Annotated in this window: 49 protein-coding genes, 1 tRNA gene and 3 pseudogenes; 27 read left to right on the forward strand and 26 right to left on the reverse strand. The window is 67.1% G+C overall.

Features of this window, described 5'->3' with window-relative positions; genetic code table 11:
* On the forward strand, positions 1–2,171 hold a 2,171-nt coding region (locus QK444_RS01835; RefSeq protein ID WP_282776413.1), incomplete at its 5' end, for a DUF4132 domain-containing protein.
* Between the two features lie 15 nt (positions 2,172–2,186).
* Here QK444_RS01835 and QK444_RS01840 read toward each other — a convergent pair.
* Positions 2,187–2,633: a MarR family transcriptional regulator gene (locus QK444_RS01840; protein ID WP_282776415.1), complete on the reverse strand. Its 447-nt coding sequence runs from the start codon at positions 2,631–2,633 to the stop codon at positions 2,187–2,189.
* Positions 2,634–2,711: 78 nt separating this feature from the next.
* Between QK444_RS01840 and QK444_RS01845 the strand changes: the two genes are divergently transcribed.
* Complete coding sequence (locus tag QK444_RS01845) at positions 2,712–3,086, forward strand: cupin domain-containing protein (protein WP_282776417.1); 375 nt, start codon at positions 2,712–2,714, stop codon at positions 3,084–3,086.
* Positions 3,087–3,112: 26 nt separating this feature from the next.
* On the opposite strand, the gene QK444_RS01850 is transcribed toward QK444_RS01845, so the two are convergent.
* The 4 genes from QK444_RS01850 to QK444_RS01865 form a co-directional block, all read right to left on the reverse strand.
* Positions 3,113–3,952: an ion transporter gene (locus QK444_RS01850; RefSeq protein WP_282776419.1), complete on the reverse strand. Its 840-nt coding sequence runs from the start codon at positions 3,950–3,952 to the stop codon at positions 3,113–3,115.
* A gap of 138 nt (positions 3,953–4,090) precedes the next feature.
* Positions 4,091–4,666 (reverse strand): TerD family protein, encoded by a 576-nt coding sequence (locus tag QK444_RS01855; RefSeq protein WP_029926806.1) that lies wholly within the window; start codon positions 4,664–4,666, stop codon positions 4,091–4,093.
* Between the two features lie 253 nt (positions 4,667–4,919).
* Complete coding sequence (locus QK444_RS01860; RefSeq protein WP_282776422.1) at positions 4,920–5,462, reverse strand: YetF domain-containing protein; 543 nt, start codon at positions 5,460–5,462, stop codon at positions 4,920–4,922.
* Positions 5,463–5,602: 140 nt separating this feature from the next.
* Positions 5,603–6,058, reverse strand: coding sequence for a hypothetical protein (locus QK444_RS01865; protein WP_282776424.1), 456 nt, complete (start codon positions 6,056–6,058; stop codon positions 5,603–5,605).
* 75 nt (positions 6,059–6,133) lie between these two features.
* On the opposite strand from QK444_RS01865, the gene QK444_RS01870 reads away from it, so the two are divergent.
* Positions 6,134–6,724 (forward strand): hypothetical protein, encoded by a 591-nt coding sequence (locus QK444_RS01870; RefSeq protein ID WP_282776425.1) that lies wholly within the window; start codon positions 6,134–6,136, stop codon positions 6,722–6,724.
* A 27-nt stretch (positions 6,725–6,751) separates the two neighbouring features.
* Here QK444_RS01870 and QK444_RS01875 read toward each other — a convergent pair whose 3' ends face one another.
* A complete protein-coding gene (locus QK444_RS01875; RefSeq protein WP_306358338.1) occupies positions 6,752–7,174 on the reverse strand; it encodes a nuclear transport factor 2 family protein in 423 nt (140 codons plus the stop codon).
* Between the two features lie 131 nt (positions 7,175–7,305).
* Here QK444_RS01875 and QK444_RS01880 point away from each other — a divergent pair, with 131 nt between their 5' ends.
* Complete coding sequence (locus QK444_RS01880; RefSeq protein WP_282776426.1) at positions 7,306–7,731, forward strand: hypothetical protein; 426 nt, start codon at positions 7,306–7,308, stop codon at positions 7,729–7,731.
* 427 nt (positions 7,732–8,158) lie between these two features.
* Here QK444_RS01880 and QK444_RS01885 read toward each other — a convergent pair whose 3' ends face one another.
* From QK444_RS01885 to QK444_RS01905, 5 genes are all read right to left on the reverse strand, one after another.
* Complete coding sequence (locus QK444_RS01885) at positions 8,159–9,628, reverse strand: amidase (RefSeq protein WP_282776427.1); 1,470 nt, start codon at positions 9,626–9,628, stop codon at positions 8,159–8,161.
* A gap of 20 nt (positions 9,629–9,648) precedes the next feature.
* On the reverse strand, positions 9,649–10,152 hold the full coding sequence (locus tag QK444_RS01890; RefSeq protein ID WP_282776428.1) for a cupin domain-containing protein: 504 nt from the start codon (positions 10,150–10,152) through the stop codon (positions 9,649–9,651).
* Between the two features lie 102 nt (positions 10,153–10,254).
* Entirely contained in the window at positions 10,255–11,439 is a 1,185-nt protein-coding gene (locus QK444_RS01895) for an NAD(P)/FAD-dependent oxidoreductase (protein ID WP_349239506.1), read from the reverse strand.
* A gap of 54 nt (positions 11,440–11,493) precedes the next feature.
* Entirely contained in the window at positions 11,494–11,619 is a 126-nt protein-coding gene (locus QK444_RS01900; RefSeq protein WP_282776487.1) for a hypothetical protein, read from the reverse strand.
* Complete coding sequence (locus tag QK444_RS01905; protein ID WP_306358339.1) at positions 11,592–11,810, reverse strand: winged helix-turn-helix transcriptional regulator; 219 nt, start codon at positions 11,808–11,810, stop codon at positions 11,592–11,594. The genes QK444_RS01900 and QK444_RS01905 overlap by 28 nt, the downstream gene beginning before the upstream one ends.
* On the opposite strand from QK444_RS01905, the gene QK444_RS01910 reads away from it, so the two are divergent.
* The 7 genes from QK444_RS01910 (at position 11,763) to arsA (ending at position 18,283) form a co-directional block, all read left to right on the forward strand.
* Complete coding sequence (locus tag QK444_RS01910; RefSeq protein ID WP_282776479.1) at positions 11,763–12,095, forward strand: nuclear transport factor 2 family protein; 333 nt, start codon at positions 11,763–11,765, stop codon at positions 12,093–12,095. The two genes, QK444_RS01905 and QK444_RS01910, sit on opposite strands and share 48 nt — an antisense overlap.
* Before the next feature lie 217 nt (positions 12,096–12,312).
* On the forward strand, positions 12,313–14,133 hold the full coding sequence (locus QK444_RS01915; RefSeq protein WP_282776430.1) for a hypothetical protein: 1,821 nt from the start codon (positions 12,313–12,315) through the stop codon (positions 14,131–14,133).
* A gap of 474 nt (positions 14,134–14,607) precedes the next feature.
* Positions 14,608–14,922, forward strand: a complete 315-nt coding sequence (locus QK444_RS01920; protein ID WP_282776431.1) for a metalloregulator ArsR/SmtB family transcription factor — start codon at positions 14,608–14,610, stop codon at positions 14,920–14,922.
* On the forward strand, positions 14,919–15,659 hold the full coding sequence (locus tag QK444_RS01925; RefSeq protein ID WP_282776432.1) for an MIP/aquaporin family protein: 741 nt from the start codon (positions 14,919–14,921) through the stop codon (positions 15,657–15,659). Before QK444_RS01920 ends, QK444_RS01925 begins: the two co-directional genes overlap by 4 nt.
* A 16-nt stretch (positions 15,660–15,675) precedes the next feature.
* A complete protein-coding gene (locus QK444_RS01930; protein WP_282776433.1) occupies positions 15,676–16,086 on the forward strand; it encodes an arsenate reductase ArsC in 411 nt (136 codons plus the stop codon).
* 11 nt (positions 16,087–16,097) lie between these two features.
* Positions 16,098–16,490, forward strand: a complete 393-nt coding sequence (arsD, locus tag QK444_RS01935) for an arsenite efflux transporter metallochaperone ArsD (RefSeq protein WP_282776434.1) — start codon at positions 16,098–16,100, stop codon at positions 16,488–16,490.
* Positions 16,490–18,283 (forward strand): arsenical pump-driving ATPase, encoded by a 1,794-nt coding sequence (gene arsA, locus QK444_RS01940; protein WP_282776435.1) that lies wholly within the window; start codon positions 16,490–16,492, stop codon positions 18,281–18,283. The genes arsD and arsA overlap by 1 nt, the downstream gene beginning before the upstream one ends.
* A 9-nt stretch (positions 18,284–18,292) precedes the next feature.
* Here arsA and QK444_RS01945 read toward each other — a convergent pair whose 3' ends face one another.
* Together QK444_RS01945 and QK444_RS01950 are read right to left on the reverse strand one after the other, a co-directional pair.
* On the reverse strand, positions 18,293–18,964 hold the full coding sequence (locus QK444_RS01945; RefSeq protein ID WP_282776436.1) for an arsenate reductase ArsC: 672 nt from the start codon (positions 18,962–18,964) through the stop codon (positions 18,293–18,295).
* A 41-nt stretch (positions 18,965–19,005) separates the two neighbouring features.
* Entirely contained in the window at positions 19,006–19,704 is a 699-nt protein-coding gene (locus tag QK444_RS01950; RefSeq protein ID WP_282776437.1) for a helix-turn-helix domain-containing protein, read from the reverse strand.
* Between the two features lie 64 nt (positions 19,705–19,768).
* Between QK444_RS01950 and trxB the strand changes: the two are divergent.
* The 10 genes and pseudogenes from trxB to QK444_RS02000 all read left to right on the forward strand — a co-directional run.
* Positions 19,769–20,722, forward strand: a pseudogene (gene trxB / locus QK444_RS01955) (thioredoxin-disulfide reductase); the annotation flags it as partial.
* A gap of 66 nt (positions 20,723–20,788) precedes the next feature.
* Positions 20,789–21,283, forward strand: coding sequence for a low molecular weight phosphatase family protein (locus QK444_RS01960; protein WP_282776481.1), 495 nt, complete (start codon positions 20,789–20,791; stop codon positions 21,281–21,283).
* A 121-nt stretch (positions 21,284–21,404) separates the two neighbouring features.
* Positions 21,405–22,364 (forward strand): PstS family phosphate ABC transporter substrate-binding protein, encoded by a 960-nt coding sequence (locus tag QK444_RS01965; RefSeq protein ID WP_282776438.1) that lies wholly within the window; start codon positions 21,405–21,407, stop codon positions 22,362–22,364.
* Positions 22,361–23,347, forward strand: coding sequence for a phosphate ABC transporter permease subunit PstC (pstC, locus tag QK444_RS01970; protein WP_282776439.1), 987 nt, complete (start codon positions 22,361–22,363; stop codon positions 23,345–23,347). The genes QK444_RS01965 and pstC overlap by 4 nt, the downstream gene beginning before the upstream one ends.
* A complete protein-coding gene (pstA, locus tag QK444_RS01975) occupies positions 23,347–24,246 on the forward strand; it encodes a phosphate ABC transporter permease PstA (RefSeq protein ID WP_282776440.1) in 900 nt (299 codons plus the stop codon). The genes pstC and pstA overlap by 1 nt, the downstream gene beginning before the upstream one ends.
* 22 nt (positions 24,247–24,268) lie before the next feature.
* Positions 24,269–25,135, forward strand: a complete 867-nt coding sequence (gene pstB, locus QK444_RS01980) for a phosphate ABC transporter ATP-binding protein PstB (protein WP_282776441.1) — start codon at positions 24,269–24,271, stop codon at positions 25,133–25,135.
* 1 nt (position 25,136) lies between these two features.
* Positions 25,137–25,937, forward strand: a complete 801-nt coding sequence (locus QK444_RS01985; RefSeq protein ID WP_282776442.1) for a response regulator transcription factor — start codon at positions 25,137–25,139, stop codon at positions 25,935–25,937.
* A 14-nt stretch (positions 25,938–25,951) separates the two neighbouring features.
* Positions 25,952–26,311 carry a metalloregulator ArsR/SmtB family transcription factor gene (locus QK444_RS01990; RefSeq protein WP_282776443.1) on the forward strand — a complete coding sequence of 120 codons (360 nt, stop codon included), beginning with the start codon at positions 25,952–25,954 and terminating at the stop codon, positions 26,309–26,311.
* 171 nt (positions 26,312–26,482) lie between these two features.
* Positions 26,483–28,531, forward strand: a complete 2,049-nt coding sequence (locus QK444_RS01995) for a PhoX family phosphatase (RefSeq protein ID WP_282776444.1) — start codon at positions 26,483–26,485, stop codon at positions 28,529–28,531.
* A 282-nt stretch (positions 28,532–28,813) separates the two neighbouring features.
* Entirely contained in the window at positions 28,814–29,602 is a 789-nt protein-coding gene (locus tag QK444_RS02000) for a hypothetical protein (RefSeq protein ID WP_282776446.1), read from the forward strand.
* Between the two features lie 31 nt (positions 29,603–29,633).
* On the opposite strand, the gene arsM is transcribed toward QK444_RS02000, so the two are convergent.
* A complete protein-coding gene (gene arsM / locus QK444_RS02005) occupies positions 29,634–30,413 on the reverse strand; it encodes an arsenite methyltransferase (RefSeq protein ID WP_282776448.1) in 780 nt (259 codons plus the stop codon).
* A 317-nt stretch (positions 30,414–30,730) separates the two neighbouring features.
* On the opposite strand from arsM, the gene QK444_RS02010 reads away from it, so the two are divergent.
* Positions 30,731–31,090 (forward strand): Rv2640c family ArsR-like transcriptional regulator, encoded by a 360-nt coding sequence (locus QK444_RS02010; protein ID WP_282776450.1) that lies wholly within the window; start codon positions 30,731–30,733, stop codon positions 31,088–31,090.
* A gap of 47 nt (positions 31,091–31,137) precedes the next feature.
* Complete coding sequence (locus tag QK444_RS02015; RefSeq protein ID WP_282776453.1) at positions 31,138–32,262, forward strand: hypothetical protein; 1,125 nt, start codon at positions 31,138–31,140, stop codon at positions 32,260–32,262.
* A gap of 33 nt (positions 32,263–32,295) precedes the next feature.
* Here the strand turns inward: QK444_RS02015 and QK444_RS02020 are convergent, their stop codons facing one another.
* From QK444_RS02020 to QK444_RS02030, 3 genes are read right to left on the reverse strand one after another with little or no spacing between them, the layout of a single operon-like run.
* A complete protein-coding gene (locus QK444_RS02020) occupies positions 32,296–33,333 on the reverse strand; it encodes an NAD(P)-binding domain-containing protein (RefSeq protein WP_282776455.1) in 1,038 nt (345 codons plus the stop codon).
* Positions 33,330–34,553, reverse strand: a complete 1,224-nt coding sequence (locus QK444_RS02025; RefSeq protein ID WP_282776457.1) for an MFS transporter — start codon at positions 34,551–34,553, stop codon at positions 33,330–33,332. Before QK444_RS02025 ends, QK444_RS02020 begins: the two co-directional genes overlap by 4 nt.
* A 10-nt stretch (positions 34,554–34,563) precedes the next feature.
* A complete protein-coding gene (locus QK444_RS02030; RefSeq protein WP_282776459.1) occupies positions 34,564–35,901 on the reverse strand; it encodes an NAD(P)-binding domain-containing protein in 1,338 nt (445 codons plus the stop codon).
* Between the two features lie 98 nt (positions 35,902–35,999).
* Here QK444_RS02030 and QK444_RS02035 point away from each other — a divergent pair, with 98 nt between their 5' ends.
* Positions 36,000–36,863, forward strand: a complete 864-nt coding sequence (locus QK444_RS02035; RefSeq protein WP_282776483.1) for a GNAT family N-acetyltransferase — start codon at positions 36,000–36,002, stop codon at positions 36,861–36,863.
* Positions 36,864–36,916: 53 nt separating this feature from the next.
* Here QK444_RS02035 and QK444_RS02040 read toward each other — a convergent pair whose 3' ends face one another.
* The 4 genes from QK444_RS02040 to QK444_RS02055 all read right to left on the reverse strand — a co-directional run bounded on the left by QK444_RS02040 (position 36,917) and on the right by QK444_RS02055 (position 38,844).
* Positions 36,917–37,435, reverse strand: coding sequence for a hypothetical protein (locus QK444_RS02040; RefSeq protein ID WP_282776460.1), 519 nt, complete (start codon positions 37,433–37,435; stop codon positions 36,917–36,919).
* Positions 37,432–37,794 carry a fluoride efflux transporter CrcB gene (gene crcB / locus QK444_RS02045; RefSeq protein WP_282776462.1) on the reverse strand — a complete coding sequence of 121 codons (363 nt, stop codon included), beginning with the start codon at positions 37,792–37,794 and terminating at the stop codon, positions 37,432–37,434. The genes QK444_RS02040 and crcB (QK444_RS02045) overlap by 4 nt, the downstream gene beginning before the upstream one ends.
* On the reverse strand, positions 37,791–38,309 hold the full coding sequence (gene crcB, locus QK444_RS02050) for a fluoride efflux transporter CrcB (protein ID WP_306358298.1): 519 nt from the start codon (positions 38,307–38,309) through the stop codon (positions 37,791–37,793). Before crcB (QK444_RS02050) ends, crcB (QK444_RS02045) begins: the two co-directional genes overlap by 4 nt.
* 187 nt (positions 38,310–38,496) lie before the next feature.
* Complete coding sequence (locus tag QK444_RS02055) at positions 38,497–38,844, reverse strand: DUF190 domain-containing protein (protein ID WP_282776464.1); 348 nt, start codon at positions 38,842–38,844, stop codon at positions 38,497–38,499.
* Between the two features lie 393 nt (positions 38,845–39,237).
* Here QK444_RS02055 and QK444_RS02060 point away from each other — a divergent pair, with 393 nt between their 5' ends.
* On the forward strand, positions 39,238–39,540 hold the full coding sequence (locus tag QK444_RS02060; RefSeq protein ID WP_282776466.1) for a PadR family transcriptional regulator: 303 nt from the start codon (positions 39,238–39,240) through the stop codon (positions 39,538–39,540).
* 5 nt (positions 39,541–39,545) lie between these two features.
* Here the strand turns inward: QK444_RS02060 and QK444_RS02065 are convergent, their stop codons facing one another.
* Together QK444_RS02065 and QK444_RS02070 are read right to left on the reverse strand one after the other, a co-directional pair.
* Positions 39,546–40,040 carry a DoxX family protein gene (locus QK444_RS02065; RefSeq protein WP_282776467.1) on the reverse strand — a complete coding sequence of 165 codons (495 nt, stop codon included), beginning with the start codon at positions 40,038–40,040 and terminating at the stop codon, positions 39,546–39,548.
* Positions 40,041–40,070: 30 nt separating this feature from the next.
* Positions 40,071–40,917: pseudogene (locus tag QK444_RS02070) on the reverse strand (APC family permease); the annotation flags it as partial.
* 273 nt (positions 40,918–41,190) lie between these two features.
* Between QK444_RS02070 and QK444_RS02075 the strand changes: the two are divergent.
* Positions 41,191–41,451 (forward strand): annotated as a pseudogene (locus QK444_RS02075) (ATP-binding protein); the annotation flags it as partial.
* Between the two features lie 299 nt (positions 41,452–41,750).
* Here the strand turns inward: QK444_RS02075 and QK444_RS02080 are convergent.
* The 3 genes from QK444_RS02080 to QK444_RS02090 form a co-directional block, all read right to left on the reverse strand.
* Positions 41,751–42,818, reverse strand: a complete 1,068-nt coding sequence (locus QK444_RS02080; RefSeq protein WP_282776469.1) for a site-specific integrase — start codon at positions 42,816–42,818, stop codon at positions 41,751–41,753.
* A complete protein-coding gene (locus tag QK444_RS02085) occupies positions 42,808–43,389 on the reverse strand; it encodes a hypothetical protein (protein ID WP_282776471.1) in 582 nt (193 codons plus the stop codon). The genes QK444_RS02080 and QK444_RS02085 overlap by 11 nt, the downstream gene beginning before the upstream one ends.
* Positions 43,390–43,573: 184 nt before the next feature.
* Positions 43,574–43,649: transfer RNA gene (locus QK444_RS02090), tRNA-Lys, on the reverse strand.
* Positions 43,650–43,978: 329 nt separating this feature from the next.
* Between QK444_RS02090 and QK444_RS02095 the strand changes: the two genes are divergently transcribed.
* A partial coding sequence (locus QK444_RS02095; protein WP_282776473.1) for an Ig-like domain-containing protein occupies positions 43,979–45,138 on the forward strand: 1,160 nt, incomplete at its 3' end.

Below are 45,138 nucleotides of genomic sequence, written 5' to 3' on the forward strand. Positions count from 1 at the left end.
CCTATGTGTGGGTCGCCCGGGTGGGGGCGCCGCCGCCCGGGGCCGCCGCGGGGGGGGCGGCGGCCGAGCGAGCGAAGGAGATACCGCTGGTACCCGGCCTGAAACCGCCCACGGAGCGGAGCGCCGTCTGGGAACCGGGTGAACGGGAGGGATGGCTGCGGCTCGCGGACCGGTTGCGCCCGGCCAGTGCCCTGATTGGTGCCGAGGACTGGGGTCAGGTGGTGCGGGCCTACCGCGACGGCGCGATCACCCGCCCCTCGTATCAAGCGAATATGTTCGGTGCCGCACCGGTCGAACTGGTGGCACCGCTGCTGCCGGAGTGGCAACCGCGCCTCACCGGAATCGGGGCGGGACACGATCTTCGGATGCTGGCCGCCCGGTTCGAATGCGACGCGCTGCACGTCATCGTCTCGAATGCCAAGTCCAACGCCTACGACAACGGCCCGGCGCTGGTGCCCTTCCTCGAGGTCGAGGTGGCGCGCCTGATGGCCGACTGGTTGGTGCGCTTGAAATCGGCGCAGCGGATCGCTCGCGGCTGGTTCAGCCGGCACGGTCTCACGGCCGTGCCCTATCTGGTGCCCGACGCGCTCGCCAAGCGCCGGCTTCCGCGGGAAAAGGCCACGGCCGCATTGGCTCTCATTGCCGAGACGCACGGAGTGGCCGAGGTCGTGGCGGCTGCCCGCGTGTTCGGCGAGGAGACGGCGGCCGGGGTCGCGCGACTGCTGAGCGTCGAGACTCCCGAGGTCGTGCAGACCGGACCGGTGGACAAACCCGCCAAACCGCCGAAGCTGCCCTGGCTGAATCGCGACGAGCTGCCCGAGGTGCGCCTGCACGACGGCAGCCCCCTGTCCGCGACCGCGCGGGACAATCTGATCGGCGGGCTCGCGCTGTCGCCCGGCTACCGGTGGAACGGTCCCGCGCAGGCCTATCCGGGGCTGCGAGAAGCCGTGGAGCAGTGCGATTCCCGAACGCTGGCCGCCTTCGGCTGGGCGCTGTTCGAGCAGTGGCTGCACGCCCGTATGCCCGCCCGCAACGCCTGGGTCGTCGATCAGTTCTGCTGGCTGGCCGATGACGCGGCCGTCGAGCGGTTGGGCGCGCTGCTGCTGCGCTGGCCGGGTGCGGGCAGCGACAAGCATGCCATCGGCGTGCTCGGAGCCATCGGTACCGACATCGCGTTGCTGCACCTGCACCGAATCTCCCAGCGCGCCAAGGCTCCCGGCCAGCGAACCACGGCTGAAGGCTGTCTGCACCTCGCCGCCACCGCACGCGGCCTGACCGCCGACGAACTCGCCGATCGCCTCGTGCCCGACCTCGGTCTGGACGCGGACGGCACCCTGCTGCTCGACTACGGGCCGCGCCGCTTCACCGTCGGATTCGACGAGCAACTGTCACCGTTCGTGATCGACGAGTCGGGCACGCGGCGCAAGACGCTGCCCAAACCCGGCGTCAAGGACGACGGCGAGCTCGCACCCGCCGCTTATGAGCGCTTCGGTGTGCTGAAGAAGTCCGCGCGCGGTGTGGTCGGCGATCAGATTCTCCGCTTGGAGCGGGCGATGGTCACGCAGCGACGCTGGAGCGCAGCCGAATTCGACCGGTACCTGGTGACGCATCCGCTGCTGCGGCATCTCGCACGCCGTCTGGTGTGGACGACCGGCGAGACGAATTTCCGGCTGGCGGAGGATTTCACGCCGACCGATATCGAGGATGCGCCGGTGGGGCTCCCGGAATCGGCGCGTATCGGCATCGCCCACCCACTCGAACTCGGCGACGCGGTCGCGCGCTGGGGTGAGGTCTTCGCCGACTACGAGATCACCCAACCGTTCCGGCAGCTCGGGCGGCCCGTGTACGCGCTCACGCCGGAGGAGCGCGCCACGCGCCGGATCCGGCGGTTCGACGGGGTCGAGGTCTCGGTGGGTGCGCTGCTGGGACTCACTCGCCGGGGCTGGGACCGGGCGGCCGCGCAGGACGGCGGCGTCCAGCCGGGCCTGTACCGCGCGCTGGGTGCGGGGCTGAAGCTGATCGTCGAGCTGGATCCGGGCATCGTCGTCGGAGCCGTCGACATCCACCCTGTCCAGAAGATCACCGAGATCTGCTTCACCGCAGGCGATCTCGACACGTTGACGGAGGTGACCGCCTCGGAGGTGCTGGCCGATCTCGCCGGTCTCACCTGATCGGCGAATCCGCACTCACCAGGCCGCGGGTCGGACCCGTCCGGGCGTCACCACCTGCGCCAGCACGTCCCGCAGCGCGCCCAGTGTCGAATCGCCGAGCGTGGCGGCCCAGCGGGCGGTGAGGTCCGCCGCGGCGGCATCGGCCGCCCGGGTGCAGGCCCATCCGCGCTCGGTCAGGGTGATCAGCCGGGCGCGGGAATCCTGCGGATGCGGATTGCGCTCCGCGTAGCCCTTGCGAACCAGCTCGTCCACCAGCTGACTGGCCGCCTGCTTGGTCACCCCGAGGTGTTCGGCGATCTCCCCGACCGCGGCCCCGTGTGGGGCCATGCGGGCGAAGGCGAACCCGTGCGTCGGCCGCACATCGGTGAATCCGGCCGCCACCACACCCGCGTGGATGGCATCGGTGACCTCCGCGGCGGCGGCGAGCAGGAGCAGCGGCAGGTCCTGAGCGGAAGCGGGCATAGGGGAGATTTTGGCACTTGACAAGAAGGTCAACAAGCTTGACTATTTAGACAAGTTGCTTGACCGATAGGAGTGTCGATGCCCGTAGTCCGCGCCGCCGATGCACCCGTGCACCACCTGCACGGCTCCCGTTTCACCCCGCTGATCCGCCCGTCCTCCGGCAGCGCCGAGGTCTGCGTCTGGAAAGTGGAGGTGGCCCCCGCCACCGCCGGTGTCCCGCACCGCATTCTGCGTGAGGAGGCCTTCGTCCTGCTCGACGGTGCGATCACCCTCACCGTTGACGGCGTCACCGCCACCCTCGCACCCGGCGACGCCGCAGTCGCCCCCACCGGCTCGACCATCGCCCTCGGCAATGACTCCGACGGCCCTGCCACCGTGCTGGTGTCCACCACCGTCGGCTTCACCGGAGAGCTGCTCGACGGCACCGTGGTAGCACCGCCCTGGGCGAACTGACCGCTCCGCCCGACCGGAAAGGCGTTCTACACCAGTCGCTCTCGGTCCAGGCCGCGTTCGAGCGCGTCGAGCCGGGCGTTGACGGTACGCAGCAGCTCCAGCATTTCCTGGCGCTCCGCGTGCGCAGCCGTCTCGCGCGCCTCGAGCTCGGCGCGCTGATCCTGGTCATGGATTTCCTGGGTGGCGCTGACGATGATCGCGATGAACAGATTCAGCACCACGAAGCTGGTGAGCAGGATGAACGGCACGAAATACAGCCAGGCGTAGGAGTATTCGGTCATGACCGGGCGGGCGATGCCCATCGACCAGCTTTCCAGCGTCATGATCTGGAACAGGCTGTAGAGGCTGCGGCCGAGATCGCCGAACCAGTCCGGGAACCGCTGGCCGAACATCTCGGTGCCGACGACGGCGAACACGTAGAACAGCAGTCCCAGCAGCGCCGCGGACCAGCCGATGCCGGGCAGGGCCTGGGCCAGCGAGTCGACCAGCATGCGCAGCCGCCGCACCGTCGACAGCAGCCGCATCACCCGCAGCACCCGCAGGGTGCGCAGCACCGACAGCGGCCCCACGGCGGGCACCAGCGCGATACCGATGATCGCGAAATCGAAGATGTTCCAACCGGATCGGAAGAACCGCGGTCCGGTCGCGATCAGCTTCAGCAGCAGCTCCACCACGAATACCGCCAGCAAGGCGCGGTCCAGGCCCGCCAGCAGATCTCCGGCATGCGCCCGCGCCGCCGCGGAGGTCTCGACGCCGAGCACCACCGCATTGCCCAGGATGAGCGCGGTTGTCGCGCTGCGTACCCGCGGCGAGTCGACCCACCGCTCCAAGGCCACCCGCCAGTCTGCTCGGGATGCAGAGCCCACCGTATCCTCCACCGCCACACTCTCTTTCGGAGTTCGAACCCCGGAGAGCTTGGCATCGAGCGGACGGCGTGTCGAATCGTGCGGATGGTCCTGGGAGCGTGCGGGTCTGCCCGCCCCGGGCAGTGGCCGAGGCCGGCCTCAGATATTGACGCCGTAGTCGCGGGCGATGCCCGCCAGCCCCGAGGCGTAGCCCTGCCCGACGGCCCGGAACTTCCACTCCGCACCATTGCGGTACAGCTCCCCGAACACCATCGCCGTCTCGGTGGAGGCGTCCTCGGTGAGGTCGTAGCGCGCCAGCTCGGTGCCGTTGCTGCGATCCACCACCCGGATGAACGCATTGCGAACCTGGCCGAACGACTGCTGCCGCGTCGCGGCCTCGTGGATCGACACCGGGAAGAAGATATTGGTGATCGTCGGCGGCGTATTCGCCAGATCGACATTGATCACCTCGTCGTCGCCCTCGCCCTCACCCGTGAGGTTGTCGCCGGTGTGCTCGATGCTCCCTTCGGGCGACCGCAGGTTGTTGTAGAAGATGAAGTGCTGATCCGACAGCACCTTCCGATCCGCGCCGCACGCCAAGGCGCTCGCGTCGAGATCGAAGTCCGTCCCCGTGGTGGATCGCACATCCCATCCGAGTCCGACCGCCACCGCGGTCAGATTCGGTGCCTGCTTCGACAGCGAGACATTGCCACCCTTGGCCAGACTGACACCCATCGTGAATTCCTCCCTCGTCCTTACTCCTCGGCCCGGCGGATCGTCCGCCGTGACCGGCTCGTGCGCGCGACCTGCGGCAGCTTCGACCATAGTGTTTCGGAGCAGCGGCATGTCGGCGGTGCGCGGACGAACCTGTCAGGACCCGGCGACGCGGACCGATCCCGCTCAGCTGGGGCGGTCGCATCGGTCATCCATTTCACCCGCTCGTCGCGCGCTGATCCGGGTTCCGTAGCGTGGGACGTGCTCCGTTCGCTCAGTCGCGGGCGCGTCCCTGATCGAGGAGTTCCGCCCCGACGACGTCGGCGAGCAGGCTGGGATCGATCGGTCGGTCCGAACGCAGCACACTGATGCCGCCGGACGGTTCGAAGATCACGGCACCGACGTCGTCGGGACGGCTGATGCCCGCCTGCCGCAACCGGGAATGCAGCTCCGACCGGGACACGTGACAGGTGCGCAGATGCGACTCCAACACCTCCCGTCCCGCCATCAGCAGCACCGGCCGGTTGACCACCCGCGAGCCGACCCGGGTACCCCGCACCACCCCGACGAGGGCCTGAATGGTCATGAGCGTCACCAGCGCGACAACCCCACCGGCGAGACGCGGCGAGTCCCCCAGCGCCGCCCGACCGATCACCGCCCCGAACGCGATCACCGCGACCAGATCGAAACTCGACATCCCCGACAACACCCGCTGCCCGAGCAGCCGCACCAGGACCACCATCACGAGGTACATCCCGGCCGTGGCGAACACGACCGCCAACGCCCCCTCGACCGAGATCCCGAGCAGCTCAAACATCGCGCTCATCCCGACGCGACGGCCAGGGTTTCGACATGTTCGGCATCATCCGGCCAGCGTACGAACTCCGCCCGGCTCGATACGCGCGAGCCCGTTCGGCTATCGGGTCCGCGCCGCGGCGGCCATGGCCGAAGGTCGGATCAGGCGCTTCCGGCCGCCGTCGCGTGCCGACGGGCACCACTGTGTTGCCGACTCGGAGCGATCACCGCCGCACCGAAAGCGAGGCAGGCGATTCCGAAGGTGAGGATGGGTGGGGGCAGTTTGATGACGGCCGCGGCGAGGGCGAACGCGCCGAGTGAGAAGGCGAGACCGACGAAGGCGATCGGGCGGGTTCGCTCGATCGGGTCGGTGCGGCGTGCGGCCAGGAGGAACAGCACGCCCGCCAGCAGCATGCTGCAACCCATGGCGATGCTGAATCCCATATTCAGGGTGTAGAGGTCGTTGGAGCCGCCCGCGAGTGCGAAGCGCTCGCGGCGCATCACCTGTTCCGCGGCGGTGTCCGCGACGACGAACCGCGAGACGATATCGGCCGTGGCGTGGATTCCGCCGGTCGCGATCCAACTCCACGCGCCGATTCGATAGGGGAGATAACGCATAGCCGCTCCTCGTCCGGGCTGCGCGGGCAGGTCCGCTACAGCTGTAGTGGATGCTACAGCTGTAGTGTCGAGGTTGTGGAACGAAGTGCGCGAGATCGCAAAACCCTGCTGGCGGACGCGGCGACCGACATCATCGGCACCGAAGGTCTTCGAGGGCTCACCCACCGCGCCACCGACGCACGGGCCGGGCTGCCGTCGGGAACCTGTAGCTACCACTACCCGGCGCGCAGCGACCTGCTCGCCGCGGTGCTGCACCGCATCAGCGAACTCGACCGCGCCGATATCGACCGGTACCGGCCCGGCCCCCTCACGCCGGACCTGGACCCGGGCCTACTCGTCGACGGCACCACCGCGACCCTGTCGCACTGGCTCGGCCCGGCCCGCATCCGCAGTCGCGCCAGCATGATCCTGCGGCTCGACCCGGGCAGCCGCGCACTGATCGAGTCGGCGATGGGAAGCGTCATCGCCGAATTCCACGCGATGGCGTCGGCGCTCACCGGCGACCCCCACCGCGCCCGGCTGGCCATCGCCCTCATCGACGGGATCCTGTTCGACGAACTCACCCGCGGACCCGAACCGGTCGATCTCGATCAACTCCGCGCTCAGGTCGCGGCCGTCGTCCGGGTGACTCTGCCCGAGCGCGAAAGCCTGCCGCACCGTGGGTGACGCCGACCGCGGAAGCCGTTCACCGGCTCATGTCCCGGATGCCGGACTAGCCGCCGCGCCTTCGACGGCTGCGGTGAGATCGATGATCGCACCGTCGTGCACCGCCACCACGTCGAGCGCCATCGCCACGAACGCGTCCCGCCGCTCGTCCCGCCAATAGGTGCCGAACGCGGGCTGACCGTTCGCGACCGTCGCCAGGAACCGCCAACGGAACCGGGCCGGACCCGCGATCAGGAAGTCTCGAATCTCGCTACGGCCGGCATACCATTCGGGCAACGGCGGCATGGCGTAGCGGGCGTCGGCCGCGAGCAGAGCCACGATGGCGTCGATGTCCGCAGCCTCCCAGGCGGCGGTGTAGTCGCTGGCCAGCTGGCGGGCCCGCGGATCGTCCGGCCCGCGTGACGGCGCGGGCCGATCGGAACGTTTTCGCCCCCCGTGGGCAGGTCGTATCGCGGCAGACCATGGTCAAGCCCTGGGTTTTCGGGGTTTCGACCCCGGACGGATTCTGCAACCCTGGCGACGCGTACGGCTCTCCGGCTGAGCGCCGGAGCGATCACCACGACACGAAGGATCGCCGAACCATGAGAATCGCAGGATCGACCGCCGCCTGGGCGGGCGCGCTGTTCCTACCGGCCGTGTTGGCTCCCGCGGCCTCCGCGGAGGTGGACGACATCACCATTTACGCTTGGGGCAACAGTGAAGTACCGGTCGCCTGCGATTTCGTGGGAGCCAACTGCACGGTCATGGCCCGCATGTTCGGCCCCGACTACGACCTGCCCGCCACCGTGACCATCAACGGCCGCGACCTGGATTCGCCTGAGCGCCTGGACTATCCGGACCGGGAGCGCAGCGCGATACGCGGCACCTGGCGACCCCCGGCCAAGGGCACGTACACCATCGTGGCCACCCAGGGTTCCTCCACCAAAACGCTCACCGTCGAGATCACCGGTGACCCCCAACTCGGCACCGGTTCGCTGTCGGGGCTGCCCAGCGGTTCCAGCAGCTGACCGTGCGCGGCGTCGTCATCCCTCGGACGAGAGGCCGCTGGGAATGGGTATCCGGGTCAGGAGGCAGAAGAGCAGGGACGGCAGATCGCGAGGGTTGTAGCAGGGATCGCCGACTGCTTGGGCCGCGCTGGGCCGGGACTCCTCCAGCGGCACAGCCCCGGCAGGAGCGACGGCGGCCACCGGCGCGGCCGCGAGGACGATGGCGAAAACACTGGCGCGGAAGCAATTACGCATGAAGGTCCGTTCTGTTGGTTGCCAACTGAGGACAGACTGCCAGGGTCGCGTGGTCCGAACAACACCAATTCGGCAACTGTTGATCAGCTACGCTTATCGGTGCTGGACACATTGCGTATCAGTCACCCGGATCGGAATCGCACACTGCCGCAACGATTCACGGCACAGCTTCCCCGGAATGACACCGAGGCGATCATGAGGCATCGCGCTCGGCATCGACACTCCCGACCCGGTCGGGGGGCGGGATCGGCTGTGGCTGGGCGTCGATTCGCGCCCACGGCATCGCTTCCTCGAGTTCGAAGGCGAGTTCGAGCAGGGTGCGTTCGTCTCCGATGTTCGCCGACAGGTGCGATGCCAGCGGCAGACCCGATCGCGTTCGGTGGAGAGGGAGCGTGATGGCAGGCGTGCCCGAGATGTTGTTCAGCGGCGCGTAACAGTCGAAGGCGCTCAGTCGCTCCAACCACGAATCGAACGGCTGATCCGGCGACAGGTGGCCGAGAACCGGCGTCGAGTGCGCGACCACGGGCGACAGCAGTACGTCCACGTGGTCGAATGTCGATCTGAATCGCTTCTGCACCTGCCGAAGTCGATGCAGAGCGATCGGTGTGCGGATGAACGCGCGCCGGTACTGATCGCAGAGGCCGCTGGTTGTCGTCTCGAGTTCGGCCCGGTCGAGGCCGGACCCGACGATCTGAGTGGCGGCCATCCGGATGGAGGTCATGAGCAGCCCCATATACAGCAGGTAGTCGTTCAGGAAGTCCGCTCGGACGGGCATCGCTACCGCGGTGACGTGGTGCCCGAGAGATGCCAGCAGATCCGCCGTGACCCGGATGGATTCCCGCGTTTCCCGGTCGACCGGGCTCGAGGTGGGAGCGGACAGGACTCCGATTCTCAAGCGAGTACGACTGGCACCGGCCACATCGCACACGGGGCGCAGTCGGGGGTTTCGGTAGCGGCGCTCGGCCTCGAACATCATGCGTGCCGTATCGCGAACCGACCGCGTGAGGACGCCCTGAACCGCGATTCTGAGCGGCATGGCCTTCTCCGAAACATCTTCCACCAGTCGTCCACGGGACGGTTTGAGGCCCACGAGACCACACGCCGCGGCGGGGATCCGGATGGATCCGCCCGCGTCGGTGGCGTGGGCGATGGGAACCACCCCGGAGGCGACCAACGCCGCGGCGCCGCCCGACGAACCGCCCGCGGAATAGTCGGTGTTCCAAGGGTTTCGGACCGGTTCGGCGCGCGAGTACTCGCAGGTGACATTGAACGCGAACTCGGGTAGCCGGGTCTTCCCGATCGGGATCATTCCGGTGCGCACCATCTGGTCGACGAAGTGTCCGTTCGCCGAAGCAGGGGCCGCGCGAAACGAGGTGCTGCCGAACTGTGTCGGCAGCCCGGCCATGGCGGTGTTGTCCTTGATCGCGGTCGGCACGCCGCCGAAGGCCCCACCGCCACAACGGTCACTGGCGGACACTGCGCGATCGAAGTCTTCGATGGCGAGGCCGCGCAGAATCGGGTCCGCGTCGTGTGCCCGGGCGATGGCGGCCTCGACGACTTCGCGCGCCGAGACCTCGCCCGAGGCGATGCGCGTCGCGATCCCGCACGCATCCAGATCGGCGAGTGCGTCGTCCCTGAAGGTGTGGACGCGATTGTTCTCCATGCTCTCGAACCTCCGCCGCTCTACACGGGCGGCAGGTCGTAGGGCATGACCTCGATCCCGTATTGCCCGGCGACGACCGGACATTCGGTGCCGCCTCGGGGCGCTTCCTGCGTCGGATCCGTAAGGATGGTGCCGTCCTCCAGGAACATGCCCTCCAGACCGGCGGGTGCCACGAGGATGAGCATCCGTGCATTGCGGTCGGTTTCGTTGCGGAAACCACGAACCACCCCGACCGAAGCGTTGAGGAACGTCCCCGGCCCCGCGGGGATGCGTTCGGTCTCGGTGTAGAAGGCGACCTCGCCGTCCAGGACGAAGAACGCCTCCTCCTCACGGCTGTGCACGTGGAACGGCGAGCCCTCCCCGGGGCGCAGAGTAGCTTCGAAAAGGGAGAATTTGTCGTTGGTTTCGGCGCTGGTGGCCAGGAAGCGGTAGACGATCCCGCCCGATGCGACCCGCAGGCCCTCGCCCGGGGCGCACACGGTGGGAAGTTGCACGTCGGTGGCTGTCGTCTCGTTGTTCTTCATGTGAGTGCTCCTTTTACAGTGGTTGGTCGTCGAGCAGTGTGCTCTGCGGTTCGGCGCCGGTCTCGCGAACGCGTGACCGTGGTGTCGTGCGAGATGTGGTGTTCAGGACAGTGGCGAGCGGGGGTCGGAACGCTTCGCGTGCAGGACGATCGCGCTGACCTCACGTTCCATCGCGGGCGAGAACATGTCGTCCGGCGGCACTTGGTCTCGCCGGGCGAGGGCGGTGTCGACATCCCGCTCGAGGAGGTATCCGTTGATCGCGATAGCGGCGGCGGATCCGGCACCTGCGGCGGTGATCACCTGTGCCCGAGGGTCGGCCACGTTTCCGGCCGCCCAGATGCCCGGCACACTGGTTCGGCCGGTCCCGTCCACGGTGACGAATCCGTGGGTTCCGACATCGCATCCGATCCCGGTCAGCAGGGAGTCGTTGGGTATGAATCTGGGGCCGACGAAGAGCGCCGCTCGGGGGACGAGTCGCCCGTCCTCGAGCTCGACCGCGCGGAGCCGATCGTCGTCGACGACGATGCCGCGCACGGGTCCCTCGACGATCTCGACACCGCGAGCGTGGATGCGAGCTCGTTCTCCGTCCGTCAGCTCGATGCCATTGGGGAAGAAGACCACATCGCTCGACCACTGCGGGAGCAGCAATGCCTGGTGGATGGACAGTTCTCGGACATCGCCCCCCAGGACGCCGATCGGTTCGTCGCGGACCTCGTAGCCGTGGCAGAAGGGGCAGTGCAGGACATCGATGCCCCACCGCTGCCGCAGCCCGGGGACGTCCGGCAGTTCGTCCCGGAGGCCGGTGCTGACCAGGATCGCACGGGTTTCGAGCTCTCGCCCATCGGTCAGCTGCACAACGAATCCCGGATCGACTCCACGCCAGGAGATTTCGGTGACGTGCTCGTCGATGAGATCGACGCCGTATTCGCGTGCTTCCTGCCGTCCGGTGGCCACCAGGGCGGCGGGCGGCGTTCCGTCCCGCGACAGGAACCCGTGCACGTGCGCGGCGGGCCCGTTCCGAGGGAGGTGGCTGTCGATCACCGCGACGGCGCGGCGGGCGCGTCCGAGCACCTGCGCGGCGGTCAGGCCGGCGGCGCCACCGCCGATGATGACGACATCGAGAAGACTGTCGGTGGTGCTGTCTCGCTGCATGACCTGAGCGTGCCCGCGGCGGACCGGCGGCGGCAAAGAAGCTTGCTGTTTCCGCAACGGATTGCCGTACTCGATGCGCCAGTCCTCGGCGCATCCGTCGAGGGAACCCAGGTATTCGTCCGTATCGGAGCGCACGGATGTTCCAGGCAGTAACCCTCCGCCGGTCCTCCCCGCAGGTCACTGACTTTCTCAGTACATGCGCGCGTTGTAGGGCCTGGAATCGACCGCCAGTACCGCGCACCCGATGACGCCGCCCATCAGCACGGCTTTGGTGATGAGGTTGGTGGTCACCTGGGGCGCGAGCCCCAGTCCCATAGGACCCGCAGTACCGGGACAAGCGCGTGTCCGCGTTCGGTGAGCGTGTAGCAGACTCGGGCCGGCCACCCGGGTGTGCGTCTGCGCTCGACGACTCCAGCCCCGGTCAGCTGGGTCAGCCGGTCGGAGAGGACCACGATTTCCTGGCCGGACTGCGGGGATTCCTGCCAGGGTTCGATGCCACGCGGCACCTACTGGGTCCGATCGTGGTTGAGCTGGATTCCGAGACCACGGCGACGGCGCGGTCTCACGCCCGAGTCACGCACGTGCTCACCGAGGCCGTCGGCGAACGGATCTGGGTGATCGGCTGCCGCTACACGATCGGCCTCACCCGGCGGAACGACACCTGGCTGCTGTCGTCGTCTCGGGTACGCATCTCGTACGAGGAAGACAGCCGCGAACTGGAAACCACCGCGCGCCAACGGGTGACCGCAGCATCGGGATCGTGCGTCTGTTTTCGGTTGTCGCGAGTCTGACTGTGGTGCTGGCGACAGCGGGATGCACAGGGGCAGAGTCGAATTCTCATGTCGCTCCTATCACGAGCACAACGGAATCGGTGCAGCCGGCGGTTGAGGGCGCACCCAGGTGGTCGATCGACAACTGATGCGTCACGATGTGCGGACCGGTGCCCCGCTGTGGGCGCAGCCATTGCCCGCGGGCGTGGTTACCGAGGACACGGTGGGAATCCACGGTATGACCGCGCCCGCCGAGCCGGAGTATCTGCCGGTGAACGTGTATGAGCCTACGCGGACGCCGTGGGCGCTGGTGGAGGCGGAGACGGGCCCGGTCCTGCCCGGGCGTCTGCCGAGCCGCGGCTGGCATCTTGTCGGCGCTGGCACGTTCCTGGTCGGGTCTGATCACGATGATCCTCACTTCCGAGTCTTCTTGAAGCGTGTCGACGCCGAGAAGGCCACAGCACCAGAGGAATCCATTGTCTACAGCGGCCGACGAGCCGACGGCGAATGTGAGCTGGCGCTTGCCCCGTGGGGCAGCGACGAATTCATCGGTAGCGGGTCACGCATTGCCGCGGTGACCTCCGATGGGCGACCGCAGCTGTTCGATCTCGCAACGGGAGACGCGGTGTGGATCGGTTCTGCCGCGGGGGTTTCCATCGATGGCGACGATCAAGCGGTGCTCGTACGCGAGCAGGCTGACCGGGGCGCGCTGTCCTTGCTGGATATGTCCACCGGGACGACACGATGGACCATCCCCGATCCCGGTTTGGAAACTACGTCGGCGTCGTGGCGGACGATCGTCACCCATAGCCGGGTGGCGTTACAGGGCTGGGATGACGAGGGCCCCCGCCACTCAGGTGTACGACAGCATGAGCATCCCACCGGTTCGTGGGATCCTTGGCGGGTGATGGAGGCGGCGCGGTATGAGTTGGCGCGGATGCGGGGGTCGGCGGGCGTGTGGCGGGAGCTGCGCTATGAGCGGGCCACGGGTGCCGATGGATACGACTGCGACCGGAACGCGGTGCGGCGAGCGACCGTGTTGTGGGCGTTGCAATACGATCGCGGACCCGACGACCTCCCATTGATTCGATGGGTGGCCGAGCAGGAGGCGCGGTGCCGCCGCGAGGCGCCGTTCCAGGGGTTGAGCGAGGAGACCGACCTGGCCGGTCTGCTGCTCGCCGAGTACCGGCGAGTGGAGGACGTGTGGCTGCACTGGGAGATCAAGCGAGCCAATTTCGACACCTGGTGTGGCTATGACCGCGAGTATCTCTGCGCTGCCGGGGTGCGGGCCACGATCGCCTACGTGCGCGACAGCGGGCACGCCGACCGGGGCCCGGTACTCGAGCTTCTGCTCGACGGAGAGGGTCGGCCGTGCGTGTCCGAGGACGGGTTGGCGAAGTGGTGGCAGCGGCAGCGGTCGCGCTTCCCCGCTGATCCTGGTGCCGAGGACCCGCTGACCTGGGTTGGGCGCGCGAAACTGGCCGGCGACCGTGAACTGGCACGCCGGGAGCTGGACCGGTGGCTCGCCGGTCGTGAGCGGGACAGTGCCACATTGGGGCAGCTCCGCCACCAGTTGGCTGATTTAGGGGCCCACGCCGAAGCGGCCCGGGTCCAGCGAGAGAGCCTGGTGTACGCCGAAACCCCTTGGGACTCGGCGTCGTCCTGGCTCGCCCTGGCCGGACTGGAGCGCCGGGCCGACAACCACCATGCCGCCTGGGATGCGCTCCGCGAGTGCCGCCGAGCCCTCGACGGCGTGTCCGGATGGGCAGAAGTGGGCCTGGGGCGGATGTACGTGGAGGAGCTGTTCCTGCTGGTCGGTTCCGCAGAGGGCGAGCTGGGCGAGGAGGTGTTCGCCGAGGCGGACCGGCAGGCACGCGACGTACCCGGCTTGCCGTTGGCGGCATTGCGGTCCGCTGTCGCCGCGGCCGACAAGGTCGGTGACCAGTCCCGAGTGGAGCACTATCAAAATCTCCACGATGCCGAGCAACGCCGCATCGACGCAGAGTTGGCCCTCACCCGCGATGCCTCGAGTCCTTCCGAACCAGGCCAGCGCACATGAGCGGACAACCGTTCGCCTGTGCCAGGGCGGCAAGCATTCTGAGCGACTACAAGCCCTGATGTCGCTCGGGCACCCCACGTCGTCGCTGATGAAACGGCGAAACCCCTGACCAGAATTCTTCGGTCAGGGGTTTCTCGCTGTGCGCCATCAGGGACTTTGACACACTTTGCCCGCCTACAGACAGGCTGTAGGGGTTCATGCGCTAGACGTTAGCCCTCGGATCGGGGCCGGTCAAGGCCGTAAATTTGCCGACCCTGGACTGGTCGCAGGCCCGAATCTGCGGTGAGTTGAGAACAGCATCTTTGCGCCTCCCTTGGTCCAGCGCGAGGCGTGGTTCGTGAACTTTGGGGTGTGGGGCGGGGTGGGTTCACCAGGTGTTCGCTTGCTTACCGATTCAATGACTGTCAATATCGACGAGTGTCTAAGTCAGGTCTGCCGATCGTCGCGGTGTCGGAGCCGTGCGAGGTCGCGTCGATGGCGCAGGAGCCGTTGACTGCTGATGCCGCTGCCCGGATGGCGGTTGTGTTCAAGGCGTTGTCGGATCCGGTGCGTTTGCGGTTGCTGAGCGTGGTTGTCAGCCATGTCGGGCAGGAAGCGTGCGTGTGTGATCTGTCGGACGGGTTCGATGTCAGTCAGCCCACCATCTCCCATCATTTGAAGGTGCTGCGTGAGGCAGGGTTGCTGAGCAGTGAGCGGCGTGGGTCGTGGGTGTACTACCGGGCGGAACCGGCGGCGCTGCGACAGCTGTCGCATCTGCTGACTGCCGAGGCCGGGGAGTTGGGGCAGTGAACAGGCTCGCGCGTCGGTTGGTGGCCGAGTTTCTCGGGACCGCGCTGTTGGTGACGGTGGTCGTCGGCTCGGGCATCGCTGCCGAGCAGCTCTCGCCCGGCAATGTCGGATTGCAGTTGCTGGAGAATTCGACGGCGACGGTGTTCGGGCTCGCGGTTCTGATCCTGGTGTTCGGTCCGATCTCCGGCGCGCATTTCAATCCGGTGGTGTCGGCGGCGGATTGGCTGATGGGCCGCCGCCGGGGCACCGGTATCACCGGTGTCGATTTGCTCGGCTATATCGTCGCGCAGGTAGCCGGCGGTTCGGTGGGAGCGGTGTTGGCCAATGCCATGTTCGATCTGCCTGCCTTCCAGATCTCGACGCACGACCGCATTACCGGCGGGCACCTGCTCGGTGAGGTGGTGGCGACGGCGGGACTCATCGCGGTGATCTTCGCGTTGGCGCGCTCGGGGCGCGCGGCTCTGTCTGCTGCCGCGGTCGGGGCGTATATCGGTGCGGCGTACTGGTTTACCAGTTCGACATCGTTCGCGAATCCCGCGGTCACCATCGGCCGGATCTTCTCCGATACGTTCGCCGGTATCGCTCCGGGTTCGGCGCCGGGTTACATTGCCGCCCAAATGCTCGGTGCCGCCATCGGATTGGCTGCCATCGCGTGGCTGTATCCCGACAGCGCTGGGACTGCGGACGATGTCATCGTCCCGCACGAGACCACCGAACAGCTCCCCGCTTCCTCCTGAAAGGACTTCTCCGCTCATGGCATCCAAGCCCAGCGTGCTCTTCGTCTGCGTGCACAACGCCGGACGCTCTCAAATGGCGCAGGGGTTCCTCGCCCACCTGGCGGGTGAGGACATCGAGGTGCGCTCCGCCGGTAGCGCACCGGGGGACAGCCTCAATCCCGCCGCCGTCGAGGCCATGTCCGAGCTCGGCATCGACATCACCGATCAGTCTCCGAAGATTCTCACCCCGGACGCCGTCGAAGCCTCCACTGTCGTCATCACCATGGGTTGCGGCGACGCCTGCCCATATTTCCCGGGTGTGGATTACCGCGATTGGAAGCTCGAAGATCCTGCTGGCAAGGGAGTCGAGGCTGTACGTCCCATCCGCGACGAGATCCGCAAGCGCGTCGAGGATCTGATCGCCGAACTGCTTCCCGCCCGCGCCTGAGAGGAATGCCCGTGAGCACCGTCGAGATCTTCGAGCCCGCCCTGTGCTGCAACACCGGCGTCTGCGGCCCCGACGTCGATCAGACGCTGGTGGAATTCTCCGCCGACCTGGATTGGGTAACGAGCCGGGGCGGCACGGTTGCTCGCCACAACCTCGCGGGCGACCCAATGGTATTCGCGGCCAATGACGCGGTCCGGAGGTTCCTGGAGCTGTCCGGATCCGAAGGGCTGCCGTTGGTCCTGGTCGACGGCGTGACCGTGTTGACCGGGCAGTATCCCAGCCGCGACCAGCTCGCGCGCTGGGCCGGAGTATCGGAACCCGCGCGGGTGTCGCCACCGGGCGGAGTTCGGTTGCTCGATCTGTCGGCGAGCACGTCGTGTGAACCCGACAGCGGCTGCTGCTGATGTCGGTCGCACAACCGGGATTCCTCACCGATCCGCCGCGCTTTCTGCTGTTCACCGGTAAAGGCGGGGTGGGCAAGACCTCTGTCGCCTGTGCGTCGGCACTCGCGCTCGCGCGTTCCGGCCGCACGGTGCTGCTGGTCAGCACCGATCCGGCGTCCAACCTCGGGCATGTTTTCGGCGTGACCGTCGGTGCGACCGTCACCCCGGCGCCCGCGGTTTCCGGGCTGTCGCTGCTGGAGATCGATCCGGAGCAGACCGCGCACGCGTACCGGGAGCGGATAATAGGGCCGGTCCGGAACCTGCTGCCCGTCAAGGAGATCGAGGCCATCACCGAGCAGCTGTCGGGCTCCTGCACCACCGAGATCGCCTCGTTCAACGAGTTCACCGGTCTGCTGGCCGAGAGCGCCGCGGCGGAGTTCGATCACATCGTGTTCGACACCGCGCCCACCGGGCACACCATCCGGCTGCTGCAGTTGCCGGGCGCGTGGACGGACTTCCTGGACAACGGGAAGGGCGACGCCAGCTGCCTGGGCCCGCTGTCGGGTCTGGAGCGGCAGCGCGCGGACTATGCCGCCGCTGTTGCGGCACTTCAGGATCCGGCTCGTAGCCGCCTGGTGCTGGTCGCTCGCGCGCAGCCCTCGACGCTCGCCGAACTCGACCGCACCGCGACCGAACTCGCGGCCACCGGGATCCGCAGCCGTTTTCTCGTCCTCAACGCCATGCTGCCCCAGCCCGCCGATGGTGATCCGCTGGCCGAGGCCATCTACGGCCGCGAGCAGGCGGCGGTGGCCGCCATGCCCGCGACGCTGGCCGGATTGCCCTGCGACCGGCTCGAACTCGCTCCGGTCGATATCGTCGGACTGTCGGCCCTCGACCACCTGTTCACCGGTTACCCCGAGACGGCGGCAGAGCCCGGCGAGATCCCCGTGCCTGCGATTCCCGACGCGCCTCTTGCGGCGTTGGTCGACGACTTGGAAGTCGCCGGGCACGGTCTGATCCTGTGCATGGGTAAGGGCGGTGTCGGCAAGACCACCATCGCCGAAGCACTGTCGGTCGCCCTCGCGGCCCGTGGGCACGACGTGCACCTGACCACCACCGACCCCGCCGCGCACGTGGACGCCACCATCGCCGACGGATTGGCGAATCTGGAGGTGTCGCGCATCGATCCGGCCGAGGCCACCGACGCCTATCGCGAGCGCGTCCTCGCCACGAAGGGCGCGAAACTCGATGCGCAGGGCCGAGCCGCGCTGGCGGAGGATCTACGGTCACCGTGCATCGAGGAGGTCGCGGTCTTCCAAGCCTTCTCGCGCATCGTGCACCAATCCCGTCATCGGTTCGTCGTCGTCGACACCGCACCCACCGGCCATACCCTGCTGCTGCTCGACGCGACCGGCTCCTATCACCGAGAAGTCGCGCGGCAGATGGGCGAAAGCCGGTCCTTCACAACACCGTTGATGCGATTGCAGGACCCCGAGGAAACCAAGGTCGTACTCGTCACGCTCGCGGAGACGACCCCCGTCCTGGAGGCCGCAGAGCTGCAGGCTGATCTGGAACGCGCCGGCATCACGCCATGGGCCTGGGTGATCAACAACTCCGTCGCCGCAGCGGGTACCGAATCGCCGCTGCTGCGACGGCGTAGCTGGGGTGAGGCAGCCGAGATCCGCAGGGTGGCATCGGAGTACGCCACCCGCTGCGCGGTAGTGCCCGCGCAGGCCGTCAGTCCGGTGGGAGTCGCCGCACTGGCCTCCCTGACCGGCGCCGTCGTGGATCGGGCGGGCGCGTCCACGCATTAGGGGCCGAACTCAGGAGATCGGGACGTCGAGTTCGGTGAGCAGGCGCCGGACTCGCTGTTCGATCTCGTCGCGGATCGGGCGGACCGTGGCGACGTCGGCACCGGCGGGATCGTCGAGAACCCATTCCTCGTAGCGGCGGCCAGGGTATATCGGGCACGCGTCGCCGCAGCCCATCGTGATGATGACGTCGGCGGCGCGGACGATCTCCTCGGTCCAGGGTTTGGGGAACTCTCCCGCGATATCGATGCCGACCTCGGCCATGGCCGCGATGGCCGCGGAGTTGATCTCCCCGGCGGGCTCCGAGCCGCCCGACCAGGCGACGGCGTGCTCCCCGGCGAGCTGGGTGAACCAGCCCAGTGCCATCTGGGAACGACCGGCGTTGTGCGTGCACAGGAACAGGACCGTGGGCTTGCCGTCGGTGATCTTGCCTTCCACCTTGGCCAGGGCGCGCAGGCGCTGGCGGGCGAACCGTTCGGCGAGCAGCGGCAGGAAGTTGACAATCGTTGCCCGACCGGCGAATTGGTCGTAGGAGGAGTGCAGGAACCGTTCGATGGTCTCCACACCGAAGGTGGTGGCGAACTCCGATTGCAGTCGGGTCGCGGCGGTTTTGAGCGCCAGCTTCTGATCGATGGACAGTTCCGCGCGCCGGTGATCCGGCTCGGTGACGGGTGATTCTGTCATGACAAGCTCCTGGATTGCTGGAAGAAAGGTGAAGACGGAAATCAGGGGTGCGGGGCTTCGCCCGCGACGTGTTCGACCGTGGCCGCGACCCGCTCGACGCGGTCGGCGATGAGCTCGAGCGCGTGGTCGAACGCCTCGTCGGTTCCGGCGGGGACCGGATCCGGGATCGACCAGTGCAGGCGTTCGATTCCCGAGGGCAGCTCCTCGTGCGCGTTGTCGCAGACGGCGATGACGAGATCGCCGGATCGCAGCAGGCCCTCGATGCCTTGCGGTCGTCGAGGGCGCATCGGGATCCGGTGTCGGTGAGCCGTCGCCACGGCACCGGGATGCACCTGTTCGGCGGGGTGGGTGCCCGCCGAGATCACCGGCACGCTACTGCGTTGCGCCCAGGCCGCTGCGGCGAGCTGGGACCGCGCCGTGTTGCGACTGCACACGAATACGACCCGCGTCGCCGCATATCTGCTGTGCGGCAGCAGCTTTCCTTCGAAACCGGGCAGCAGGCGCAGATAGCTGCGCCGCCGATCTCCCTCGGACCGGCCGCGTTCCACCAACCCCACGCGTTCAAGCACCTTGAGGTGATGTGCCATCAGATTCGTCGGGATCGACAACAGCCCGCACAACTCCGACGACGACATGTCACCGACGGCCAGCGCATCCACGATGCGTAGCCGGGTGGTATCGGCCAACGCGGCATGCACGTCGGCACGCCGCTCCGCAGACCAAGATTGCTCAGTACTCATTGACTCAATGATCACTGAGCAATAATGTGGTGTCAAGACCCGGCACGACCCGAAGGAAGCTCCCATGACATCTCCCGCCACGGTTCACGACCTGATCATCGTCGGCTCCGGACCTGCGGGGTACACCGCCGGAATCTATGCCGCCCGAGCGGAACTCGCGCCGGTGCTGTTCGAGGGAACTCAGTTCGGCGGCGCGTTGATGACGACCACCGAGGTGGAGAATTTCCCCGGGTTCCGCGACGGCATCATGGGCCCCGACCTCATGGAACAGATGCGTGAACAGGCCCGGCGGTTCGGCGCCGACGTTCGCACCGAAGACGTCGCCGAACTCGACCTGGCCGGGCCGATCAAGAAGGTCGTCGCCGGGGATACCGTCCATCGAGCCCACGCCGTCATCCTGGCGATGGGCGCGGCGGCTCGATACCTTGGTGTACCGGGCGAAGCCGCCCTGCTCGGGCGCGGCGTCAGCGCCTGCGCGACCTGCGATGGATTCTTCTTCCGCGGCCAGGACATCGCGGTGATCGGCGGTGGCGACTCCGCCATGGAGGAGGCGACCTTCCTCACTCGGTTCGCCCGCAGCGTCACCCTGGTGCATCGACGGGAGGAATTCCGGGCCTCGCGAATCATGGTGGAGCGAGCCAAGGCGAACCCGAAGATCCGATTCCTCACCAGCGTCGAGCCGGTCGAGATCGTCGGAGAGGGCAGCGTCACCGGTCTGGTGGTCCGCCATGCCGTCACGGGCCGGCAGTTCACCCTCGAAGTGACCGGCGTCTTCGTCGCCATCGGCCATGACCCGCGCAACGAACTCGTCAAAGGCCAGGTCGAACTCGATGCTGCGGGCTACGTGCGCGTGCAGTCACCGACCACGGCCACCTCGCTGGACGGCGTATTCGCCGCCGGTGATCTCGTGGACCACACCTATCGGCAGGCGATCACCGCCGCGGGCACCGGATGCTCCGCCGCCATCGACGCCGAGCGGTGGCTCGCCCAGCGCGGGGACCTCGCCGCCAATACGCTCACCGCCGGAGAACTCGTCACGACCGGGGTGTCTCATTCGTCGGCGAAGAAGCCGTCGGTGCTGTTCGTGTGCGTCAAGAACGGTGGGAAGTCGCAGATGGCTGCCGGTTTGATGCGCCATGCCAGCGGCGGCAGTGTCGATGTGTACTCCGCCGGCACCGAACCCGGCGTCGCTCTCAACGCCCTGTCGGTCGAAGCGCTGCTCGAGCTCGGTGTGGACATCACTGGTGAAACACCGAAAGCCATTGATCCACAGTTGCTTTACGACGTCGACCTCGTCGTCACGCTCGGTCGCGAAGCTCGGCTCGACCCGGTGCCCGGCACGCGATCGGAGAACTGGGACACCGATGAGCCCTCCGAGCGCGGGATCGACGGGATCGAGCGCATGCGCCTGATCCGCGACGACATCGCCACCCGCGTGCGCGAGCTGTCGGAGTCGCTGAACTCCCCGTCCGAGGCGAGGGTCGCAGGATATTTACCTGTGCCGCAAGGCAATTCCGATGCCGAGGCGTACCGGGCCACATCCATCTCCGTTTCTGGATCGAAATTTATCGGCCTTTAGGCATGGTGTCCGTTCCGCGTTCACGCCCCGTTCACATCGAAATATTTCGATACAGATGTCCCGGGATGAGGGTCCGACCGCGGCGGCCGGGCAACGGGATTGAACAGGAAGGCAATTCACCATGACGATGCGCCAAGTCAAGCGCGTGCACCTGCTGGTACTCGGCGCCGTCACCGCGCTGACCGTGACCGCCTGCGGCGGGGGTGATTCCGGTAGCGGCGAAGATCTGTCCGGTCCGGTCGTCATCGACGGATCGTCGACGGTGGAGCCGTTGTCGGCCGCCGCGGGCGAGCTGTTCATGGAGAAGAACTCCGGAGTCCGGGTGACGGTCGGAACATCCGGTACCGGTGGCGGATTCAAGAAGTTCTGCAACGGCGAGACCGACATTTCCGACGCGTCGCGTCCGATCAAGGACTCCGAGAAGCAACAGTGCTCGGGCAACGGGATCAACTACAGCCAGATCCAGGTGGCCAACGACGCGCTGACGGTCGTGGTGCACAAGGACAACACCTGGGCCAAGTGCCTGACCGTGGCGCAGTTGAAGAAGATCTGGGAGCCGAACTCGACGGTCAAGAACTGGAGCGAGGTCGACCCGTCGTTCCCGAACGAACCGCTGACTCTGTATGGCGCGGGCGCGGATTCGGGCACCTTCGACTACTTCACCGAGGCGATCAACGGCAAGGAAGGCGACACCCGCACCGACTACAACCCGTCCGAGGACGACAACATCACCGTCCAGGGGGTGGCCGGCGCCAAGGGTGCGATGGGCTACTTCGGTTTCTCCTACTTCGAGGAGAACGCCGCCAAGTTGCGGGCGGTCGAAATCGACGGCGGCAGCGGCTGTGTCGCGCCGTCGGTGCAGGCGGCTCAGGACAACACCTACAAGCCGCTGGCTCGCCCGCTGTTCATCTACGTCTCCGACAGGGGCGTGAAGAAGCCGCAGGTGGAGAAGTTCGTCGAGTTCTACATCGACAACAACACCGAGATCGTGGAGGCGGCCCAGTTCGTGCCGATGACCTCCGCGCAGATCAGCGATGCGCGAGCCGACCTCGCAGATATCAAGGACAAGGCCGGTCAATGACCGTCCGACAGCGCGATACCGAAGGCCGCCCGGAATCGGGCGGCCCCTCGGCCGTGTGGACGGGCGCGCCGGTCGATCTGCGCCCGCAGAGCTCCCGCATCGGGGAGAAGATCATTCGGCTGTCGCTGCTGGGCTCGGCGTTGCTGTCGGTGGTGGTCACCGTCGGCATCGTGCTGTCGCTGTTCCTGCCGCTGGGCGAGTTCTTTCGCCATGTCGGGGTCATCGAGTTCCTGTTCGGCACCGAGTGGACCGCCGCGTTCGGCGACAAGTTCGCCTGGGACGACAAATCCTGGGGTGTGCTGCCCCTGGTTGTCTCCACGTTGATGATCACCGCCATCTCGCTCGTCGTGGCGGTGCCGTTCGGCTTGGGAACGGCGATCTACCTCAGCGAGTACGCACCCGAGCGGGCGCGGCGAATCCTCAAGCCGCTGTTGGAGATTCTCGCGGGCATCCCGACGGTGGTCTACGGTTTTCTGGCGTTGACGATCATCACGCCGATCCTGGCGCGGTTCATCACCTTCGAGGGCATCTACACCAATCTCGCGCCGGGCATCGTGATGGGTTTCATGATCGTACCCACGGTCGCCTCGCTCAGCGAGGACGCCATGTCCGCGGTCCCGCTGGAATTGCGGCAGGGCTCCTACGCGCTCGGCGCCAACCGCATGAAAACCACACTGCGCGTGGTGTTCCCGGCCGCCATCTCGGGCATCGTGGCCGCCATCGTGCTCGGCATCTCCCGCGCGATCGGCGAGACCATGATCGTGACGATCGCCGCCGGCAGCCGCCCGCACCTGTCGTTCGACCCGCGCGAGGGCGCGCAGACCATGACCGGATTCATCGCGCAGATCGCCTCCGGCGACGCCCCGCACGGCAGCCCGGTGTACTACGCCCTGTTCGCCGTCGGCGCGCTGCTGTTCCTGATGACCCTGGTGATCAACCTGATCAGCATCCGGCTGGTCCGCAAGTATCGGCAGGTGTATTGATGCAGTTCCACACTCCGACAGCCGATCTGGTTCGAAACCTGCGGTCCGGACGTCGCCGCGACACCGCCTCGATCGTCTTCGCATTGACCCTGTGGGCGTGTCTGGCCGTGGTGACGGTGTTCCTGTTCTTCATCCTCGCGATCATCGTGCAGAAGGGGCTGCTGCGCTTCGACGCCGACCTGGTCACCGAACAGCCGTCGAAGATCCGCCCCCAGAACGCGGGAGTGGCCTCGGCGCTGTGGGGCACCATCTGGGTGTGCCTGCTCACCGCGGCCATCGCGCTGCCGCTCGGCATCGGCGCGGCGGTGTACATGGAGGAGTACGCCGATCAAACGCGGTGGTGGAATCGCTTGATCGAGTTGAACATCCAGAACCTGGCGGCGGTGCCCGCCGTCATCTACGGCATCCTCACCCTCGCGTTCGTCGTGCGCGGCCCGATCTCGATCGGCGGGGTGGTGCTGGCCGGTGGCATCGCGCTGGCCCTGCTGATCCTGCCGGTCATCATCATCACCACCCGGGAGGCGATGCGCGCGGTGCCGCGCGAGATCCGCGACGGCTCACTGGCTTTGGGTGCGACACTGTGGCAGACCACGTGGAAGCAGACCCTGCCCGCCGCCATTCCGGGCATCACCACCGGCGCGATCCTGGCGCTGTCGCGGGCCATCGGCGAGGCCGCGCCGCTGATCCTGGTGGGCGCCACGACCTTCGTGACCTTCAACCCCGACGGCGTGTTCTCCCGCTACACCACACTGCCGGTGCAGATCTACAACCTCGTCCCGCAGGACCGCCAGGCATTTCGCGATCTGGCCTATGCCGCGATCCTGCTGCTGATCATCGTCCTGCTCGCCATGAACGCGGTCGCGATCTGGCTGCGCAACCGCTACCAGCGCCGGTGGTGAACCGCCAGTGAAGGAGTCAACCATGCCCCCTGCCGAAACCGATGCCGTGGGCACCCGGACACCGCTGATCAATATCGAGCGTCCCGGTGAACTTCCGCCGGTGGAAGGCGATCCCGACGGCGTCATCTCCCTCGACGATCTCGAGGTGTACTACGGGGACTTCCGTGCCGTCACCGATGTGGATATGAATTTCGGCAGCCGGGAGATCACCGCGCTCATCGGCCCGTCGGGCTGCGGCAAATCCACGGTGCTGCGTTGCCTCAACCGCATGAACGATCTGGTGCCGGGGGCGCGCGTGGTCGGCCGGGTCGCCTATCACGGGGTGGACATCTACGCCCCGGAGGTCGACGTCATCGAGGTGCGCCGCCGCATCGGCATGGTGTTCCAGAAACCCAACCCGTTCCCGAAATCCATCTACGACAACGTCGCCTACGGTCCGCGCGTCACCGGCATGAACGGCAATATGGACGAGACCGTCGAGAAAGCGTTGCGCGGCGCGGCATTGTGGGACGAGGTCAAGGACAAGCTCAAGCAGAACGCTTACGGGCTGTCCGGTGGTCAGCAGCAGCGCCTGTGCATTGCGCGGGCGATTGCCACCTCGCCGGAGGTGATCCTGATGGACGAGCCGTGTTCGGCGCTGGACCCGATCGCCACCGGCAAGATCGAAGATCTGATGGCGGAGTTGGCGAAACGGTTCACCATCATCATTGTCACCCACAATATGCAGCAGGCCGCCCGCGTCTCGCAGCGCACCGCGTTCTTCACCGCCGAAGCCGACGAGAAGGGCCAGCGCACCGGACGACTGGTCGAATACACCACCACCGAACAGCTTTTCGCGAACCCGCAGGACCCGCGCACCGAGTCCTATATCTCCGGCCGGTTCGGCTGACATGGACGACGCGCTGGTGGCAGCGTGGGAGGGCTCGGACACACAGTTCCGCACGCGTCGCCGCATCTGTGTCACCGAGGCGCTGCGCCGCCGCGATCGGCTCGCGGTGCTCGTCATCGACGATGCCGACATCGCCGCCGCGCTCGCGCTGGCGGTGACCGGGCAGGAGGTCGAACTACGGGTCTGCGCCGATCCCGCCGTCGCGCTGCTCGCGCTGGGCCGCATGTGCCCGGACGCGGTGGTGCTGGGCCCGGTCCGCGGGCTGCTGGGCCCGATCGAGTTCCTCGACGTCGTCCGCCGAGACGAACCCGACCTGCCCATCGTCGTCGGCGCGGACGCCGAATCGGGAGAATTCGCTACCGAGGCCACCGGTGCCGGAGCGACGGCGGTGGTGCGCCGCCCGTACCGGGCGGTGGAGTTGCTGACCATCCTGGGGTCGTTGGCGGGCAGGCCGGGGGCACTCGAGCTCCGGCCGGTGCCGATCGATCTGGGGCGGCTGCGTATCGACGGGATCGTGCCGCGCATGTGGCTCGACGGCCACGAGATCGCCTTGCCGCCCATGGAATTCACGCTGCTGCGGTACCTGGCCGAGCGCCCCGGCGCGGTCGTCACTCGCAAGGAGCTGATCCGGGTGCTGTGGGGCGACCGGTCCGCGGCCAGCAACAGCCTGACCGTGCACATCATGCGACTGCGACGACGGCTCGGCGACTACGACCGCCACCCGGAGTGGATCCGGGCCGTACGCCGACTCGGCTACCAGTTCGAGGTGCCGACTCGTTCATCGGACGTTCACACTGAGTGACCACGATGTCGATCATGGCATCGTCACCCACCTCGACCGCGCCCCCGGCAGTACTCGCCACCGATGACCACGACGCGGTGGCGAAGTTGTTCAAGGCGCTCGGCGACCCCATCCGGGTGAAACTGCTGACCCTGGTCCACCACGCGCCGCAGGGCGAAAGCTGCTTCTGCGATCTGGCCGAAGAGTTCGACATGCCCCAATCCAGCCTCAGCCACCATCTGAAGATCCTGGTCGCGGCCGGAATCCTCACTCGCGAACGACGAGGCACCTGGAGTTGGTACCGCGTCGATCACGATGCCCTCGACACCATGGAAGCCATCCTGCGGACCGGCGGGCCGCTACGCAGCCATCGCTGCGATAATCGCGCGTGCTGACCGGACGGCATCCGGGACAGAGACCGCTTCGCGGTGCGGGGCGGCAAGACCGACCTGCGCCGGATTGAATCCAAAAATATCGATCAATTTGTGCGGTATTCATCTGCGCTACTCCTCGGGATAGCCCAGCGCGCTTAGCGTCCGGCTGGTCGAATCAGCCCAGGAGTAGTTGTGAACCTGAAACCGCTCGCCCTCTTCGTAAAACACGACGGGCAGTCCTCGCGCGCCGCCCTCACCTGCCAGTACAAGTGCGGAAACGCATGCTCGCATGAGGTGTCGAACACCTCGGAGGGCGAATACTTCGGCGACATCGTCTCGGCGATGTCGCGCCGTGGCGTGCTCAAAGGAGGCGCGGCCGCCGTGCTCGCAGTGGGAGCGGGCAGCCTGCTCGCCGCCTGCGGCGACGACGAAACCGCACCGACCGCTACCGGCGGTAGCCCGGGAACCGGCACGGAATTCACCATCGTCGCACCGAATACCAAGGACGAGGTCGTCATCCCGGAGGGCTACGACCAGCAGGTCGTGATCCGCTGGGGCGACCCGGTGCTCGCCGACGCCCCGAAGTTCGACTTCGACAACCAAACCGCCGCCGCGCAAGCCAAGCAGTTCGGATTCAACGCCGATTACGCTGCCCTGCTGCCCATTCCCGGCGAATCGAACAAGTATCTACTCGTCGTCAGCCACGAGTACACCACCGAACCGATGATGTTCCGCGGCTTCCAATCGGAGACGGTGACCCGCGAGCAGTACGACATCGCCTTGGCCGCACACGGTTTGACGGTCGTCGAAGTCCATGGAGAAACCGGGTCCGGCAAGCTCACCCCGGCCTTCTCCCGCTACAACCGGCGTATCACCGCGACCAGCGAGATCAAGTTCACCGGCCCCGCCGCGGGCAGCGATGTGCTCAAGACCTCCGCCGATCCCTCCGGCACCACCGTGCTGGGCACCCTCAACAACTGCGGTGGCGGCGTGACGCCCTGGGGCACTGTGCTGTCGGGCGAAGAGAACTTCAACGGCTACTTCGCCGGCGAGGCCGCCGACCCCACCGCCGCCGCCCGCGCGAAACGCTACGGCGTCGGCAAGGTCGATACTCCGCGCCACTGGGAACGGTTCGACAAGCGCTTCGATGTCGCCCAGGAACCCAACGAAGCCAACCGATTCGGCTGGGTCCTCGAAATCGACCCCTGGGATCCCGATGCCGCACCGGTCAAACACACCGCCCTGGGCCGATACAAGCACGAGAGCGCCGAAATCCACGTGACCGCCGATGGCACGGTCGTGTCCTACATGGGTGACGACGAGCGATTCGAATACATCTACAAGTTCGTCTCCTCGAAGAAGATCAAGTCCGGCACCGACGCCGCCACCCGCCGGGCGAACATGACCATCCTCGACGAGGGCACCCTGTATGTCGCCAAGTTCACCGGCGACCACCCCGACCAGATCGACGGATCCGGAAAAGTCCCCTCGGACAAGGGATTCACCGGAACCGGACAGTGGCTGCCACTGCTCGAAGCGCGAGCCGGTGGGCAGAGCGTATCGCTGGTCGAGGGCATGAGCGCCGCGGACGTCGCCGTCTTCACGCGCCTGGCCGCCGACAAGGTCGGCGCCACCAAGATGGATCGCCCCGAGGACATCCAGCCGAACCCGAAAACCGGCAAGGTGTATGCCGCCCTGACCAACAACTCCAACCGCGGCAAGGAAGGATACGCGGGCGTCGACGAGGTCAACCCCCGCAACCAGAACAAGAACGGTCAGATCCTCGAGATCGACGACGACCACAAGGGCACCACGTTCACCTGGTCGCTGCTGCTGGTCTGCGGTGACCCCAAGGCCGCCGACACCTACTTCGCCGGTTTCGACAAGAACCAGGTCAGCCCGATCTCCTGCCCGGACAACGTCGCCTTCGACCCGCACGGCAACCTGTGGATCTCCACCGACGGCAATGCGCTCAAATCCAACGACGGCCTGTTCTCCGTCGTCCTCGAGGGCGACCGCCGCGGCGAGACCAAACAATTCCTCACCGTCCCGATCGGCGCGGAAACCTGCGGACCGATCATCGAGGAGAACCGGGTCCTGGTGTGCGTCCAGCACCCGGGCGAATCCGACACCGCCACCCCCGACAACCCGACCTCGCACTGGCCCGACGGCGGCACCGCGCAGCCCCGCCCCTCGGTCGTCGTGGTCTGGAAGCGCGACGGCGGGCAAATCGGCAGGTAAGCATCCGCGCCGCACGGTTCGCCCCTGACCGGGGGCGCTGTCCGCCGGCTCACCGATAATTGACGTGATAGGCGGGTTCGCGACGGCATTGGCCGCCGGGAACCCGCCATCTCCGCAGCGGCAGCGGTCGCTCCCCTTGGTCGCTCCCGACGGCCGCACGCGGACCGGCTGTGGCCCAACCGAATCCGAGGACGACCGATAGCCCCGGAATGGGTGTGTACTCATCAGGCGTTCATCCGCCGTATGTTGTATGCCCGATTCGGCGACCGTCAGGATCGGGATATGTCGATTCAAGGCTCGGAGGGTTGCCGCTCATCCGGGCCGACGCGCGACAGTTCGAGTTCGTGGTGGCGCAGGCGGCACGCTGCCGTTGAAATCCGGCGCTGTTTCAGTGAGTTCGGTGCCACCGCTGTGTTGACGACCATGGCACTGGGATCCGTATTCGTCTCGCGGCGGCTCTTCCCGTACGAGTCCGAAGCTCGGATGGCTTTCAGTCTTGTGGCGCTCACGACGGCGCTGAGCGCATTCTTCGTCCTCGTTCCCGTCGTCCAGGTGTCGGTGAATCCTGTTGTAGCAGTCGCGGAGTGGATGCTCGAGCGTCGGAGTGGCCCGACCTTCACCCGAACTGTGCTGCGCGTGACGACCCAGCAGTTCGGCGCCATTGCCGCTACCGCCCTCGTTGGCAGTATCGCTGCGGGCCACTCCACTCGGGTCATCTCCCGCAATCCGGGAGCGCTCGAGGTGTTCGCCGAATTCTTGACGGCCGGAGGCTTTGTCGCTCTCGCCCTTGCCCTCGTGACACGTCGACTCGTCTCCGCCGTCGTCCTGGGTAGTTACCTCGCGATCTCCGCTTCATGGGTCGGAGCCCAATTTCTCGGCAACCCCGCCCTGGTTGTCGGGTATCTCTTTCTTGCCGATTCCACCCTGGCGCTGCTGGATGCGTCCGTCATCATGACCGCCCAACTCGGCGGGTGCATCATCGGATTCGGGCTCGTCACCGGACTGCTGCCCATGACCGCGGACAGGTTCGATGCGACCGCCAGGTCGGCACGCCGCACTATCGGCGGATAGCCGACGAGCCCGGAATCTTCTTCATCGTCGGTCAGAGTGGTTTCACGGCCTTGACGATCACCGAATGCATGCCATCGGCGACCTGATGCGACCGAATCAACTCGATAGCGCCGAAGCCGGCCGCCTCCAACCCGGCACGGTACTCGGCGAAGGTCAGTGCTCCGGCGATGCAGCCGACGTGATCGCCGCGCGCGGCACGGTCGGCAGGCGTGAGATGGTCCTCGGCCACCACGTCGCTGACGCCTAGCCGTCCTCCGGGGCGCAGGACCCGGAAGGATTCGGCGAACACCGCCGATTTGTCGGCCGACAAGTTGATCACGCAGTTGGAGATCACCACGTCCACCGACTCTGTCGCCAGCGGAATGGCTTCGATGGTGCCGGAAAGGAATTCGATATTGTCCGCGCCCGCTGCACGGGCATTGCGCTCGGCCAAGGCCAGCATCTCCGCCGTCATGTCCAACCCGTACGCCTTGCCGGTCGGTCCCACACGGCGGGCCGAGAGCAGGACATCGAGCCCGGCCCCACTGCCCAGATCCAGCACGGTGTCACCGTCGCGCACATCCGCCACGGCGACCGGATTACCACAGCCGAGACTGGCGGCCACGGCGTCGGCGGGTGCGCCGGCCTGATCGTCACTGGTGTACAGACTCCCTCCGAATCCGCCCGGGTCGAAAGTGGCGGGCCCGGAGCAGCAGTCGGCCCCGCTGCAGCAACCGTCGTCGGAGATGTGCGCGGTCTCGGTGAATTGCCGTGCCGCCGAGGCGTATCGAGCCCGCACCTGTTCGCGCAGCCCATCCTGATCGAGAGTCATGGCTACCTCCCACATCCTCGCCGGGCCTAGCCGCAGCAGCTCTGGCCGGTGGAGATAGCCTGCTGCTTGGCCGCGGTGCCGCAGCAGGCTCCTTCCGCAGCGGCCTCTTCCGCAGTGCCGCAACACGGAGCCGACCGGCCCGGCACCGGTTGCTGTGTCGACGCGAATTCGACAGCGGCGGTTTCGTTGCCCGAGAACGGGACCTGAGCTTGAGACATGGCACCAACCTCCAGTTGTGAGACATATATCGAAAAGCTGACCCGCTCAGTCTGCGCCACCTTTTCGACATATGTCAATATCCTGTCTAGGATGGTTTCATGCCCAAAGCACTCCCCGTGATCGACATGTCCGCACCGGTGTGCTGCACACCTGTGGCAGCGGGCCCGATCGACGATGCCGCCGCACTGGAGGTCGCCCTGCGCCTCAAGGCGATCGCCGACCCGGTCCGCGTCAAACTGATGTCGCTGCTGCTCACCTCCGAGCCGGGTGAGGAGAACACCGGGGACCTCGCCGCGGCGCTGGCGCTGGCGGAATCGACGGTCAGCCATCACCTGGGCCAGCTGCGGAAGGCGGGTCTGGTCGAGTCCGAACGGCGAGGCATGAACATCTATCATCGCGCCCGCCGTGATGCGTTGTCCGCGTTGTGTTTCGTGCTGGATCCCAACTGCTGCCGATGATCGGAGGCGTCGGCCGCTCGGTGGGGCGGGGACGTTAGGTTGTCGGTGTGGTTGCTGAGGGTCCCGCGCTGGCAGGGTTCGATTACGACTACCGCATGTGGTGCGCCGCGTGCGGGCAGACGACCGTCATCACCGCGCACCGATATCACGAGCGGATGGGCATCGACGCTTTATCTCCCTGCGCGCACTGCGAGGCGGACATTCACTACGGTCCGGCGAGTGCTGCCCTGCGTGACAGTGCGGACCCGCTGTTGTCGAATGAGGTGGCGGCACAAGCGGTCTGGTTCCACAGCAGCACGTATCCGGACTGGCCGTCCTCCGGCTACGAAGACAAGGCATGCGCAGGACTCGATGAAGGCGGGCTGAGCCGCATGGTCTCGGCCGAGCGAGTGCGCCGGCGACTGCTGACTCGCGCGCTACACCTGGGTACCTACGAAGCGGCGGTGGAGAACATGTTGCGCCGCATGCAGAATCAAGCCGACGCGGACAGTGTCTTCTACCTGCACCGTGTGACGCTCCGGATCGCCGCCGAGGCGATCGAGGAGGGCTTCCGCGACGAAAACCACCATCCCGCAAGCCGGCTCGGCATCGATGAATTGGAGGACTCCGGGCTACTCGCAGTCCGCTACCTCAATGTTCACGAGGCAATGGGCTCGTTGTCGCTGGCGATCGATCCGGCCGTGATCGACACCATCGCCACGATCGAACTTCCGGTTGGCGAACTGGCCAGCGAGCCGTCGCAAGAGCTCCTGGAGCGTCTGAGCGAGCTGGACGCCGAGATCGCCGCGGCGACTGGGTCGATACCGGACACATCCCATATCGATGCGATAGAGCTGCGGATGCGTGAACTCTTCCCGCAACCCGGCGACGATATCGCCGCCGCACTCGAGTCCGCGACCGAACGCAGCCGAGCCGCCTGGGACCAAGCGCTGGAACTGCTCGAGCGCACGTATTTGAGCGCGGGAGCGAACGCCGTTGTTCGCGACGACTTCGTTCACGCTATGACTGCAGGCGACAACGATTCCGTCCAGGCATTGCACCGTCGGTACCGTGCCTACGCTGCCCTCCTGACCCACTCCGAGCAAGTAGTCGACCTCCTCGGTCACCAGCCGGTCCGGCCTGGTGAGCAGAGCCAGCTGGTTCGAGTGCGCCGCGAATCGCGCAACCGCTAACCACTCGAACCCTGCGCTCCGGTCTTCGAGATCTCACAGGCGCGACGCGAGCCACGCAGCGTCGTGTCCTACGCCGCGCAGCGAGTTCGATGAGGGGCTGCGCTGCCATTCCAGTCCGAGGAAACCGAGACCATGGTGCGTGGTGGACAAGCCCGAGCGATGTCGGGGAAGTCCGGTCTCGGTCAACGCTCCCAATTCCGCCAGGAAGGGCACGTGCGGACGGTAGCCCGTGGCCAGGATGACCGTGTCGACCGGGGTGTGGGTGCCGTCGGGCCAGACGGCTGCGTCGTCGTCGAGGCGCGTGAACATCGTTCTGGCGGTGGGTTTTCCGGCGGCAAGGGCGACGCGATATCGGCCCGTGTCCAGTACCGGCTGGGTCGGCGGAGTTCGTAGGTGCGGGCCGATCGGCAGCCTGTCGAATCCGCTGACCCGGAACCAGAAGTGCACGTCGCGGCCGAGCGGGCGTTGGGGAACGAACCTGACCGGTGCGCGGGTCGCGAGAGTGACCGTCGCGGTGAGCGCCAGCTCGGCGGCGATCTGCACGGCGGAATTGCCCGCCCCGATCACGATGATGTGCTGGCCGGTGAAGTCCGAAGGACTGCGATAGTCGCTGGCGTGCAGCAGCTTTCCGCCGAAGGCGTCCTGACCGGGCAGCGCGGGCAGGTGCGGGGTTCCGAAGGATCCGGTGGCCGCGATCAAGCGGGGCGCGGTGAGAGTGGCACCGGTATTGGTGTGGGCGGTGAAGGTGTGGCCGTCGTGGGTGACGGTATCCACACGCTGCCCCAGGTGGAAGTGCGCGTCGATTCGGCGGGCATAGCGGCGCAGATAGTCGACGACTTCGTCGCGGTGCGGGTAGCGGTCGGGGTCACCGGGGAAGGCCATGTCGGGCAGCGAGCTGTACCGGGCGGGAGAGAACAGGGTGAGGCTGTCGTAGTAGTGCGGCCAGGATCCGACCGGTTCGGGTCCGGCTTCGATCAGGGCGACGGCGCGGCCGTGCCGGGTGAGGTGGTGGGTGGCGGCGAGGCCGGATTGGCCGCCGCCGATGACGAGGGCGTCGTATTCGCTGGTCATGGAAGTGCCTTCGATGCGGTGGTGATGCGCGCGGCCCCGGCCGTGAGGACGGCCAGGACCGCGACTGCTGCCAGGAGGAAGTAGGAGTTCGCGTAGCTGCCGGTCCACGCCGACAACGCGGTGCCCGCCCACGGGGCCACGGCCATGACGATCACGACCGGAGCGGATAACAGCCCGTTGAGTCGCCCGTAATGGGTTGCGCCCCACCGGTCGGTGATGGCGGTGGCCTGCACGAGGGTGAACAGCCCGCGGATGAGTCCGGCACCGATGGAGAAGGCGATCAGCACGGTGACGGTGGAGCCCACGCCAAGCAGCGCGGTGGCGACCGCCGTCAAGGCGAGGATCGCCACGGTGCGCGTGGTGACGGTGGTGCGGGCCGACAGCGGGAGATAGCCGATCCGTCCGAGCACCTGGCCCGCGCCGCCGAGCCCGAGCGCGACCGCCGCCAACCCGGTGGAAAAGCCTCGTTCCTCCAGCAGCGGAACGAGATTGAACACACCCGCCGCCGTGCTGAACGCACCCAGGCACAAGGTGACCACCAAGGCGAGGAAGCCTCGGCTGCGCACGATCGCGGCGTGATCGGCGAAGGCATCGTCGGCCGGAGCCGGTGGATGCGGCCAGCGACCGCGCAACCCCACCCAGTGCAGGGGCACGGTGAGCACGGCCAGCACGACGGCCAGCACGATATAAGTTGCGCGCCAATCGGTGTGCTCGTTGAGCACCGCCGTGAGCGGCGCGAACACTGTGCTGGCCAGACCGGCGACCAGGGTGAGGATCATCAGGGACTTGATACGGTCCTCGCCCCACCAGCGGGTCAGCGCGGCGAACGCCGGTGGGTACAGCACCGCACCCATCGCGACCCCCGCCATCAGCCACCCCGCATAGAACACAGCCAGATTCGGTGCCGCAGCCACGACCAGGAGCGCTACCGCCGCGAGGACCGAGCCAGCGGTCATCACGGTGCGTGGACCCACCCGGTCGAGGATGCGGCCCACCGGGATGCCGACCAGGGCCGCGGCGAGCTGACCGAGGGAGAACGCGGCAGTGATCACCTGCAGTGACCAGCCGGTATCGCGGGAGATGGACATACCCAGGACGGGAAAGGCGTAGTAGAGGATGCCCCAGCTGGTGATCTCGGTGAGGCACAGAACGGTCAGCACGCGTCGCAGACCGGCACGGGTGAGAGTGCCGGTCCGCGAGGGGATCTCGGTGTCGGTCATGGAGCAGTGGTTACCGCGCGCCGACTCCGAGCGTGATCAGCTGCGGCGCCGGAGCCGCGCAGCAGCCGCCACTGCTCTCGGCGGCGGTGTCGGGCTCGTCGAACACGCCCGCGCCTCCGCAGACGCCGGTCTCGGGCAGCGTGAGCTCGACGCGGCTGGCCGACTCGTGATCCCCGGCGAGCGCGGCGGCGATGCTGCGGACCTGCTCGTAACCGGTCAGCGCCAGGAAGGTGGGGGCGCGTCCGTAGCTCTTCATGCCCGCCAGGTAGAAGCCGGTCTCGGGGTGCGAAAGCTCCTTCACCCCATGGGGATACACCGTGCCACAGGAGTGCACGTTCGGGTCGATCAACGGAGCCAGCTCCACCGGGGCCTGCAGCACCGGATCGAGGCCGAGCCGGATCTCCGACAACCAGGACAGCTCGGGCCGGAACCCGGTCAGCGCCACGACCTGATCCACGTGCTCGATCCGGGCCCCAGCCTCCGAGACCAGCGCGATACCGCCGTCGGCCGACTCGACTGCCGCCGTTCGGAATCCCGTGACGACCTCGAGCAGGCCGGAGTCGACAGCGGCCTTGGCCCGCAGGCCGAGCGCACCACGCGCGGGCAGCTGATCCGATTCACCGCCACCGAAGGTATTGCCGACCTCACCGCGGCGCAGCACCCACGTCAGTCGTGTGCCGGGCGCGCCCTGCGCTAACTCGGCCAACGCCACGATCGCCGCCAGCGCCGAATGCCCGCTACCAGCTATGACGGTATGGACCCCGGCGTAGCGGGCGCGGTCCTGCTCATCGCCGAGATCGGGCACTCGGTACGAGATCGCCTCCGCGGCAGCGCCTTCCCCGAGCGCGGGCAGGCCGTCACCGCCCAGCGGATTCGGGCCTGTCCAGGTGCCCGACGCATCGATCACCGCGCGTGCAGTGACCCTCTCCTCGTGGCCGTCGGCCGAGCGCAGCCGCACCACGAACGGCTCGGTGTCGCGCCCAGCGTCCACCACCCGGTCCCGGCCCCGCCGGGTCACCCCGACCACCTCGACACCGAGCCGAATAACGCTGTCGCCCAAGGCATCCGCCAGCGGAATCAGATAGTCACGCGCCCACTCCTGGCCGGTCGGATACGAATCCAGGTCCGGTGCGGTCCACCCGGTCGGCTCGAGCAGCCGCCGCGCGGCCGGAGCGACCAGCTCACCCCAGCGCGAGAACGTGCGCACATGATTCCACTCCGAGACCGCCGCACCCGCGCTCGCACCGCGTTCGAACACCAGCGGAGTCAGGCCCCGCTCCCGCAACTCGGCCGCGGCCGCCAGGCCGATCGGTCCCGCACCCACTACAACCACGGGCAGCTCGTCCATCACGAATCCTTCCATCGATGCCCATCGATTATCGACTCGAACTGTATCGACGAATGTCGATGGATGCAACCATCGATTCTCATCGATATAGTGGTGGCATGACGTCGCTGGACATGCCTGTCGTCCGACCGGCCACCGATCTCCGCGCCGATGCGCTACCGGTGGCCGATGCCACCACCTATGCGAGCTGGTTCGCCTGCCTGGCCGACCCCACCCGGGTGAGGCTGCTGCATCACGTCGCGACCCGCCCGGCCGGCATCACGATCGGAGAGATCGCCGAAGCCCTCGGCGTCGGCCAGCCCACCGTCTCCCACCACGTGCGCAAGCTCGCCGAGGTCGGCTTCGTCAACGTCCACAAGGACCGCACCAGCACCGTGGTCGCGATCAACCCCGCCTGCTGCACCGGCCTGCCCCACGCCGCCGACGCCGTGATGGGAGTACTGCCGCCGCAGCCGTGCTGCCCCGACAACATCCCCGACGACGTCACTGTCCGTGCTCTCGAAGAACGCGACTGGGAAGCGGTGCTACGCATCTACGCCGAGGGAATCGCCACGCGCAACGCCACTTTCGAAACCGAGGCCCCCGCGCGGGACGACCTCGACGGTAAGTGGCTTCCCGAGCACCGCTGGGTCGCCGAGGTCGATGGTGCCGTAGTGGGTTGGGCCGCAGCGACTTCCGTGTCGGCGCGGGAGTGCTATCGCGGCGTCGCCGAAACCTCGGTCTATGTCGCCGATGGGATGCGCGGTCGAGGCGTCGGCAAAGCGCTGCTCCGCACGCAGGTCATCGCCGCTGATCAGGCCGGGTTATGGACACTGCAGACCTCCGTCTTCCCCGAGAACCGTGCCAGCATCGCGCTGCACCACTCGGCCGGGTTCCGCACCGTCGGCGTCCGCGAACGCATCGCGCAACTCGACGGCGTGTGGCGTGACACCGTCTTCCTCGAACGTCGTGGGCAGTCGTGAGAGTCGATATGCCGACAACGGATGCGTGAAGGCACGTGGATGGGCGTTGAAGATCATGATGCGTTGTGGTCTGGGAATCGGTCGAACAACTCCTCGAAGAAGTTGGTGAGCAGCGGGGCGGCTTGTTCGGGAGACCGCAGTTCCGAGGCGCCGAAGCGGAATACCTCATAGCCGCGCAGCCGCAGGCTCCGGTCCATGCGCGTATTGCGGGCGTACTCGGCAGGGGACGGATTTCCATCCCGGTCGGTGTAGTGCGTAGCTCCGTCGACTTCCAGGACGATTCGGTACCGGCCGCGCAGCAGCAGAAAATCCATCCGCTGCCCGAGCAGTGCGCGGACTCCGCGTTGCGCGACCGTCCTGTGGTCCCAGTGCAGCCAGACCTCGGGCAACAGTGCTGGCAGGTCGTAGATGTGGCCCCGGTGGATCTCGTGGTACAGCTGGAACAGAATCTGTTGGGGCGGAGAGTTTTCCGGTAGGGAGAGGCGGAGCCGGCGGTAGAGGGCGTTCTTGGCGCGGGACCGGCATGACTTTGTTCGCCTCAGTAGCCGGTCACGGGGCAGGACGGACTTCAAGCCAGTGCGGCCTGGACGGTGGTGTACGCGAGCAGCGCCGCGCCGAGCCCGGCGGTCACGCTGATGAGGATGTTCAGTGACGCGAACAGGTAGGCGCGCTGTTCGGCGAGCCGGACGGTTTCGTAGCCGAAGGTGCTGTAGGTGGTGAGCGCGCCACAGAATCCGGTGCCCAGCAACGCGAACCACGGTGTGGAGATCGTGGCCCCGGCCAGCCCGCCCAGGATGAGGCAGCCGGTGAGGTTGACGATGAATGTGCCCCAAGGGAATACGCTGTCGTGGCGGGTCTGGACGGCGCGGTCGGTGAGATAGCGCAGTGGTGCGCCGATCATCGCGCCGATCACGACGAGGACCGCGCTCACGCCGCCGCCTCCTGGGCCCGGCGGCGGATTGTCTCGTACCCGGCGCGAGTGAGCCGCACGGCGGCGAGAGTCGCGAACAGTGCGCAGACCAGTGTGCCCGCCAGATAGGCGAAGGCGATGCCGACCGTGCCGGGTTGCAGCAAGGCGCGCGCGTCGTTGGCATAGGTGGAGAAGGTCGTGAACCCCCCGAGTACGCCGACCCCGAGGAACGGTCGCAGCAGATGGTGAGCGACCCACATCTCGGTGACGGCGACCATCAGCATGCCGATGAGGAAACATCCGATCATGTTGGCGGCCAATGTCGCCCACGGGAACCCGCCGGGTGCGGTCGGCCACAGCTGCGCGAGCCCGTAGCGGGCCGCCGCGCCCAGTCCACCGCCGGCGGCGATAACGGCCAGCACAACTCCATGCGTGCGGGGCAATTCGCCGCGCTGAGCGGGGGAGCGCAGGTCGATATCGGAATCGATCGGTTCGGTGCCGCCGGACTTCCGGGCCACGGTCGGCTCGCTGGTCACAGAGTTCTCCTACTCGATCCACCCGCTAGGGGTTTGTATCGGGTAGGGACTGTTGGCGGCGCTGGTGCCGCGGTTCTCCGGTCTCGGAGCGGCGAGCCCCACCGCCGCATCGTTGTTCACAGGGTAGCCGCGTGGCCGCCGCTGCGCGGCTCGCGTGTGGGCGAGATCACCGCCCGGCCGGTCGCCGCTAGCGCCTCTTGTGCTCGCTGGTCGCATAGCGGATGACCTCGACAGAATCGAGGATGACCATGCCCTCCGTGACGAGTTCGTCGAGTTGCGGCAGGAACTGGCGAATACGCTGCGCGTCGTCGACGATGACGATCGCGACCGGCAGGTCCTGCGACAGCGACAGCAGTCGGCTGGTGTGGATCAGGGAGGTGGCTCCGTAGCCTTCCACGCCGTGGAAGACCGACGCCCCAGCCAGCCCGCTGCGGTGGGCGCGGTGCACGATTTCCGCTGCGAGGGGCTTGTGATGCCAGGTATCGCTGTCGCCGATGAAAATAGTCAGTCGTAATGCCTCGCCCGCCAATCGCATCGTGCTCACCTCTACTCGCGATACCGGACCTGTGCACCGTCGCTGAGATCCGGCGGTCGGTTGAGCCGCCGCTACGGCGACTCGCGTGTGCATCCATGGTCCCACTGGACGGACCCGGTCGGTGATCACGAAGGCAGGGTCGTGGGAAGGGCCCGTCGATGACGACCCTGCGCCGCGTGTCGGATCGGCCTCCCTCCGTAGAAGGGCGCATGCCGGTCGATCAGGTCGATGTCGGAGTTGATCGGTTCGGGTTCGCGGCGAGTCCTCGCCGTCGCGGAGTCAGCCCGGAATTGCCGGACGGGTCGGCCGTGGGCGTCGCTGTTGTCGGTGTGGTCACCGCCGTAGGATCGGATTCCGATATCGGTTTCGTCATCGCGTGGGTGAGGTGGTGTGGTGCGGGAGTTTCAGCGGGCGGCGGTGCGGCTGCACATCCTGCATCACGCCGCCGAGGGTGCGGTCCACGGCGCGTGGCTGACCGAGGAACTCGCCCATCACGGGTATCGGATAAGTCCCGGCACCCTGTATCCGACGCTGCATCGGCTCGAAGCCGACGGACTGCTCGTATCCGAGCAGCAGGTGGTGGACGGGCGGACCCGGCGCGTCTACCGGGCCACGGAGGCAGGGCGTGGCGCTCTGGCCGAGGATCGGCGCACGCTGCGGGAGCTGGCCCGCGAGGTGCTCGGGAACGAGCCGTGAATGTCTCAGCGCGATACCGGCGCCGAAGCATGGTGAGCGCTCCGACGCGAGTCGAGAGACCAGGCGCCCGCACCGACGAGGAGCAGAAAGACGCTGCCGGTCAGTTGGGCCAGATCGGTGCGGGACTCGTGGACGAAGTCCCACCAGCCGGACTTGCCGGAGAACAGCGCGGCATCGCCCCACAGAATCGGTGATTTGGTGATCAGGAGCGCGCCGAGCATGTTCACGATCATCGGGACCGCGGCCGCCCGGGTGAGCAATCCGGCGAGAATGAGTACGCCACAGCTGATTTCGAGTATCCCGTCCAGCGGGGCGAAGAATCCCGGGGCCGGGATTCCCGCCTTGTCGAAGCGGCCGGTGCCCAGGGTGCCGGGGCGCGCGAACTTCAGGATCCCTTCGAACAGGAAGATCGCGCCCACATAGCCGCGGATGAGGATCACCGCCGCGGGTGCGCTGGTGGCGGTGAGACGATCGAGGTAGCGAGTTCGGTTCTCGGACATACGTTTTGTCCTTCCGCGTTCGGGATGTCGTTACGAACTGCCTGCGGATCCAGTATCGGCGGAGATGCCGCGCCGCCGCAGTGCGTACAGTGCGGCCCCGAGCGTCACGACCCCGATTCCGGTCAGCACCGATGCCGCCCGGCAGCGTGAACGCCAGCACCACGCAGCCTGCCGACCCGATTACCGGAACGGCCCGCGCAGGACGGTTCTCGGCGCGGGTGAGCGTCCAGGCCGAGGCGTTGGCGATCGCGTAGTAGAGCAGCACGCCGAAGGAGGAGAATCCGATCGCCGAGCGCAGATCGGCGGTGGCGGCCACGATGGCCACGATCACCCCGACGGCCACCTCCGCGCGGTGCGGCACGGCGAAACGTGGATGCACCGCCGAAAGGCTGTGCGGCAGATGCCGATCCCGCGCCATGGCCAAGGTTGTGCGGGACACCCCGAGGATCAATGCCAGCAGCGACCCCAGTGCGGCGACCGCCGCTCCGGTGCGCACCACCGGCTCCAGCCAGTCCGCGCCCGCCGCCCGAACAAGCTCGGCCAAAGGTGCTCGGCCCGCACCTGCCAACCGCTGCGGGCCGGGCACCCCGAGCGCGGCCACGGCGACCGCGGCGTAGACGACCAGGGTGATACCGAGGGCGAGCGGAATCGCGCGCGGGATGGTGCGCGCCGGGTCGCGCACCTCCTCGCCGAGGGTGGCGATGCGCGCGTACCCGGCGAACGCGAAGAACAACAGCCCCGCCGCCTGCAGCACCCCGTCGACGGTGATATCGGTACCGAATTCCAGTCGCTGCCACAAGGTCTCACCGGAGGTGAACGCCGCGACCACGACCGCGGCGAGTACCGCCAGCACGAGCGCGACGATCACTCGGGTCAGGCGCGTCTCCTGCTGGCACGGCCGTTCGTTTTGCCCGCCAGATCGATGAGGCTCTCACGATCGCCCAGCAAGCCAGGGCCGAAGCTGCAGCCGCAGCCATGCCCGTGAGCCGCCTGCTCGAGCTGCTCCACCAGCCGAAAGGAGGGCGCGTTGGTCAACCTTGTCGGCACCGCTCTCTCCACTGCGACACCTGACGGCGGCGATCGGGCAGCACGTCGATGCATTGATGGGTGGCCGCGTCGATCAGGACGCTGGCGTAGTGCTGGCCGCGGCGCGTTGCATCGGCTCGAAGCCATCGAGACCAACGATTTCTACGAGTTGATCGTCGAACGCCACCGCAAGGCTTCCACCGTGATCACCAGCAACCGGGAACCACCCGAGATCCTGACCATGATGGCCGACCCGCTGCTGGCGCAGTCGGCGATGGACCGGCTGCAATCAGCCGCCTACGAACTCGTCGTCGAGGGCGAGTCCTACCGGCAGCGGCAGAAGCCGCGCCGCAGCAAACCAGCCGATCCGACCGACCCGGATTGACCGGCAGCCCGGTCGTCGGTCACCATCGACACGGCCCCGCGACCGGACGCAACCCGGTCCCATACTCTTGGCAAAACGGTGGTCCCATCACCCTGGCAGGCGACACATCCCCCGAGAGCCAGGCCCAACCTCGCTGTGCCCTTCCACAGGTTGAGCGATTGTGCTGCTCTGGGTGAGGACCGGGACCGAGGGTGTCGCTGCGGGACGATTCGCCCGCCGCCCGATGCTCGGACGACGGGGAGCTGTGCCGGGACTGCGCGACAGTCCCCGGCAAGGCAGGATCTAGGTCACGGCAACCATCAGGACGATGGATGTGGCCCGGTTGACCGGGCGGTGGTGATCCGCGCGGTTGCGGGGTAGCTGTCGGGGTCGATGGCGAGTGGGTGCGGGTGGCCGGTCATTGCGGCCAATGCTCCGGCGACGGCCTGGACGTCGGCCTTGATGTAGGTGGTGGTGGATGCGCCCGCTCGGTCGGTGTGTCCGGCGTAGGCGCGGGCCACGCCGTAGCCGAAGTTGCGTTCGACCCAGGTCAGAGTGGTGTGGCGCAGCCAGTGCGTCGACACGCCTTGTGCGGCCGCCCAGGGCAGTTGGTCACGTACACGGTTCCACAGGTTGTCGTAGCGGCGGTAGGTCAGCGGCCGACCGTCGCGGTAGCGCAGCAGGTTCGTGCCCGGTTTCCCGGCGCCTCGCGCGTGGGCGAGGCGGATCAACGCTTGGGTCAGGGGTGGACTGATCGGCTGCCACCGGATGGTCTGTCCCTTCTCCCGTAGTCGCACCAGGCACTCCTCGGCGTCGAGATCACACACCCGTAACCCGAGGGCACCGCCGCGGCGGCAGGCGGTTTCGGTGTGCAATCGCAGCAGCAGCGCATCCAGGACCGGGTCGTTACCGGAGGACCGCGCGACGGTGTTGATCTGTTCGAGCTCGGCGGCGGTCAGTGCACGTCGTGTGCTGGGTAACCGGCGGGGTTTGGCGACTCGGTGCGCCGGGGACGATCCGGCCGGCAGCAGTTCGTCGGCGATGGCGCGGCTGTAGATGGCGCGGGCCGCGGCGATGAACGACTCCCGTGCGGATCGGCCGTAGCGATTGCTGCTGCGTTGGGCGGCGTTGGCCGCGACACGATATTCGAGGTTCTCGATCTCGGTGGCTGTGATCGTGTTCAGGCGTCGCGTACCGAACGCCACCGACAGGTGATTCCAATACGGGCGGTAGGTTCGCAGCATGCCGGGCCCGACGGCACCCATGATCTGCGGCAGGTACTCGTCCAGCGTCGGCACCGGCGGGCGTTGCTCCAAATCCGCCGTGCTCACCCCCAAAGCCGCCAAGACTCGGCGGGCCTCGGCGATCCGGTCCGGGTCAGCAGACATGACCGGCCCCCGAACACTGCAACAACGCCGCGACCAACCGATCGGGTGCGGCCAGGATCATCAGCCCGGGAGCGGGTAGCGCGATCACCACGACAAGGGCTGCGGCCTCGACGCCGAGCCAGCGTCGCGTCGCCACCGGTAGCGCGAGGAGTCCCCGTGCCGTGACCATGGCACTTCCGGCGGGGTCGGCATGGATGGTCACTGTTGTCGCGGTCTGACGCAGTTCCAGTCGTGTCGATGGTGGCCAGCCCAACGCTCGCAGCAATGCCTGGGCACGAAATCGGCCGGAGCCATCGAGCCGGGCCGCGGCCAACAAAAACTGGTCGGTACCCGGATCCAGTCGCGCGGACTCGGGGGCCAGGGCAGGCAGCGCTGCGAACACCACCGATGTATGCGGTAGCACACCGAGCGTCACAGCGGGAATCACATCGACAACGGCAGATGAAGCGGATAGTGGTTTCATCACGCCATCGTCGCGCTTGTGGACTTCGCTTCTGCCGGCCTTCAGCAAGCGAGGTCGACTGATGTGCGGCGCTCGGGCAAGGACCGAACTGACATGGTCAGTGGCCATCCGGACCGCTACGTGTCGCAGTGCACTCGAACACCGGATGTGATCGGTGCCCGGCCGACCTGACCGCCGGTTCACCGAGGTAGACCGTGGTGAACCGGAATCGGTCGGCAGCACGAGGTGAACAGATTTTCGGTGGCCCGGGCTGTCCGCCGCCGAATGCGGTGTGGTGCGATCGCACCGAATATGGTGCGCCATCAGGGACTCGAACCCCGAACCCGCTGATTAAGAGTCAGCTGCTCTGCCAATTGAGCTAATGGCGCGTGCCGTGTGCTCGCCGGCGTTTCGGGAGCTCTTCGGTGCGGAAGAAACCTTAACAGGCTGTGGCTCTGAAAGTGAAATCGCGGGGTCTAGCTGGGGTTTCTGTTGCGGTGGACGGATGTGATCATCCGTGTTAACGGAATGGGGTTGGGAACGGATGAACGGGGCGAGCCCTGCGGAGGGTGGTTGTGGTCGTGTGTCTGTGTCCCTGGGGCCTGGCAGAATGATCGTGTCTCGACCGCTCCCCGCAGGCGTGGTGGGTCGAGCAGGCGTAGTCGGGGTAGGCAGCGGACCCCGCGCACGCACCGAGACGTGAAGTGGGGTTGTGAATATGAGGAATGGTCAGGGCCGACGCCGATCGCGGAAGCTGCTGGGCGCAGTGGCTGTGCTGTCGGCGCTAGTGCTGGCGCTGGGGGCATGTTCATCCGGGTCGGGGACGGATTCGTCCGCGGTCGCCATCGACTCGAATCCGATCAGCGAGCTGATCAAGCCGAAGCTCGTCGCACCGGTCAAGGACGGGCAGATCGGGGTGTCACCGGGTGATCCGCTGGTGCTGAAGGTCGAGGACGGCAAGATCAACAAGGTGAGCCTGCTCAATCCGGAGGGGCGGGAGGTCAGCGGTGAACTGGCCGCCGACGGGCAGTCGTGGAAGCTGACCGAGCCGCTCGGCTTCGGGCGGACCTATCGGCTGAGCGTGGACGCCATCGGGCTCGGCGGCGCGAACACCACCAGCATGAGCTTCACCACGATCTCGCCGAACAACCGCACCCACCCGTACCTGATCCCGGGGGAGAACGAGGTGGTCGGTATCGGGCAGCCGATCGCGATCCAGTTCGACGAGAACATCCCGGACCGCAAGGCCGCGCAGAACGCGATCAAAATCACCACCACGCCCGCGGTGGAAGGCGCCTTCTACTGGGTGAACAACCGCGAGGTGCGTTGGCGGCCCGAGCACTTCTGGGCTCCGGGCACCAAGGTCGACATCGAGGTCGACGTGTACGGCAAGGATCTGGGCAACGGACTGGTCGGTGACGCGGACATCACGTCCACCTTCACCATCGGCGACGCCGTGATCTTCACCGCCGACGACAACACCAAGCAGGTGACGGTGGAGAAGAACGGCGAGGTGATCCGCACCATGCCGACCTCGATGGGCAAGAACAGCACACCCACCGACAACGGCATCTACATCGTGGCCGACCGGCACGAGAAGATCATCATGGACTCCTCGACCTACGGTGTGGCGGTGGACTCGCCCGATGGCTACAAGACCCCGGTGGACTACGCGACGCGAATCTCCTACTCCGGCATCTTCTTCCACTCGGCCCCGTGGTCGGTGGGCGCGCAGGGTTCGTACAACACCAGCCACGGCTGCCTGAATCTGAGCCCCGCCAACGCGCGCTGGGTGTACGAGAACGCCAAGCGCGGCGACATCACCATCATCAAGAACACCGTGGGCGGCACGCTCTCCGGCGTCGACGGCCTGGGTGA

Origin of the sequence: Nocardia sp. CC201C (assembly GCF_030010695.1) — a bacterium.
Lineage (GTDB): Bacteria > Actinomycetota > Actinomycetes > Mycobacteriales > Mycobacteriaceae > Nocardia > Nocardia otitidiscaviarum.

Coding starts and splice junctions, on each gene's coding strand:
- QK444_RS01840 (WP_282776415.1), bottom strand. CDS start 2,633: ATGCCCGCTTCCGCTCAGGACCTGCCGCTGCTCCTGCTCGCCGCCGCC.
- QK444_RS01845 (WP_282776417.1), top strand. CDS start 2,712: ATGCCCGTAGTCCGCGCCGCCGATGCACCCGTGCACCACCTGCACGGC.
- QK444_RS01855 (WP_029926806.1), bottom strand. CDS start 4,666: ATGGGTGTCAGTCTGGCCAAGGGTGGCAATGTCTCGCTGTCGAAGCAG.
- QK444_RS01860 (WP_282776422.1), bottom strand. CDS start 5,462: ATGTTTGAGCTGCTCGGGATCTCGGTCGAGGGGGCGTTGGCGGTCGTG.
- QK444_RS01865 (WP_282776424.1), bottom strand. CDS start 6,058: ATGCGTTATCTCCCCTATCGAATCGGCGCGTGGAGTTGGATCGCGACC.
- QK444_RS01880 (WP_282776426.1), top strand. CDS start 7,306: ATGAGAATCGCAGGATCGACCGCCGCCTGGGCGGGCGCGCTGTTCCTA.
- QK444_RS01885 (WP_282776427.1), bottom strand. CDS start 9,628: ATGGAGAACAATCGCGTCCACACCTTCAGGGACGACGCACTCGCCGAT.
- QK444_RS01890 (WP_282776428.1), bottom strand. CDS start 10,152: ATGAAGAACAACGAGACGACAGCCACCGACGTGCAACTTCCCACCGTG.
- QK444_RS01900 (WP_282776487.1), bottom strand. CDS start 11,619: ATGGGACTGGGGCTCGCGCCCCAGGTGACCACCAACCTCATCACCAAA.
- QK444_RS01915 (WP_282776430.1), top strand. CDS start 12,313: ATGACCGCGCCCGCCGAGCCGGAGTATCTGCCGGTGAACGTGTATGAG.
- QK444_RS01920 (WP_282776431.1), top strand. CDS start 14,608: ATGGCGCAGGAGCCGTTGACTGCTGATGCCGCTGCCCGGATGGCGGTT.
- QK444_RS01930 (WP_282776433.1), top strand. CDS start 15,676: ATGGCATCCAAGCCCAGCGTGCTCTTCGTCTGCGTGCACAACGCCGGA.
- arsA (WP_282776435.1), top strand. CDS start 16,490: ATGTCGGTCGCACAACCGGGATTCCTCACCGATCCGCCGCGCTTTCTG.
- QK444_RS01945 (WP_282776436.1), bottom strand. CDS start 18,964: ATGACAGAATCACCCGTCACCGAGCCGGATCACCGGCGCGCGGAACTG.
- QK444_RS01950 (WP_282776437.1), bottom strand. CDS start 19,704: ATGAGTACTGAGCAATCTTGGTCTGCGGAGCGGCGTGCCGACGTGCAT.
- QK444_RS01965 (WP_282776438.1), top strand. CDS start 21,405: ATGACGATGCGCCAAGTCAAGCGCGTGCACCTGCTGGTACTCGGCGCC.
- pstC (WP_282776439.1), top strand. CDS start 22,361: ATGACCGTCCGACAGCGCGATACCGAAGGCCGCCCGGAATCGGGCGGC.
- pstA (WP_282776440.1), top strand. CDS start 23,347: ATGCAGTTCCACACTCCGACAGCCGATCTGGTTCGAAACCTGCGGTCC.
- pstB (WP_282776441.1), top strand. CDS start 24,269: ATGCCCCCTGCCGAAACCGATGCCGTGGGCACCCGGACACCGCTGATC.
- QK444_RS01985 (WP_282776442.1), top strand. CDS start 25,137: ATGGACGACGCGCTGGTGGCAGCGTGGGAGGGCTCGGACACACAGTTC.
- QK444_RS01990 (WP_282776443.1), top strand. CDS start 25,952: ATGGCATCGTCACCCACCTCGACCGCGCCCCCGGCAGTACTCGCCACC.
- QK444_RS02000 (WP_282776446.1), top strand. CDS start 28,814: ATGTCGATTCAAGGCTCGGAGGGTTGCCGCTCATCCGGGCCGACGCGC.
- arsM (WP_282776448.1), bottom strand. CDS start 30,413: ATGACTCTCGATCAGGATGGGCTGCGCGAACAGGTGCGGGCTCGATAC.
- QK444_RS02010 (WP_282776450.1), top strand. CDS start 30,731: ATGCCCAAAGCACTCCCCGTGATCGACATGTCCGCACCGGTGTGCTGC.
- QK444_RS02020 (WP_282776455.1), bottom strand. CDS start 33,333: ATGACCAGCGAATACGACGCCCTCGTCATCGGCGGCGGCCAATCCGGC.
- QK444_RS02025 (WP_282776457.1), bottom strand. CDS start 34,553: ATGACCGACACCGAGATCCCCTCGCGGACCGGCACTCTCACCCGTGCC.
- QK444_RS02030 (WP_282776459.1), bottom strand. CDS start 35,901: ATGGACGAGCTGCCCGTGGTTGTAGTGGGTGCGGGACCGATCGGCCTG.
- QK444_RS02035 (WP_282776483.1), top strand. CDS start 36,000: ATGACGTCGCTGGACATGCCTGTCGTCCGACCGGCCACCGATCTCCGC.
- QK444_RS02055 (WP_282776464.1), bottom strand. CDS start 38,844: ATGCGATTGGCGGGCGAGGCATTACGACTGACTATTTTCATCGGCGAC.
- QK444_RS02065 (WP_282776467.1), bottom strand. CDS start 40,040: ATGTCCGAGAACCGAACTCGCTACCTCGATCGTCTCACCGCCACCAGC.
- QK444_RS02080 (WP_282776469.1), bottom strand. CDS start 42,818: ATGTCTGCTGACCCGGACCGGATCGCCGAGGCCCGCCGAGTCTTGGCG.
- QK444_RS02085 (WP_282776471.1), bottom strand. CDS start 43,389: ATGGCCACTGACCATGTCAGTTCGGTCCTTGCCCGAGCGCCGCACATC.